The organism is Microcoleus sp. N9_B4 (assembly GCF_036701635.1).
GTDB lineage: Bacteria > Cyanobacteriota > Cyanobacteriia > Cyanobacteriales > Microcoleaceae > Microcoleus.
On record NZ_JAUBRC010000009.1, the window covers coordinates 85,128 to 142,798 of the forward strand.

The 57,671-nt window shown below is 46.5% G+C and carries 50 protein-coding genes; 22 read left to right on the forward strand and 28 right to left on the reverse strand.

Annotated elements, in window-relative coordinates; genetic code table 11:
* Nucleotides 1–1,104, reverse strand: a 1,104-nt coding sequence (locus QUA43_RS08465; protein ID WP_333372724.1) for a hypothetical protein, incomplete at its 3' end; no start/stop codon positions are given.
* Nucleotides 1,105–1,747: 643 nt separating this feature from the next.
* Here QUA43_RS08465 and psaA point away from each other — a divergent pair.
* From psaA to QUA43_RS08480, 3 genes are all read left to right on the forward strand, one after another.
* Nucleotides 1,748–4,042 (forward strand): photosystem I core protein PsaA, encoded by a 2,295-nt coding sequence (gene psaA, locus QUA43_RS08470; protein WP_333372727.1) that lies wholly within the window; start codon nt 1,748–1,750, stop codon nt 4,040–4,042.
* 110 nt (nt 4,043–4,152) lie between these two features.
* On the forward strand, nt 4,153–6,378 hold the full coding sequence (gene psaB, locus QUA43_RS08475) for a photosystem I core protein PsaB (RefSeq protein WP_333372730.1): 2,226 nt from the start codon (nt 4,153–4,155) through the stop codon (nt 6,376–6,378).
* A gap of 403 nt (nt 6,379–6,781) precedes the next feature.
* Nucleotides 6,782–8,941 (forward strand): NACHT C-terminal helical domain 2-containing protein, encoded by a 2,160-nt coding sequence (locus QUA43_RS08480; RefSeq protein ID WP_333372733.1) that lies wholly within the window; start codon nt 6,782–6,784, stop codon nt 8,939–8,941.
* Nucleotides 8,942–9,066: 125 nt separating this feature from the next.
* On the opposite strand, the gene QUA43_RS08485 is transcribed toward QUA43_RS08480, so the two are convergent.
* The gene (locus tag QUA43_RS08485) at nt 9,067–9,261 is read right to left on the reverse strand and encodes a hypothetical protein (protein WP_236506337.1); all 195 of its coding nucleotides are present in this window, start codon (nt 9,259–9,261) and stop codon (nt 9,067–9,069) included.
* Nucleotides 9,262–9,416: 155 nt separating this feature from the next.
* Nucleotides 9,417–9,629: a helix-turn-helix domain-containing protein gene (locus QUA43_RS08490; protein ID WP_006631306.1), complete on the reverse strand. Its 213-nt coding sequence runs from the start codon at nt 9,627–9,629 to the stop codon at nt 9,417–9,419.
* Nucleotides 9,630–9,758: 129 nt separating this feature from the next.
* Here QUA43_RS08490 and QUA43_RS08495 point away from each other — a divergent pair, with 129 nt between their 5' ends.
* Nucleotides 9,759–10,229, forward strand: a complete 471-nt coding sequence (locus tag QUA43_RS08495; RefSeq protein ID WP_333372735.1) for a hypothetical protein — start codon at nt 9,759–9,761, stop codon at nt 10,227–10,229.
* A gap of 323 nt (nt 10,230–10,552) precedes the next feature.
* A complete protein-coding gene (locus QUA43_RS08500; RefSeq protein ID WP_333372737.1) occupies nt 10,553–10,771 on the forward strand; it encodes a type II toxin-antitoxin system HicB family antitoxin in 219 nt (72 codons plus the stop codon).
* On the opposite strand, the gene QUA43_RS08505 is transcribed toward QUA43_RS08500, so the two are convergent.
* The 9 genes from QUA43_RS08505 to QUA43_RS08545 all read right to left on the reverse strand — a co-directional run bounded on the left by QUA43_RS08505 (nt 10,768) and on the right by QUA43_RS08545 (nt 20,978).
* On the reverse strand, nt 10,768–10,974 hold the full coding sequence (locus QUA43_RS08505; protein WP_333372740.1) for a hypothetical protein: 207 nt from the start codon (nt 10,972–10,974) through the stop codon (nt 10,768–10,770). The two genes, QUA43_RS08500 and QUA43_RS08505, sit on opposite strands and share 4 nt — an antisense overlap.
* 253 nt (nt 10,975–11,227) lie before the next feature.
* Nucleotides 11,228–12,550, reverse strand: a complete 1,323-nt coding sequence (locus tag QUA43_RS08510) for a CO2 hydration protein (protein ID WP_333372743.1) — start codon at nt 12,548–12,550, stop codon at nt 11,228–11,230.
* Between the two features lie 177 nt (nt 12,551–12,727).
* Nucleotides 12,728–14,281, reverse strand: a complete 1,554-nt coding sequence (locus tag QUA43_RS08515) for an NADH-quinone oxidoreductase subunit M (protein WP_333372746.1) — start codon at nt 14,279–14,281, stop codon at nt 12,728–12,730.
* Nucleotides 14,282–14,482: 201 nt separating this feature from the next.
* A complete protein-coding gene (locus QUA43_RS08520; RefSeq protein ID WP_333372749.1) occupies nt 14,483–15,202 on the reverse strand; it encodes a carbonic anhydrase in 720 nt (239 codons plus the stop codon).
* Between the two features lie 104 nt (nt 15,203–15,306).
* Nucleotides 15,307–17,166 carry an NAD(P)H-quinone oxidoreductase subunit F gene (locus QUA43_RS08525; RefSeq protein ID WP_333372751.1) on the reverse strand — a complete coding sequence of 620 codons (1,860 nt, stop codon included), beginning with the start codon at nt 17,164–17,166 and terminating at the stop codon, nt 15,307–15,309.
* Between the two features lie 335 nt (nt 17,167–17,501).
* Complete coding sequence (locus QUA43_RS08530) at nt 17,502–18,530, reverse strand: glycosyltransferase (protein ID WP_333372754.1); 1,029 nt, start codon at nt 18,528–18,530, stop codon at nt 17,502–17,504.
* Between the two features lie 82 nt (nt 18,531–18,612).
* The gene (locus QUA43_RS08535; protein WP_333372757.1) at nt 18,613–19,347 is read right to left on the reverse strand and encodes a L,D-transpeptidase; all 735 of its coding nucleotides are present in this window, start codon (nt 19,345–19,347) and stop codon (nt 18,613–18,615) included.
* 145 nt (nt 19,348–19,492) lie between these two features.
* On the reverse strand, nt 19,493–20,608 hold the full coding sequence (mraY, locus tag QUA43_RS08540; RefSeq protein WP_333372762.1) for a phospho-N-acetylmuramoyl-pentapeptide-transferase: 1,116 nt from the start codon (nt 20,606–20,608) through the stop codon (nt 19,493–19,495).
* 130 nt (nt 20,609–20,738) lie between these two features.
* Nucleotides 20,739–20,978 (reverse strand): DUF3134 domain-containing protein, encoded by a 240-nt coding sequence (locus QUA43_RS08545; RefSeq protein WP_006631296.1) that lies wholly within the window; start codon nt 20,976–20,978, stop codon nt 20,739–20,741.
* Between the two features lie 411 nt (nt 20,979–21,389).
* Here QUA43_RS08545 and QUA43_RS08550 point away from each other — a divergent pair, with 411 nt between their 5' ends.
* The 9 genes from QUA43_RS08550 to QUA43_RS08590 all read left to right on the forward strand — a co-directional run bounded on the left by QUA43_RS08550 (nt 21,390) and on the right by QUA43_RS08590 (nt 32,577).
* Nucleotides 21,390–23,066, forward strand: coding sequence for a glycosyltransferase family 4 protein (locus QUA43_RS08550; RefSeq protein ID WP_333372765.1), 1,677 nt, complete (start codon nt 21,390–21,392; stop codon nt 23,064–23,066).
* A 158-nt stretch (nt 23,067–23,224) separates the two neighbouring features.
* Nucleotides 23,225–23,809, forward strand: a complete 585-nt coding sequence (locus QUA43_RS08555; protein ID WP_333372767.1) for a PAP/fibrillin family protein — start codon at nt 23,225–23,227, stop codon at nt 23,807–23,809.
* Between the two features lie 83 nt (nt 23,810–23,892).
* Nucleotides 23,893–24,333, forward strand: a complete 441-nt coding sequence (locus QUA43_RS08560) for a retroviral-like aspartic protease family protein (protein ID WP_333372769.1) — start codon at nt 23,893–23,895, stop codon at nt 24,331–24,333.
* A gap of 320 nt (nt 24,334–24,653) precedes the next feature.
* Complete coding sequence (locus QUA43_RS08565; protein ID WP_333372772.1) at nt 24,654–24,914, forward strand: hypothetical protein; 261 nt, start codon at nt 24,654–24,656, stop codon at nt 24,912–24,914.
* A 214-nt stretch (nt 24,915–25,128) separates the two neighbouring features.
* Nucleotides 25,129–25,797: a Uma2 family endonuclease gene (locus QUA43_RS08570; protein ID WP_333372775.1), complete on the forward strand. Its 669-nt coding sequence runs from the start codon at nt 25,129–25,131 to the stop codon at nt 25,795–25,797.
* A 122-nt stretch (nt 25,798–25,919) separates the two neighbouring features.
* Entirely contained in the window at nt 25,920–26,288 is a 369-nt protein-coding gene (locus tag QUA43_RS08575) for a DUF433 domain-containing protein (RefSeq protein ID WP_445301955.1), read from the forward strand.
* Nucleotides 26,289–26,304: 16 nt separating this feature from the next.
* Nucleotides 26,305–27,120: a PD-(D/E)XK nuclease family protein gene (locus QUA43_RS08580; RefSeq protein WP_333372777.1), complete on the forward strand. Its 816-nt coding sequence runs from the start codon at nt 26,305–26,307 to the stop codon at nt 27,118–27,120.
* Between the two features lie 118 nt (nt 27,121–27,238).
* Nucleotides 27,239–29,794 carry a DHH family phosphoesterase gene (locus QUA43_RS08585; protein WP_333372779.1) on the forward strand — a complete coding sequence of 852 codons (2,556 nt, stop codon included), beginning with the start codon at nt 27,239–27,241 and terminating at the stop codon, nt 29,792–29,794.
* A 482-nt stretch (nt 29,795–30,276) separates the two neighbouring features.
* A complete protein-coding gene (locus QUA43_RS08590; protein WP_333372782.1) occupies nt 30,277–32,577 on the forward strand; it encodes a serine/threonine phosphatase in 2,301 nt (766 codons plus the stop codon).
* A gap of 133 nt (nt 32,578–32,710) precedes the next feature.
* Here the strand turns inward: QUA43_RS08590 and QUA43_RS08595 are convergent, their stop codons facing one another.
* On the reverse strand, nt 32,711–33,058 hold the full coding sequence (locus QUA43_RS08595) for a hypothetical protein (RefSeq protein WP_333372785.1): 348 nt from the start codon (nt 33,056–33,058) through the stop codon (nt 32,711–32,713).
* A gap of 332 nt (nt 33,059–33,390) precedes the next feature.
* On the opposite strand from QUA43_RS08595, the gene QUA43_RS08600 reads away from it, so the two are divergent.
* Nucleotides 33,391–34,632, forward strand: a complete 1,242-nt coding sequence (locus QUA43_RS08600; protein WP_333372787.1) for a protein kinase domain-containing protein — start codon at nt 33,391–33,393, stop codon at nt 34,630–34,632.
* A gap of 165 nt (nt 34,633–34,797) precedes the next feature.
* On the opposite strand, the gene QUA43_RS08605 is transcribed toward QUA43_RS08600, so the two are convergent.
* Nucleotides 34,798–35,016, reverse strand: coding sequence for a DUF4327 family protein (locus QUA43_RS08605; protein ID WP_006631282.1), 219 nt, complete (start codon nt 35,014–35,016; stop codon nt 34,798–34,800).
* A 913-nt stretch (nt 35,017–35,929) separates the two neighbouring features.
* Between QUA43_RS08605 and QUA43_RS08610 the strand changes: the two genes are divergently transcribed.
* On the forward strand, nt 35,930–36,910 hold the full coding sequence (locus tag QUA43_RS08610; RefSeq protein ID WP_333372790.1) for an aspartate carbamoyltransferase catalytic subunit: 981 nt from the start codon (nt 35,930–35,932) through the stop codon (nt 36,908–36,910).
* A 133-nt stretch (nt 36,911–37,043) separates the two neighbouring features.
* On the opposite strand, the gene QUA43_RS08615 is transcribed toward QUA43_RS08610, so the two are convergent.
* Together QUA43_RS08615 and QUA43_RS08620 are read right to left on the reverse strand one after the other, a co-directional pair.
* Nucleotides 37,044–37,445, reverse strand: coding sequence for an SH3 domain-containing protein (locus tag QUA43_RS08615; protein WP_333372793.1), 402 nt, complete (start codon nt 37,443–37,445; stop codon nt 37,044–37,046).
* Nucleotides 37,446–37,741: 296 nt separating this feature from the next.
* Entirely contained in the window at nt 37,742–37,903 is a 162-nt protein-coding gene (locus tag QUA43_RS08620) for a hypothetical protein (protein ID WP_333372796.1), read from the reverse strand.
* 174 nt (nt 37,904–38,077) lie between these two features.
* On the opposite strand from QUA43_RS08620, the gene QUA43_RS08625 reads away from it, so the two are divergent.
* From QUA43_RS08625 to QUA43_RS08635, 3 genes are all read left to right on the forward strand, one after another.
* Nucleotides 38,078–38,569 carry a molybdenum cofactor biosynthesis protein MoaE gene (locus tag QUA43_RS08625; protein ID WP_333372924.1) on the forward strand — a complete coding sequence of 164 codons (492 nt, stop codon included), beginning with the start codon at nt 38,078–38,080 and terminating at the stop codon, nt 38,567–38,569.
* 115 nt (nt 38,570–38,684) lie between these two features.
* Nucleotides 38,685–39,344 carry a sigma-70 family RNA polymerase sigma factor gene (locus QUA43_RS08630; protein ID WP_333372927.1) on the forward strand — a complete coding sequence of 220 codons (660 nt, stop codon included), beginning with the start codon at nt 38,685–38,687 and terminating at the stop codon, nt 39,342–39,344.
* Nucleotides 39,345–39,486: 142 nt separating this feature from the next.
* Nucleotides 39,487–40,092 (forward strand): zf-HC2 domain-containing protein, encoded by a 606-nt coding sequence (locus QUA43_RS08635; RefSeq protein WP_333372799.1) that lies wholly within the window; start codon nt 39,487–39,489, stop codon nt 40,090–40,092.
* A 168-nt stretch (nt 40,093–40,260) separates the two neighbouring features.
* On the opposite strand, the gene QUA43_RS08640 is transcribed toward QUA43_RS08635, so the two are convergent.
* The 4 genes from QUA43_RS08640 to QUA43_RS08655 form a co-directional block, all read right to left on the reverse strand.
* The gene (locus QUA43_RS08640) at nt 40,261–40,395 is read right to left on the reverse strand and encodes an NACHT C-terminal helical domain 2-containing protein (protein WP_333372802.1); all 135 of its coding nucleotides are present in this window, start codon (nt 40,393–40,395) and stop codon (nt 40,261–40,263) included.
* A 137-nt stretch (nt 40,396–40,532) separates the two neighbouring features.
* Nucleotides 40,533–40,694 carry a type II toxin-antitoxin system RelE/ParE family toxin gene (locus QUA43_RS08645; protein ID WP_333372805.1) on the reverse strand — a complete coding sequence of 54 codons (162 nt, stop codon included), beginning with the start codon at nt 40,692–40,694 and terminating at the stop codon, nt 40,533–40,535.
* Nucleotides 40,691–40,972: a type II toxin-antitoxin system ParD family antitoxin gene (locus QUA43_RS08650; protein ID WP_333055324.1), complete on the reverse strand. Its 282-nt coding sequence runs from the start codon at nt 40,970–40,972 to the stop codon at nt 40,691–40,693. Before QUA43_RS08650 ends, QUA43_RS08645 begins: the two co-directional genes overlap by 4 nt.
* A gap of 88 nt (nt 40,973–41,060) precedes the next feature.
* The gene (locus tag QUA43_RS08655; RefSeq protein ID WP_333372807.1) at nt 41,061–43,463 is read right to left on the reverse strand and encodes an NACHT domain-containing NTPase; all 2,403 of its coding nucleotides are present in this window, start codon (nt 43,461–43,463) and stop codon (nt 41,061–41,063) included.
* A gap of 222 nt (nt 43,464–43,685) precedes the next feature.
* Between QUA43_RS08655 and QUA43_RS08660 the strand changes: the two genes are divergently transcribed.
* A complete protein-coding gene (locus tag QUA43_RS08660; RefSeq protein WP_333372809.1) occupies nt 43,686–44,276 on the forward strand; it encodes an ATP-binding protein in 591 nt (196 codons plus the stop codon).
* A gap of 54 nt (nt 44,277–44,330) precedes the next feature.
* Entirely contained in the window at nt 44,331–45,047 is a 717-nt protein-coding gene (locus tag QUA43_RS08665) for a response regulator transcription factor (RefSeq protein ID WP_333372812.1), read from the forward strand.
* A 23-nt stretch (nt 45,048–45,070) separates the two neighbouring features.
* Here QUA43_RS08665 and QUA43_RS08670 read toward each other — a convergent pair whose 3' ends face one another.
* Complete coding sequence (locus tag QUA43_RS08670; RefSeq protein ID WP_333372814.1) at nt 45,071–45,475, reverse strand: gamma-glutamylcyclotransferase; 405 nt, start codon at nt 45,473–45,475, stop codon at nt 45,071–45,073.
* A 120-nt stretch (nt 45,476–45,595) separates the two neighbouring features.
* On the opposite strand from QUA43_RS08670, the gene QUA43_RS08675 reads away from it, so the two are divergent.
* A complete protein-coding gene (locus tag QUA43_RS08675) occupies nt 45,596–46,195 on the forward strand; it encodes a glyoxalase-like domain protein (RefSeq protein ID WP_333372817.1) in 600 nt (199 codons plus the stop codon).
* Between the two features lie 147 nt (nt 46,196–46,342).
* Here the strand turns inward: QUA43_RS08675 and QUA43_RS08680 are convergent, their stop codons facing one another.
* From QUA43_RS08680 to QUA43_RS08710, 7 genes are all read right to left on the reverse strand, one after another.
* A complete protein-coding gene (locus tag QUA43_RS08680) occupies nt 46,343–47,620 on the reverse strand; it encodes a bifunctional sterol desaturase/short chain dehydrogenase (protein WP_333372819.1) in 1,278 nt (425 codons plus the stop codon).
* Nucleotides 47,621–47,693: 73 nt separating this feature from the next.
* Nucleotides 47,694–48,317: a restriction endonuclease subunit R gene (locus tag QUA43_RS08685; protein ID WP_333372822.1), complete on the reverse strand. Its 624-nt coding sequence runs from the start codon at nt 48,315–48,317 to the stop codon at nt 47,694–47,696.
* A 123-nt stretch (nt 48,318–48,440) separates the two neighbouring features.
* Complete coding sequence (locus QUA43_RS08690; RefSeq protein ID WP_333372825.1) at nt 48,441–49,337, reverse strand: polysaccharide deacetylase family protein; 897 nt, start codon at nt 49,335–49,337, stop codon at nt 48,441–48,443.
* Between the two features lie 269 nt (nt 49,338–49,606).
* Nucleotides 49,607–51,250, reverse strand: a complete 1,644-nt coding sequence (locus tag QUA43_RS08695; protein WP_333372827.1) for a family 10 glycosylhydrolase — start codon at nt 51,248–51,250, stop codon at nt 49,607–49,609.
* Between the two features lie 449 nt (nt 51,251–51,699).
* Nucleotides 51,700–52,098, reverse strand: a complete 399-nt coding sequence (gene psb27, locus QUA43_RS08700) for a photosystem II protein Psb27 (RefSeq protein ID WP_333206148.1) — start codon at nt 52,096–52,098, stop codon at nt 51,700–51,702.
* Nucleotides 52,099–52,246: 148 nt separating this feature from the next.
* Nucleotides 52,247–53,500, reverse strand: coding sequence for a DNA replication/repair protein RecF (locus QUA43_RS08705; RefSeq protein WP_333372830.1), 1,254 nt, complete (start codon nt 53,498–53,500; stop codon nt 52,247–52,249).
* 313 nt (nt 53,501–53,813) lie between these two features.
* Complete coding sequence (locus QUA43_RS08710; RefSeq protein ID WP_333372832.1) at nt 53,814–56,636, reverse strand: cation-transporting P-type ATPase; 2,823 nt, start codon at nt 56,634–56,636, stop codon at nt 53,814–53,816.
* Nucleotides 56,637–57,671: the final 1,035 nt, after the last annotated feature.

Below are 57,671 nucleotides of genomic sequence, written 5' to 3' on the forward strand. Positions count from 1 at the left end.
TATTACTGGAAGGGGATCAACTTCGGGAGCGACTGTTGGCTCTAAGCTCGGTTGGGTAACAGGGGTTTCTGGAACCGCTGGTGAGGGTTGGACAACTGGTGTTTTTTCTAATGCAGGTGTCAGTGTCGGTTCGGGGGTTGGGGTTGGTGTGGGAGCGGGGGCTTGGTAGGTGCGATCGACTATACCGCGAGTTTCTGCTGCTGTTAGTTCGCCCCGCACTAATTTTGAAAGAGGATCTTGGCCAAGCGGTTGGAAATTTATCAGTCTGACTGTATTATTAAAGGCGTTTTTGACGATATTTCCCCGTTCGTCAATTAATTCTAGCTGTACCCAGTTTTTCCCTGGTTTGAATCCTTTAAGATATATAGGTTGCCACTGATCGATCGCAAAGCTTTGGCCGTTGACTGTGGCTCGAATTTTCCAATCGAGTATTTCATCTTGGGAATTTTTTTGCGCCACTTCGTGCAGGGGGGCATTTGTCAAGTAAAAGTCGAGCAGGATGGGTTCTGCCCCGTAGCTGCCTTGGGGGCTGTTGTACGTTAATAGGGGCAATGTTCGATCGGGATTATTGTCGTCTGTTTTGGTAAAAACGTGAAAGGTTGTTTGAGCCGCGGCACCTTCGTTTTTAAAGCTTTCTTCCCAAGGGCGAGCGGCTAACACCCGCAGGGTATGGGTTCCGGGTTCTAAGTCGGAGAGCGTTAAAGGTTGGTTGATATCGTAAACTGCTGCATAAGGTTGGTTGTCTAATAAAACTTGCAGATGGGGGCCCAAACCCAAGTTTGCATCTTTGAAAATGGGCAAGTCCTTCACTTGGAACTGAACAGACACATTTATATCCTGAAGCACTTCGTCAGGTTTTGGATTCAAAATACTAATTTGAGGCTGGTAGATTTCTAGAGCCTGACGCAGTTGTTGAATGGCTTCTGGGGGAGAAACCTCTGAAATTCTGTTTACTGGGGCGGTAGCTGAGCCGCTCTTGTTCCCTGATTTGGGCAATTCGGGATGGCCCGCGCCACAACTTGCTAAACCCAAAATTAATACTGCTACTGCGAACAATGCCACCAGCCTGCCCGCAACCGTTCTGTGCCAATTGATCCCAATCACGCAACCATACTCCTAGAAGCCTTCTCATAGGGAACTATAGCCCAAAAATGAATTTAGTATTGGGGAATTGCCGGCCAGGAATGCCAAAGCCGCGTAGGAACCCGGATTGAGGCGGCAGCGGGCAACCCATCCTCTCCTACTCTTAATTGCCGCAGCCTTTTTCCAAAACATATATCTACAAATGAGTATTCCTAAATTACCTTATCTTTGAGTTTTGTAAAGTTAATGGCAGTACCCCTTGACTTTTTCGAGGGACTGTGGGATTTAAAGGCGTTATTACATCAAGAATTGAGCCTTTTTTAAGTATTGTTAACAAGCGATTAATACTCCTCTAGCAAGCTTATAATTCATAAAACTCCCTCAAAAGGAGCAGTCGCATCAAGCCTAAATCAGGAACTCGATCGGCAGCTCATCTGGAGAGAAGAGTTAGCAGTACCCAGGCACATTGTTAGCGACACTGGGAAACTGGCTTCTTCAAAGAAGCAAAATGCTTGGGAAGACGATGCACCTGCGTCTAACTCTGCAAAGAGTGAAGTGCATTGCAGTGTCGGCTTTCCCGAGAATCCCCCGCCTAATCAAGCGCGGGGAGTGTCAGGTACAGTATTCAGTTCTCGTTCCTTGTCTTACCGAGAGGAGAGTCTTCATGACCATTAGTCCTCCAGAGCGAGAGGTAAAAGCTAGGGTAGTAGTCGATAAGAATCCGGTTCCAACTTCTTTCGAGAAGTGGTCAAAACCCGGTCATTTCGATCGCACTCTAGCTAAGGGGCCAAAAACCACCACTTGGATTTGGAACCTCCACGCTAACGCTCACGACTTTGACAGTCATACAAGTGACTTAGAAGACGTTTCGCGCAAAATCTTTAGCGCTCACTTCGGCCACTTGGCAGTAATCTTCGTATGGTTGAGCGGCGCATATTTCCACGGCGCTAAATTTTCCAATTACGAAGCTTGGCTGACAAATCCTACAGCCATCAAGCCCAGCGCTCAAGTGGTCTGGCCGATTTTTGGTCAAGAAATTTTAAATGCAGATGTAGGCGGCGGCTTTCACGGAATTCAGATCACCTCTGGTCTATTCCAATTGTGGCGCGCCAACGGCATCACTAACTCATACCAGCTATATTGCACTGCGATCGGCGCCCTGGTAATGGCAGCTTTGATGCTGTTTGCCGGTTGGTTCCACTATCACGTCCGCGCTCCGAAACTGGAATGGTTCCAGAACGTGGAATCGATGATGAACCACCACTTGGCAGGTTTGCTAGGCTGCGGGTGCTTGGGCTTCGCAGGACAGCAAATTCACGTTGCCCTGCCGATCAATGCTTGCATGGACGCGATCGATGCAGGCGCACCGCTGACAGTCGGTGGCAAGCTGATTAAAACAGTTGCCGACATCCCTCTGCCACACGAGTGGATTTTAACACCGAGCTTGATGGCAGACATCTACCCAAGCTTCGCTAAAGGTTTAACCCCCTTCTTCACTCTCAACTGGGGCGCATACACAGACTTCCTGACCTTCAAAGGCGGTCTGAACCCCACAACTGGCGGTCTGTGGCTGACCGATACAGCACACCACCACTTAGCTTTGGCAGTGCTGTTCATCGTCGCCGGACACTTCTACCGCACGAACTGGGGCATCGGCCACAGCTTCAAAGAAGTTCTGGAAGCTCACAAAGGCCCTTTCACTGGCGAAGGGCACAAGGGGATGTACGAAATCTTCACGCAGTCTTGGCACTGCCAACTGTCGTGGAACTTAGCCTGGATGGGCTCTTTGAGCATCATCGTGGCTCACCACATGTACGCGATGCCTCCGTATCCGTACATCGCGACCGACTACCCAACTCAGCTATCCCTGTTCACCCACCACATGTGGATTGGCGGATTCCTGATTGTTGGAGCAGCCGCTCACGCAGCAATCTTCATGGTGCGGGACTACGATCCGGCCCAGCACGTTAATAACCTGCTCGACCGCGTAATCCGCCACAGAGATGCAATCATCTCTCACCTCAACTGGGTTTGCATATTCTTGGGCTTCCACAGCTTCGGTCTGTACGTTCATAACGACACGATGCGGGCTTTCGGTCGTCCTCAAGATTTGTTCTCCGATACCGGGATTCAGTTGCGTCCGATATTTGCCCAGTGGGTGCAAAACATCCACGCCTTGGCTCCGGGCACAACAGCGCCTAATGCTACGGAAATCGTCAGCCACGCTTTTGGCGGCGGTGCAGTAGTAGTCGCGGGCAAAGTAGCGATGATGCCGATCGAGTTGGGTACGGCGGACTTCTTGATCCACCACATCCACGCTTTCACCATTCACGTTACAGTCCTGATTCTTTTGAAGGGCGTGTTGTTTGCACGCAGTTCTCGCTTGGTTCCTGACAAAGGCAACTTGGGCTTCCGGTTCCCTTGCGACGGCCCAGGCCGTGGCGGCACCTGCCAAGTTTCTGGTTGGGATCACGTGTTCCTAGGCTTGTTCTGGATGTACAACTGCATCTCGATCGTGATTTTCCACTTTAGCTGGAAAATGCAGTCGGACGTGTGGGGAACAGTATCGCCAGACGGCACAATTTCTCACATTACCGGTGGCAACTTCGCACAAAGTGCGATCACGATTAACGGCTGGCTGCGGGACTTCCTTTGGGCGCAAGCTTCTCAGGTTATTCAGTCCTACGGTTCGGCACTGTCGGCCTACGGTCTGATGTTCCTAGCTGGACACTTCGTCTTCGCCTTCAGCTTGATGTTCCTGTTCAGCGGCCGCGGCTACTGGCAAGAACTGATTGAGTCGATTGTTTGGGCTCACAACAAGCTCAAGGTAGCTCCGTCGATTCAGCCTCGCGCTCTGAGCATTATTCAGGGTCGGGCTGTGGGTGTAGCTCACTACCTCCTAGGAGGAATTGTCACTACGTGGGCATTTTTCCTAGCGCGAATCATTTCGGTAGGGTAAACTACCCCTAGGTTTTGGATTCTCGATTTGGGAGGAATCTCAAATCGAGAATCCAAACTCCGAACCGAATCCCTTCAATTTTGTTCAGGATTCAGGATTAATCAAGGCTTATGGCAACGAAATTTCCAAAATTTAGCCAAGACCTTGCCCAAGACCCGACCACACGGCGGATCTGGTACGGGATTGCCACAGCACACGACTTTGAAAGCCACGATGGCATGACCGAAGAAAATCTTTACCAAAAGATTTTTGCTTCTCACTTCGGCCACCTAGCAATCATTTTCTTGTGGACTTCGGGCAGCCTGTTCCACGTAGCATGGCAAGGTAACTTTGAACAGTGGATTAAAGACCCTCTAAACGTCCGCCCGATCGCTCACGCGATTTGGGACCCGCAATTTGGGGCTCCAGCAGTAGAGGCTTTCACTCAAGCTGGCGCTTCTAACCCGGTGGACATCTCTTACTCTGGTGTCTACCATTGGTGGTTCACCCAAGGGATTCGGACAAATGCCGACCTGTATCAAGGAGCTATCTTCTTGCTACTACTGGCCGCTGTCTTCCTGTTCGCAGGTTGGTTGCACCTCCAGCCCAAGTACCGCCCCAGCTTGTCTTGGTTCAAAAATGCTGAATCTCGCCTCAACCACCACTTGGCTGGTTTGTTCGGTGTCAGCTCTTTGGCTTGGACTGGTCACATGGTTCACGTTGCTATCCCCGAATCTCGCGGACAGCACGTAGGTTGGGACAACTTTCTGTCTACCCCACCTCACCCGGCCGGTTTGGCTCCGTTCTTCAGTGGTAACTGGGGCGTATACGCCGAGAACCCAGATGCAGCGAGCCATGTCTTCGGTACTTCCGAAGGCGCTGGAACCGCAATTCTGACTTTCTTGGGTGGCTTCCACCCTCAAACAGAATCCCTGTGGCTGACAGACATTGCTCACCACCACTTGGCGATCGCAGTTCTGTTTATCGTTGCCGGTCATATGTACCGGACTAACTTCGGTATCGGTCACAGCATCAAAGAAATGTGCGATGCCAAAGATTTCTTTGGCAAGAAAGTTGAAGGCCCCTTCAATATGCCTCACCAAGGCATTTACGAGACCTACAACAACTCGCTGCACTTCCAATTAGGCTGGCACTTGGCTGCTTTGGGTGTCATTACCTCCCTGGTAGCGCAGCACATGTACGCGATGCCTCCCTACGCTTTCATAGCGCAGGATCACACAACGATGGCTGCGTTGTACACGCACCACCAGTACATCGCTGGATTCATCATGGTCGGCGCTTTCGCCCACGGAGCTATCTTCTTGGTGCGGGACTACGATCCTGAAGCAAACAAAGGCAACGTGCTCGATCGCGTGTTGCAGCACAAAGAAGCGATTATCTCTCACTTGAGCTGGGTGTCGCTGTTCTTGGGCTTCCACACTCTCGGCCTGTACGTTCACAATGACGTTGTAGTTGCTTTCGGAACTCCTGAAAAGCAAATCTTGATTGAACCAGTGTTCGCACAGTTCATCCAAGCTGCTCACGGAAAAGCTCTCTACGGCATGGACGTGCTGTTGTCTAACCCCGACAGCATTGCTTCTACCGCTTGGCCAAACTACGGCAACGTATGGCTCCCAGGCTGGTTGGACGCGATTAACAACGGTACTAACTCTCTCTTCTTGGCGATCGGACCTGGCGATTTCTTGGTTCACCACGCGATCGCACTAGGCTTGCACACCACCACCTTGATCTTGGTCAAGGGCGCTCTGGATGCACGCGGTTCTAAGCTGATGCCGGACAAAAAAGACTTCGGTTATGCTTTCCCTTGCGACGGCCCCGGCCGTGGCGGTACTTGCGACATCTCTGCTTGGGACGCCATGTACCTGTCTGTATTCTGGATGTTGAACACCCTAGCTTGGGTAACGTTCTACTGGCACTGGAAGCACCTGGGCATCTGGCAAGGTAACGTGGCTCAGTTCAATGAGTCTTCTACCTACCTGATGGGCTGGTTCCGCGATTACCTCTGGCTGTATTCTTCTCAGTTGATCAACGGTTACAACCCGTATGGTACTAACAACTTGTCAGTCTGGGCTTGGATGTTCTTATTCGGACACCTCGTTTGGGCAACTGGTTTCATGTTCCTGATCTCTTGGAGAGGTTACTGGCAAGAGTTGATCGAGACTTTGGTTTGGGCTCACGAGCGCACTCCTTTGGCTAACTTGGTTCGCTGGAAAGACAAGCCTGTTGCTTTGTCCATCGTCCAAGGTCGTTTGGTTGGCTTAGTTCACTTTACTGTGGGCAACGTCCTCACTTACGCGGCCTTTGTAATTGCCTCGACGGCCGGGAAATTCGGGTAATTCCGAAGTCTGGTTTTGTAGGTAATTAAATCAAATCCCCTGCCTTCTGGCGGGGGATTTTTTTGTATTTAGGTTAATGCAAAGGACAGGAGCAAGTTTGTATGGCAGGGCTTGTTCACTCAGACTAAAGAAACCGGGTTTTATTACCAAATCTGGGGACTGCAATGCGTCTTTTCGTAAAAAACCCGGTTTCTGCGCCCCATGCGTAAGTCCTAATACCCTCTGCGTTGCGGCGGATTGCTGAGGCTGAGCCAGTCTCCTCTGCTGTGCTGGATTTAGTGTATCGGAGCATTGAGCAAGGACAAGCTGCGCTTGATGCGTCAAACTAGAGATATATAGAAGAAACCCGGTTTCTGACCTCCACGAGCCTAAGTCCCATCATCAAAACCTCATTAATACTGCCATGACAGGAATTGAACCCTTTGCTATAAGTTGTGTTAGCGGTATCGCCCTCCCCATTTTCCAGTCAGTCTTTGAAACTGGTGGCAAGTTTCTCGGTTTGATGGGGAAAAAGCTAGATGATAAAACTAAACAGCTAATTTACACGGCATCGGGGGAATACGGCAAACGCTACTTCAAGCGTCACGGCATTCTGAAAGCATTGGGAATGCGCGAGGCAGTGCCATTAGAATCGGTGTATACTGCGGTGCAGTTTTTGGATGAGCAACAAATCCGCAGTTTTGAATCCATCCAAAATTTAGAGGAAGCTTACCGCCAAGCAAACAAGCGAAATTTTCAGCAGCAAGATTGCCAGAAGCAAGAAGGGCTAAAAATTGCTAATGAGAAGCAGTATTTGATGGTTTTAGGGCAGCCGGGAGCCGGAAAATCTACTTTTTTGCGAAAAACTGGACTCGAAGCACTGAAGGGCAAAAAAGGCGAGTTCAAACATAATTGTATTCCCGTTTTTATCGAACTTAAAAGCTTTACATCTAGTCAAATAGACATAGAAAAATTAATTGTTGAAGAATTTAGCATTTGTGGCTTTCCCCATTCTGAGCAATTTATCGCTAAGGCATTAGAGCAGGGAAAACTGTTAATCTTGCTGGATGGATTGGATGAAGTGCCAACAGTCAACACAAATGAGGTGATCGGTAAAATTCAAAATTTTGTCGATCGCTATGACAAAAATCGCTTCATTGTCTCTTGTCGCACCGCCGCTTATAGAAACAACTTTCAACGCTTTACTGATGTCAAACTTGCAGACTTTGACAATAGTCAAATTGAGCAATTTATTGGTAACTGGTTTCAGTCTGAGGTGGACAAACAAGCGGGAACAGCTCAAAAATGTTGGGAGTTATTGCAAAAGCCAGAATATGCAGCAGCTAAAGAGTTAGCCCACACGCCATTATTGCTAACTTTCCTCTGTCTCAATTACGATCGTTCGCAAAACTTTCCGAATAATCGCAGCGTTCTCTACAAAAAGGCTTTGCGGATATTGTTAGAAGAATGGGCGGCGGAAAAGCGGATTCTGCGAGATGAAATTTATCAAGGACTCAGCACGGAGTTAGAGGAGAGTTTGTTATCGGAGATTGCTTATACTGGTTTTGAGACTGATAAGCTGTTTTTTTCGCAGCGAGAAGTGGTTGAGGAAATCAAAACTTTTTTAGCAGGCAATTTGAATGCACCGAAGCATTTAGACGGTGAGGCGGTTCTGAAAGCTATTGCTGTTCAACAGGGGATTTTGGTAGAACGAGCTGAGGATGTGTACTCGTTTTCGCATTTGACGCTTCAGGAATATCTCACGGCGCAATATATTGCTGATAATAATTTAATTGAGCCGTTAGTTACAGGTCATTTTGGCGATCGACGCTGGCGAGAAGTATTTTTGTTGGTAGCGGGGTTGGTGCGTGCAAAAAATGGGGCGGATGACTTGCTATTGTTAATGGAAAAAGAGGCTCAAAAGTATATTAACAGGCCGAAGTTGCAAGGGCTATTGCAATGGGCAGATGCAGCGACTGAGGGATCTGAAGGTGATTTGAAGCCTGTGGGTAAACGTGCTGGGGCGATCGCCAACGCCATCGCCATCACCGATGCCCACGCCATCGCCAACATATACGCCAACGGCATCTCCGTCATCTACGACGACATCTACATCAACGCCGAGGCCAACCTCATGACCATCTTCTACGCCAAGTCAATCGCCAACGCCAACGCCAACGCCATCGTCTTCACCAACGCCAACACCATCACCAACGCCGACACCATCGCCGACGCCATCAAGTTGGCCCAAGAATTTGAAAAAATTAAAATCTTCCATGAGGTGAACTTTACTCAACTCATTAGTCAACTGGAAGAACTCCAGCAGCAATTGCCTGATGCTGATCAACCTAAACAAATACACTTAGCATTTTTAGATCGCTTGTTAGATACCTGGTGTCATGCACTTCATATCAATCCAGAAATAATCAAATTATCTGAGGAAGAAGCAGAGGCGCTGGGAGATTATTTATTTGCCAATTATTTGATGATCCAATGCAAGGAAGCAGCAGTGAGAATATCAGCAAAAACCTGGGAAGAAATAGAATCGCGGATGTTGGTAGTTCCAGAGAATTCTACGATTTGAGATTCTAGATACGGGAGTTACGCACTTCGAGCAAAGAAACCGGGTTTTTACCTAATCTGTCTGTTGCAACGAAGTATTTTCGTAAAAAACCCGGTTTCTGGACACCCACCTGGCTTTCCTCAGCTTCAGATTTCCCCATTAACCTGCATCTGATGTACTTTGTCCGCCAACTCTTGGCGACTTTCCTTATCGAGTGCATCAATTGCCAGCATTCCCAAATACACGACTTCCTTCTGGGTTAGTCTGGTCGCTTGGGCTTGTTTTTGAATGACTTCCTTAATCACGGAACTGACCGCGATCGCAGTATTAGTTTTTGCCACGAAGAATAATCAACTATGAATAACTTTCCTTGATGTTAGCATCCTAGGTTAGATTAATTGCGATAATGTTTGACAATTCACAGTTAATCATGCTATAGTCTAGAAAATACAAAAAAGCGATCGCCCCCGGTCTAGACAACTTAAGGCCGATCGACCTATTCCTCCAAAACCTCAACCAAATCCTCAATCATCACATCAAAAGTCCGAGCTAATTTCAGCAGCAAAGTAAAGTCAACCGTTGTCAGCCCTGGACAGCGAGCATAATGCTTGACCGTGTTGTATACCACCCCAGAACGTTCTGAAACTTCCTTGAATGTCCAACCTTTCTCTGCTGCTAGTTCTCTGACTTTAATTCTGACTAAACCCATGCTTGACAATGGGTGCTATAACACCTTACAATAAATTTATCTAAAAAGCCGATCGCCCCCCGGTCTGGACAACTAAAGGGCGATCGTTTTCAAAACTTAAATAGACAGTTACTAGCTGTCTGACTTACTATGATAGCATCATCCCAGCTAAAATCAAGCACTTTCGCCTGCTCCAAAATAATTCACAAATCTCCCATCCTGCATCCGCTGGCGAGATTCGTTACCGAAGAAACAGTCGCACTCTTGTTCAATATCGCAGCAGACGAGATTTACCGCATCGAATGCTGTCGCTACATGGTTTACGTTCACGCCAAAGGCATTAGTCGGTTTGTCAGCTACGCCGATTTTCCCCCGATTTTAGCAGTAAAGCCGATCGCACTTCAAGATTTTGGCAGATGGTACAAACGCTGGAAAAGCAAGCAAGCACCTGCATTTTGGACGAAATTCTACACCCACAAGTTCAAAAAAGCTGTTTCAGTTGACAGCTTGCTGGAGTGGGGCCAATTGGTAGCTACTGTTAAATCGGCAATTTCTGGGGCGGCGCTGCAACAGCTACGAGATGTCTATGCCCAAGAAAAAGATTTGATGGAGAAATTTTAAAGTGCGATCGCCCCGACAACCAACTGCGAGAATGGGCCAAGGAAAAATTAAAATAAATGGCTAAGTGAGAAAATGGAGGTAGAAAATGGACAATCACCATGCCTAGAAAAATTCGCGAGTTAAAAGCTCAGATTACCCGTGAGGGCTTTATCTTTATTTATTTGCCAAAACGCGGAAAAGGCAGCCATGAGAGATGGTAGCATCCTTTGATTGGGAAGACATTAACAATTCCAGGCAAAGACGGAGATGATGTGCCACGCTATGAGAGAGAAGCAGTTGGCAATATTGTTAGCCGAACTCGACGAGTTAAAGGAGGAAGATTCATGAATCGATACAGTATGATCGTCCAATGGTCTGACGAGGATCAACTTTTCCTCGTGACGATTCCAGAGTTTGCCGAGCGCGTTGTCATGCCCTGTACCCACGGCAAAACCCGCTCAGAAGCCATCCGACATGGCGAAGAAGTGATCGAAATGTATCTAGAAGCTTGGGAGGAAGAAGGTGAAGCCATCCCCGCACCTAGCATTCTTCAAATCGCCTAGAACACTTCATCCTCGATTCCCAGCCACCATTCCCCCAGACTCATTAAATCTTTGTGAATGTCCGTAAGTTCTGTCATATAATCTTCAGCAGAAATCTCCGATCGCCTTTCTTGCAATTTTTTCAGCCGCAGTTGCACCAACAGCCAAGGTTTGGAAATCCCATCGGTTGCTTCGATATATTTGGCTAGCTCTTTGCTGTCCATAGTTATTGGTTATTTTTTAAATCGGAATAATTAAACCGCAGAGAACGCAGAGAACGCATAGGAAGAGAACAGAGAGATGAATAATTCGGATACCAACTAATCTAATATTATAGGACTTTTGAAACGGCTTAAAAAAGCTCTCATTTTTCCCAGTCGGTTGCAAGCGACTTGAGCTTTGAGCCAGGGGTTAAAACCCCTGGCGGACTAACGAACTGGCGGACTTTTCAGCTAAGATGTCTCCCGCCAACATCTTTTACCTATAATCCGAAGTCTGAATATTCTTGAGCTTCGCCGCATATTTCATGCCGTATTCCGGGCGACAGAAGCGATCGATCTGAGACTCAAAGAAAGCTCGATTTGCCTTCAAATGCTTTGGATTCGGGTCATCTAAAGGATACAAAAGAGCAGTCCGCAACGCTTGAATCACCGCCGAAGTAACGCAGTACATCGAGCGCTGAAATGTCACCCCAATTTGATTGAGGATATCATCTTCGCCGCGACAGCGCTGTTTGTAGAAATCCATCAAATAAGGCGGCAGGAAATGCAGCATATCTTGTGCTAGCAAAGTCGGCGGAATTCCCGCCGTACCTACCGGGAATTTGTCTGCATACAATACTCCGAAGTGAAAGTCTTTTTGGTCGTCAGGAACTTCCTTAGCTTGAGCGTTGTAAGATTTGGTGCCTCGGAACGGGGAAGTGCGGTAAAATACAGCTTCCACGTAAGGTAACGCTGCTTCATACAGCCAAGTGAAACCTTTAGATTTGGGGATGATTTCGTAGGTTTCGCCGTCGATTTGAACGTGGTGGTAAATCGGACGACCGGCGATCGCAAAAATGCCATTTACTAGGAAATCCATAGCTTGGGGGACTGTGGTAACTTTCCCTTCGTCGTACAAGTCGGAAACTTCAAAAAACACCGGTGCCATTACTTCCCAGAATAAACCGAGATTGCTGTAATAAGACATTTGGCGGCACTGTTCTAAAAACATTTCGGGAAATGCTTTGTGAAGTGCCAGCATAAACGGGTCTTTTTTGAAGTAAGCTTTAATTGCGCGATCGGCATTAGCCTTATATTCGTCACTGTCCAAATAAGGATCGAATTGATTTGTCGGCACGTACAAGCCGCGGTGCCAAAGCATTGACCTCATGCACTCTTCCGCAAATTCCATGTTAATGCGATCGTGCCACAAATGGTGCACAAATCGAGGGAGTTTACCAGTTTCTCCCTTTTCCATGAACTCCAAAAGTTCCGGGTGAACACTTCCAGTCCCGCGCCAAATCCGCAAATCTGCACCGTCGCCTGCATAGTGATTTTGTAAATCTAAATACTCTTGCGGTAAAAAGTATTTAAAGAAAGGAAGCGGGTGTAAAAATACTCGTTCGGCGATGTAAAGCAAATCCCGCCAGTAGAAATCCATCGGCACCGCGTAGGCTTTCCAAATAGCGATAATTTGCATCAGATTTTCCGGCGTATCTGGAATCATCGCGCCGCCAGCTTCTAGCCTGTGAATTATTTCGGCAAATTCGTGCTTGGAAGGAGGTAGTTTAGTTGCTGGTTTATTAGGAGTTTGTACCATTGTTTCTTCCTTTGATTGAGTGAATCTAAATATTTTGAATTATTGCAAAAAGCTGCGGTTCTTTAACGGGTTTTCCGGCTCTGCTTGGGAACCGATATCCAGGCAAGAGCCGGAAAATTGGAGGCAGAGCCTCCGGATCTGCGTTACCAGGCAGATCCTGGCAACGAGTAAATTCTCTTAGTCAGCAGAGATGGAGTTCGTTTTTGTAGATGCGATTTCCATACCCGAGTTTTCCAGGGGATAGCTAATAGCAACTTGAGCATTTCTGTCGGCAGGCAGAGTTGCAACGATCGCATTTGTAGTGGATTCGCTCCACTTTAGCAGCCAAGCAGGTTGAATTCCCAACACAAAAATGATGCCTGCCAAAACCAGCGCCGGCATATTTTCAGCAAACGTAACTGGAGGGTAGTAAGCCGTGGCATTGTCCAACTTCCCAAAACAGGTGCGGTTGAGCAGAATCACAAAGTAAACTGCTGTTAAACCCGAAGCTAAAATGCAGACTAAAGTTGGAATTGGAAAGATCGAGAAACTGCCTTGAAATACTAAAAATTCGGAAATAAAACCCACCAAACCGGGAATTCCGGCGCTTGCCATACCGCCCAAAACTAACAGGGAACTGGCCGTGGGTAAACCCCGCATCGGGTTCATCAAACCGTTAAGCACGTCCAAATCCCGCGTGCCAACTTTGGTTTCGATGATACCTACCAAATAAAATAGCAAAGCTAAAATTAAGCCGTGGCTTACCATTTGCCCGACAGCACCGATTAATGCCAGCTTCGTACCCGCGGCGCAGGCAACGAGGATGTAGCCCATATGCCCGATCGAACTATAGGCTACCATGCGCTTGATGTCTTTTTGGGCGATCGCGCTCAAAGCCCCGTACATCACGCTCACAGTCCCGATAATCGCTAAAACGGGAGCTATAATCGACCAAGTTTCGGGAAACAACTGCAAGCCGAACCGCACTAAACCGTAAGTTCCCAACTTCGCCAAAATCCCTCCCAGCAGAATTGCTGTTGCTGGCGAAGCTTCGACATAAGCATCCGGTAGCCAAGTGTGCAGCGGCACCAAGGGAATTTTAATTCCCAACCCAATTAGCAAAATTGTTAGCAGGATTAACTGCAAATTTCTCGGCAATTCTTGAGTGGTAATCGCACTGTAATCGAAATTTAAAGAACCGCTCAGCCAAGCCACCCCCAAAAATGCTGCCAGCACTAAAAGTCCCGAAACTGCCGTGTAGATCAAAAACTTCATGGCAGCGTATTCCCGCTGCTTTCCGCCCCAAATCGCAATCAACAGGTAAAAAGGAATTAATTCTACTTCGTAAAACAGTACAAACAGCAGCAAATTTTGAGACATCAAAGCTCCGGCAATACCAGCATTGATCAGCAAAATCAAAGCATAGTAAAGCTGGGGGCGCTCCATCTTTTCGCCAGTGCCGTAAATGACTAATAGCGTCAGCAAAGCACTTAAAACCAGCAGCGGCAAGGACAAGCCGTCAATGCCCAAGTTGTAGCTCAAACCTAATTGCGGAATCCAAGGTAAATATTCTTGAAATTGCAATCCCGAATTGGCTGGATCGAATTGAGTCAGCAGCCAGATATTCAAAATGAAAATAGCTGCCGCAAAAGCCGAGGCTATTGAACGCAGACGCATCCCATTGATATTTCCGGGCAGGAAACCGACTACCGCAGCGCCCAACGCGGGCAACCAGAGCAAGGCACTAAGCATAATGTGTGAAGAGTGAAGAGTAATATCAATTCCGCTTGCACCGGAATGATTGTTGACGGTTGAGGGTTGACAGTTAACTAGAATTTACTATTCCGATGCTAACTTATTTGATATTAAATATCAATTTGGCAGCTCTTTCTGGTTTGATAGTTTGAGAATTGAAATCTTACTTTTTCCCCAAATTATCAATTTAAAATAGCATCAAGACTCAACCAAAATATTGACTGCACCCGTGTCTAAATCGTAATACCCACCCACAACTTTCAGTTTATTCTCCGCAATTAACTGAGAGATAACTGGAGAGGCTTTCAACTTGTTAGCTTGCAGCACAACATTGGCTTTGCAGGCATTTTCTAGCTTGTCGCCTGCTTGGTTTTTCGAGCTTTCTACAGCAGGCTTAATCGCGTCGAGCAAACTGCCAATCTGACCGGGAACTTGAGCTCCTTTAATGGTTGCCTCTACCGCACCGCAACGTTTATGCCCGATTACCACAAGCACTTTTGCTCCCAGTACCAGCGTGCCAAATTCCAGGCTGCCAATTTCTTCTGGGGTAGCAACATTTCCGGCCACGCGACAGACAAATAAATCACCCAATCCTTGATCGAAGATAATCTCGGAAGGAAAGCGGGAATCTGCACAGCCTAGAATAGCAGCAAAGGGTTTTTGAGATTTGGCAACTTCGGTGAGGCGCCCAAAGTCTTGGTGGGGATTTTGGCGTTTGCTCTCAACAAACCGTTTGTTTCCGTCGATTAACTCTTTCAGAGCTGCATCGGGAGTTAAGTCAGTTTGAGCAATTGCTGGTTCGGGTGCAGCCAAATCAGCGCCTGCTCCTACTGCGAGTATCCCTGTACCAATAGCACCTGCGACAAATTTGAGGGAATTGCGTCGGGAAAGATTGAATTGTCTGTTATTTGGGTTCATTGATGTTTCCTGGTTGTATCGAGTTTGAAATCTTTGTTCAAGACTTCATGTTTTTAAGATTTTAGATTAAAATTGTCACCTAAAACCTTAACTTTTATATCTTTTTACCCGCCTACAATCAGCGACAAGCGAGCTAGCAGTGGCCAGCTTATCAGCAGTCCCAAAACGGCCACTCCGAACAGAATTGTCAAGGCGTAAAACTGAGTTTGACCGTTAACGTTGTACTTGAGGCTTTGCCCGCCAAAAACCGTTGCAAAACCGATTAAGTTCGCGAATCCGTCAACAATATTGCGATCGAACCAGGAGATGATTTGAGCAACTAAACCGACTGCAAATATCACTGTTACCCGGTAAAGTTGGGCAGTGTAAAAGTCGTAAGCAAAAAAGTCTTGCAAAGCTTGAGAACCGATTCGTACTGGTTTTTCCCATTTGTCGTTCATGTAAACAAATGCTCCGGCACCGATGCCGATCGCGGTTGACAAAACTAGCAATCCAGTTGCGGTATAATTCAAACTTGCCCCAGGCAATAAATGCCACGCAGCCAGCAAGTGCGGAACGTGCAAAGTAAAGCCCATTAAAACAGTCATCGGCAAGATAAAAGGCCAGTGAACTTCCGGCGAGCGTTCCGTCATTTGCTTTGGTTTGCCACCGAAAACTAAACCGAAGACGCGCACCAATCCAAAAGCAGTGACGCCGTTTACAAACAGCACTATTCCTAACAAGAAAGGGTGAGTTTGCCAAAGCCCGGATGTGAAGTCTTCTAAAGCCCAGAAGCAGCCGAAGGGCGGTAGTCCCACCAATCCAGCGCTACCGACAATAAACGATATTGCCGATATTGGCCGCTTTCCCCACAAACCGCCGAGAGCTCGGACATCCTGAGTGACGCTGTTCCAAACTACCGAACCGATACTCATCACCAACAAACCCATTGCCAAGGTGTAGGCAAATATCAATGTCAGGGCTGTCTGGGCTTGTCCGGTGCCGACGGCGATAAATACTAAGCCCATGTAAGAGCTGACAATATAGGAAAGCGTGCGCTTGATGTCAATTTGGGCGATCGCAATTAATGAAGCACCAACCGCCGTCGCAGCGCCTACAATAATAGTTGTCTTCAGTCCGATCGGCGACAAAGCAATCACCGGCTGCAACTTAATCAATATCCAAGCACCAGTTTCCACAACTACGGTGTTCCGCAAAATCGTCGCCGGCAGCGGGCCTTCCATCGCCTCATCCAGCCACAGGTGCAAGGGAAACTGAGCGCACTTACCCATCGGTCCGGCAATCAAAGCTAAAGTCAGCAGCGTCGCTACAGTAGGGTCAAGCTTTGCAGTCTGAGCCCAAACAGCCAACTCGTCAAAATTCCAAGTTCCAGCCAGCGGCAGAATTGCGACTACTCCCATCAGCAGGAATAAATCTCCCACCCGCTTTGTTAAGAAAGCGTCGCGGGCCCCTGTCACCACCAAAGACTGATTGAACCACAGCCCGACTAGCAGGTAAGTACCCAAAGTCAGAACTTCCAAAATCATGTAGCTGAAGAACAGGGAATTGCACAGTACCAACCCGCACATCCCGGCTTCAAACAGACCCATCAGGGAAAAGAACCTAGCCCAGCCCCAGTCCATTTCCATGTAACCGAAAGCATAAATCTGCGCCAGCAAGTTCAGTCCGGTAATCAAAACTGTCGCGCCGACGGTGACAGCAGAGATTTCTACGGGAATGGTTAAGTCTAAACCTGCTACATTCAGCCAGGGAATTAACTGGTGTTGTGTCGGTTGGTTCCAGATAGCTGTGAGGGCGATGACGCCGTGTAGGAAAGCGAAGAAGGTTAATATGGCGTTCACATAACCGGATGGTCTTGGCCCCGTGCGGCGGGTAACTGCTGGAAACCACAGTATCGAGAGAACTCCGCCGATGAGTGGATAGCAAGGTATAAACCAAACGGTCTGGAGTAAGATTTGAGCCATTGGCATTACTTGTAAAGGTTACAAAAATTTAAAATTATGAGAATAATTCCCAACGCGCTGACGACAGCAGTGAAAAGCCCGAAGGCAGAAGTAAAGAAAATTTTGGTGTTTGCCTCTGAGTTTCTTCCCCTCGTCAAACCGAGCGCTTCAGAATAGACTTATTAATTTTATATTAAGTATTGCGTTAAATTTTCATATTTCGGATTCAGCATATTTATTTGTACCGATAAACTCTACTTATAGGTATATATAGGCACGGATTGTGTACAAACGAATACTTGTCGATCGTAAGTGCGATCGCACAATGATTTATGGCTCTAAAATATTAAAACCGATTAAAACCGCTCAATCTGCCAAGCTGATTCGGGAAGTTTGGCTTGGCGCTGTCCCATCGCCCTTGCCCTAACATTCAAAAGACCGATCGGCGTATTAAACAAATCTACCAGATCGGCTCGGGCGATCCTCTTCGTTGGCGTAGCCCCCGTAGGGGCGGGCTTCGCTAACGCACTTTTGGCAGCCGCCACCGGAAATTCTTTGAACAGCCACCTAGCCAGCCGGTAAAAATATTCCGCTGTGGTGAATTCTCGCATCAAATCGACACCGTGGAGTTCGTGCAAATATTTATTAGATTCGCCGTACCGATACCATTGACTTTGCAACTGTTTTATTGTATAACGGTGGCGGTGTCGGACGATCGCATTTTCGGCAAAATACATTTTATAGGATGTTTCCCGCAAAATCCGCCAGCACAAGTCAGCATCGCCGCCGCTGGTGAGGTAAGGGCGAAATAATCCTATTTGTTGTAAAACTAGCCTCCGTACAGCTAAGTTAGCGGTTTGACCGTAGGGACAAAAAGGGTGAGCGAGAGTATGTTTTTGAGATAAAGTATTTTGGCGATCGGCGTGTTGTTCTAAGATAGTTTTACCGGGCAATGCGAGTATTTCCCCAGCGCTAATTCCTACTTCTAAGTCAACGAATGGCTTAACTAAATTTTCCAGCCAGTCAGATTGCGGGCGACAGTCTGCATCGGTAAATGCAATGATTTCGCCTGTTGATGCGCGAATTCCTTGATTGCGGGCGGCGTAGGAACTTTGAATCTGATTTTCGGTGAGGTGGCGAATGATTATTTGATTGAAATTGCTTCCTCCCCTTACCAAGGGGGGGAGTGAGGGGGGGTTAGAGGCTGCTGTTTGAAGGATGGTTGAAGTGCGATGGCTACTGTTGTTGTCTACTAAAAGATATTCTACACTGTGTGGCGGATAAGTTTGCGATCGCAGGCACTCAATTAAATCCGGCAAATCCCCCTCGCCGTTGTAAACTGGCACTACCACCGAAACTTGCGGGAAAAACGTTTTGTTGTTCATGGGGAAGGAGGCACAACACGGATTATGACACGGATACACGGATTAATGTTTGTACTTCCTCCTAATGACTACTGACTGCTGACTACGGACTAATTTCTACTGCCGTTCCCTTCTGCACAAACTGATATAATTCCTCAACATCCTTATTTTCCAGCGAAACGCAGCCCAAAGTCCAATTAGATCGATTCTTAATAATATTATCCGAATTAGCAGGTACGCCGTGAATCCCGACTTCACTACCTACACTATCGCCCCATGCAATTATACCATTTTGCTTAGCTTTGATATGTTTGCGCCAAGATTGCTTGGTTGGATAATCCAGCCACAGAAACTTTGACCAACTTTCGTGAGGATACATATCTTTAATTCTAAAAATTCCTTCCGGCGTGCGCGAATCCCCTGCTTTTAATTTATCACCTGTGGGATTGCCGCCAAATACAACAGGATAAGACTTGATTGGCTTTTTATCTGAATATACAGTCAGTCTGTATTTTGATTTTTCAACCAGGATTGAAATTCTAGTTTTATCTAACTTATCCGGTTCGCCTAAAATTTTTGTTAACGACTTGTCGTAGTTTAATAAATTATCTGCCTGCAATTTGGTATGTAAAGTAGTTAAATCATCAGCCGGACAATTATTTAAGCAAAAAACATCTAAAATGTAGGGAATTGGCACAGCATAACCGAGCCTAACGAGTTTCCAGTAAAAAATTGAGCTAGCAGCTAGCAAGAGAAGGCTTGCAGATGAAACCGTTATCCAAATATTGACCCTGATTTTTTTGAGTTCCATTGCATTAACGGGGATATAAATTGTCAAAATTATAACCTCGGACCCTTAAACAGGCAAGATGCCTGTTCCACAACTGCATTCAGTTATTGTGGAACAGGCATCTTGCCTGTTTCTTTCAAGTAGTAGAAAATATCTCTTACATCCCCTGTGTAATCCGTCACGCAATCCCTTCTCAACTGTTGCTAGTCAACATCAAAATCATTAACACTAACGCCCCGTTAGTTATATAAAAAATGCCAACAACCTGAGTTTCTAACCAGCCGCACAACTCTAAATGATGGTGCAGTGGAGCCATTCTTAACAGACGCTTGCCGATTCCATCAGGCCCTTTTGTAGCTTTGTAATAACCTACTTGAGCAATTACTGACAGCGTTTCTACAAAGAAAATCCCGCTGATAATTAATAATATCCAAAGGCTATTTGTTAATAAAGCTACCGCACCCAATGCACCGCCCAAAGCTAAAGCACCTGTATCGCCCATAAACACCTTGGCTGGATTGCGGTTGTGTGCTAAGAAACCGAAACAACTGCCGCTGATGCAAGCGCAAAATATCATTAATTCTGGCGAAGTTGAGGCTACAGATGCGCCCAATCCCAAAAGTGCGATCGCCCCCAAACCTCCCATCAATCCGTCAACACCATCGGTCAGATTAGTAGCATTGCTTTCGGCAACTAGCACAAAACCCGCCAGCGGCCAGAACAGCAAACCTAATGGCAATACCCAACCGAAAGGCAAAGCAACATTCGTAGAAATTGCAGGTTGATGAAACATCAACCACAGACAAAATAGAGCAGCAAAACTTATTTGCAAAGCCAATTTCATCCGAGGTGAAATACCTTTGTTCGACTTACGTCGCAGAATTTGCCAGTCATCAATCCAGCCAATGAAACCGTAAGCTAAAGTTAAAGCCGATACGGCAACAACATCTGAGTTAAACTTAGACCAAAGTAAAGCGACTGCTACCCCCGCAGGTATAAAAAAGATGCCTCCCATTGTCGGCGTTCCCGCTTTTTTCAAATGGGCTTGGGGGCCGTCTTCGCGAATTATTTGTCCTGCTTTTAGTTGCTGGAGTACGGGTACAACTGCATAGCCCAACCCCGACGCAACTAAAGCACAAACAACTAGCGGCATAAATAGCGATGCAGGTAAATTCAAAAATCTATCCGCTGCTACATCTAAACCGATTGCTACAGTGCCTAGCCCCAAACCCAGCAGCAGGAATAAATTCCTGCCTGTAAGTTTGAAAGGCAGACTAAAAGGGATTTTCTCATCCAAAAAGTTATCCATAACACTCCTCACCACACACTATTTGAGAATAAGCAATTGACAATGGGGGAATAGGGTGCGATACAGGAGATTGAGAAATCTCTTAGTTTTTCTTCCCTGTTTCCGGTTGATTTCTTCACCCTTCTACCCGTTATTCTTCGCCTACACTCACATCCTCTTCTACTTCCTCTTCTAAATCATCGTAAGGACTGTCGTCAACTGCCATCAGTTCAGAAATTTCTTCTTCGTGCAGATAGTCGGGTTCTTGAACATCCCTTGCTAACAAGCGATTGTTAGATTCCAACCAGTCTAAAAGAGAAGATTGCTGTTTTAATGGAATTACATCCGCAGGTAAGTGGCGAGGAATTTGACGCAGAGATGGGTTGTACATGATTATCGGTTTTTAAAGACAAAGACGCGATCGAGTGAGGTAACGTTTTGCCGACGAACTGCTCCTTTGATCAAGCACTTGCAAATCGGGCATTTAGCAAGGCTAAAGCATTATACCACAGGCACTGTTTGGTTCCGGATCGGATAAGATGGGAGACCCAAAAGGCGATCGCCCCCAAGCATGGGCATGAGGATAGCACTAAAATCCGCTCTTGCCAATCCTTCTTTAGCCGTAAGCATTGTACTCTAAGACGATCGTCTTTAAGATATCGCGGGACACGCGGCGATCCTATTGTGTAAGCCTCCCTAACGGCAAGGGGTTGATTCACAACAGTCTCCTGGATTTTCATCAAAGCCTGAGCCCGAATGCCCTCTGGCTTCTTCAGTCAACTCTCAAGCAATAAATCTCAGAATGGATACAACGGCAGCGGTTTTATATAACAAAGAGGGCTACCACACCGGAGGCAAAAAACTTCTGGGGCGTCATTCAGCCGGAGAAGGGTTTCTCAAAAGCTTAGTCCAACACGGAACCGCCGACTCTCTCTACTGTTGCGCCGATAGCGAAACAACCTTTAAAGAGTTTTGTTCCCACATCCAACCTTGGCTGCAAAAACCTCGGAAAGTTCGTTGGATTCCCATGGAACGACCGGATTTGCTATCTCAACCGGGCACAATTTACCGACCCGATCCGGTTCTGTCGCAGATGGTTTGGGCGCGCAGATTTGTCGATCAGCGGGCCTACAGCGTTTGCGGCGTTACTCACACGATCGGTACACAATACATCATGGAGGCGATCGGCGATTTGATCACCGCACCCATGCAGCCTTGGGACGCCCTGATCTGCACATCTGCCGCCGTGAAAACAGCAGTAGAAGGAGTTATGACGGAGTGGTCTGAATATTTAGCCCAGCGGAACGGCGGTAAACCGGAAATTTTGGTCAAATTCCCCGTTATTCCTCTAGGAGTGGATTGCAGCGCGTTTCCGCAGGGTGTGGAAGCAGTTAATAGTCGCCACCAACTGCGACAAGAACTCGGCATTTCTCCCGAAGATATTGTTGTGTTATTTGTCGGTCGATTGACTTTTTCTGCAAAAGCTCATCCGGTACCCATGTACATCGCCCTAGAACGGGCCGCACAACAGACAAAAGCCAAAATCCACTTAATTCAAGCCGGTTGGATAGAAGATCCGAGAGAAGAACCCGACTTTAAAAATAGCGCACAAATATTTTGTCCCTCGGTGAATGCTATTTTTTTAGATGGGAGACAGGCGGAAATTAGAATAAATATTTGGTCGGCGGCCGACATTTTCATTTCGCTGTCCGACAACATTCAAGAATCCTTCGGGCTGACACCAATTGAAGCTATGGCGAACGGACTGCCGGCCATAGTCTCCGACTGGAACGGATACAAAGAATCTGTACGCCACGAAATAGACGGCTTCCGCATTCCCACACTCATCCCGCCCCCGGAATCTTGTTTAGATTTAGCCCTAAATTATCTCGACGGCAGCTTAAATTGGCCGACTTACATGGGTCACACTTCCCTCGCCACAGCAGTTGACATTGATGCTTGCACCCTGGCGTTGTGCCAATTAATTGAAAACCCCGAATTGAGAAAGCGGATGGGGGAAAATGCGAGACAAAGGGCGAGGGAAATTTATGATTGGAAAGTAGTAATTGCTGCTTACGAACAATTGTGGCGGGAATTAGCAGAAATTCGCCTTGCGGCACCGGAGTCAGCACCTTTAAAAGCCGGGAAGCCGCCTTATCCCCTAGGCGACGATCCGTTTCGGGTATTGGGTAATTATGCGACTAGAAGTTTAAGCAAGGAGATGATGTTGAGTCTGGGTGCGATCGCCACACCAGAACTTTTAAAGCAGGTACAGACAATTAGGTTTACCAGTTTTGGTGAGGATAGGAGAAGATCTGTTAGCATTCAGATGGAGATATTGGACACAATTAAGCAGGAAAGTGCGATCAGTGTGGGGGAAGTTATCCGACGCTACGTTAAAAACGAGCAAGAATTAGCTTACCTGTATCGGACTCTGCTCTATCTGGTGAAATTTGGTATCTTAGTGATTAGTTGTTAATACTCTGCGGACTCGGCGATTAAAATCGCTACTACACAAAATTTCCTCCCTCTCGCTTGAGACAGAAGAAAAGAGCGGTCTGACTTTTGCCTCACCTTCGATAATTAATCCGTGTATTCGTGTCAAAATCCGTGTCGTGCCTTCCTTATTAAAAAATCATGCTTAGAAAATCTGCACTCTTAGAGATAATTGCTGGTAAAAATCGCGGTTTGCTGGCTACGGCTAGCGACAAACAAGCGATTTTAAGCGCGATCGCCCAATTGGAAGATTACAACCCCACACCACGCCCTGTCGAAGCCGCAGAGCTTTTAAATGGTGATTGGCGGTTATTGTACACCACCAGCCGCGAACTGCTGAATCTTGACAGTTTTCCCTTGGTGAAATTGGGTCAAATTTATCAATCTATCCGGGTCAAAGAATCTAAAATTTACAACATTGGCGAACTTTACGGCTTGCCTTATTTGGAAGGAATTGTCAGTGTAGCAGCAAGATTTGAGCCAACTTCCGAACGGCGAGTGCAGGTGAAGTTTGAGCGGTCTATAGTAGGTTTAAGCAGGTTGATTGGCTATGAATCTCCGGGGAAGTTTATCGATGAGATTGAGTCGGGGAAAAAGTTCGCTGCTGTAGATTTCGGGCTGGATACTGGCGAACAGCAGGGATGGCTGGATATTACTTATTTGGATAAAGATTTGCGGATTGGACGGGGAAATAAAGACAGCGTTTTTGTCTTGACAAAAGAGTGATTTTGTGATGTGTGATTAAGTGCGATCGCTCTTTTACTTTAAAGTTGCAATCAGTCTAAAATGATACCGAGAGGGAGAGAATTATGACATCAACAATCAAAAAAACAATGGGCAAAATTACCACAACGCTGACAATCACGAATCATGCCGATCAAATTCGCCTTGAAGATGGCGCGATTCCTGCCGATCGAGTACGTTCTATTACAATCAAAAATGTGTTGGTAGATACTGGGGCGACTACTTTATGCCTGCCGCAGGATGCGATCGCCCAACTCGGTTTAAAACTCCTGAAAACAGTGCCTGTAGCAACGGCAACAGGCATCGGTACGGCACGCATTTTTGAAGATGCAAAAATTTCATTAATGGGAAGAGACGCGACTTTTGAGTGCATAGAACTGCCCGCAGGAGCCGATCCGTTATTGGGCGTCATCCCGTTAGAAGCATTAGGAATTGAATTAGATTTGCAGAAACAAACACTCGTGCTGTTGCCGCTGAGTCCGACGGCGAGTTATTTAAGAATTTAAACTTAGCATAGGTTGGGAAATAATCTAAAATGCGATCGCCCTTAAATAATCCTCAATTTATCTTTCTTTCATCCGCGTTTATCTGCGGTTAAAAATCAAAAATATATCACTTCTGCAAACAATTCAACACTTACTAAAACCCTCAAATCCATAGCCGATAAAAGCTTCAGATACGATAACCGTTAAAACTTAGCGTTAAGAATTGACAATTGACAATTCTTGTGATATGTGCTTGAATTTTAATGGAAAAGGCGTTAGTACATTCCCGCCAAGAAACTTACTAACGCCTTTTGTGTACTCCTTACGAATACAACACGATTATGTCACAAAACGTTTATCAACAGGGATTCGCAGCGAATCCTCGGGCGATCGCGTACCAAAAACGCCTTTACCCTTGGGCGATCGCCAAACTCATGCCCAGTATGCAGCGGGCGATTGTGGGGCGATTTCGCAGTCGATCGGATGCTGACGGGCACTTGCTGTGTCTGCGTCAACTCATGCCTCAAGCAACGCTTGTCGTAGTCTTTGACTTGCAACCAGACTTAGAAGTACCAATGGTGGCGCCCACAGCAATGCGATAAGCACAAGGATTGCGATCGCCATTTGTAGGGGCGGTGCCCCCGTGCCCGCCCCTTCGTCTGACTGCAAGTCGATCTTTCTTGTATTTTCCTGCTTCTTAAGAATGACTCAGACTCGATAATTCATCCGTGTATCAGTGTAGTGCCTTCCTTCTTCCTTCGGCTATAAATAGCGACTTAAGTTAGGATAAAAATATCCTCAATTTGCTTTTAAATCATGACTTCTACAACTGCCAAATTCATCGTGTCTCAAGTGGGCGAAATTCCCCAATGGCAAGCCGCGACATGGGAAGATTATGTAGCCTCCTGCGAAGATCAATCTTTGGAGGAAGCCAGAATATTTTTTTATGAAGGATATCTTTGGATAGACATGGGTAATGAAGGGCCTCAGCACGCCAGATTTAACGATCTGTTTACTATCATATTTTTCGTGTGGTTTACTACCAAAATAGGACAAACTTTTGATTCTCTCAGCGGTTGTGTAATTGAGAAACCTAAAGTGGGAGCTGGTGCACCAGATAAAGTTTTATACATCGGCGGAGATTTCCACCAATGGCAAAAAGGGGAACCCCGCCGAATTAATCTGAATCAGTCGCGAGTTCCCGATTTAGTCGGGGAGATAGCCGATACTACTTTGGCCAGCGATTTAGATGAAAAAAAGCGGTTATATGCTGCTTTGGGAATTCCTGAATATTGGGTAGTAGATATTAAGGGCGAGAGAGTTTTGGCATTTCGCTTGCAGGAAAACGGGAAATATCAGGAATGCGAAATTTCCGGTGCGCTTGAGGGATTGCCCATTGCTTTGCTGTCTGATACTTTAAAACTTTTGGGTGAGGGAAATGGGACGGCTGCGATGTGGTTTGCTCAACAAGTTGCGAAGTTGTAGAGAGGTTGGCGAAAAGTGCGTGAAGCGTAGCTAATCGCGTAGGGAATCGCTCTTAATTTTTTACACACTTATAGCCTCAATCATAACATATAATAAAAATATATCTGCCCTGTTAATCTGCCATGAATGTACAATCTGTTTCGCGTTATGTAGCACGTCACCCTGAAATCTTGCAAAGCGAACCAATTATCACAGGAACAAGGACTTCCGTTCGGGCGATCGTGGAATTGTGGCGTTTGGGTATTACTCCTGAAGAAATCCCCATGCACTTACCTCACCTGAAATTAGCTCAAATTTTTGACGCGCTGAGCTTTTATTTGGATAACCAGGAAGAAATAAATACTTATATTGAGCGCAATCAAATTCCTGAAGACTTGATTCATCCTGCTGTTAAAACTGCAATGAGAAAACAACTGAAAGTATTGGAATTGTTCGGTACTATTGACTGCGACGAAGATTCTAACTACAAGCAGCAGCAACAAACAATATGAATATCCCTAAATAAAAATGCTCCGACTATCCCAAACCCAACTCAAAATCCTCGAAGAATGCCCCCGCAAATTCCAACACAGCTACCTCGAACTACTCGCCACCACCGCCTCCCCAGAACACAAAGAAAAACTCACATGGGGAAGCCACTTTCACCTATTAATGCAGCAACGAGAACTCGGACTTCCCATTGAATTTATCATCCAACAAGACCCCGAACTGGGACGCTGTGTGGCAGCATTTATCAACACCGCACCCGAACTTTTCGCCAATTCTGAAAATAGCGATCGAGTTTTCCGCCAAGCCGAACACCCCCGCACCCTAATTTTCCAAGACTACCTATTCACCGTTATCTATGACTTGCTAATAGCAGAACCAAACGCCGCCCAAATTCTCGACTGGAAAACCTATCCCCGCCCTCAAAAATCAAAATGGATAGCTGAAAGTTGGCAAACTCGCCTCTATTTATATGTCTTAGTAGAAACCAGCGACTATTCCCCCGAACAAGTTTCCATGACATACTGGTTTGTACAATTGCAAGGAGAAGAACCGCCCCAAAAACTCACATTTTATTACAACCAAACAGAACACGATCGCACAAAACAAGATTTAACTCATCTATTGCAGCAGCTAACCGACTGGCGACAGCGCTATACCGAAGGCGGCGAATTCTTACCCCAAGTAGAAATTAGTTCCAATCTTTGCGATTCCTGTCAATTTGCCACTCGCTGCAATCGCACAACAGACACAAAAATTACCTCACCCGATCTTCTCGCAGAAACTCCTACTGATTGGCTGCCAAATCTTGCTATAATCGATGAAATATTTATTTAATTCAAATCTTGTACTATGCAACTATTAGTCGCCCGGTGGGGGCGGGTTTATAGATATTGTGGATGTGAATGAAAGATTGTTGGTGAACCCGCCCCTACAGGAATTAATGAAATAACTTATGACAGAACTACTTCAAAACTGGCAAAATCAACCCCTATCCCAAACCCCAGATTGGCTGATTCAAGCTGTCAGAAACCACGCACCAGAACTCCCCGGAAACTATGCCGCCACACTTCTCTGGTACAGAGGAATTCACAACCCCGAACAAATACCCGGTTTCTTAAATCCCCAACTTTACCAACCAGCAAGTCCCTTTGAATTCGGACTAGAAATGAACTGGGCGATAGAAAGAATCCAGCAAGCACGAAACAGCGGCGAAAAAGTAGCAATTTGGGGAGATTTCGACGCCGACGGCATTACCTCAACTTCCGTACTTTGGGACGGACTGGGAGAATTTTTTGCTCAAAATGACCAACTAACTTATTACATTCCCAACCGCTTAACCGAATCTCACGGACTCAATATCCCAGGAATAGACGCCTTAGCAAAATCGGGAATTAGCTTAATTATTACCTGCGATACCGGCAGTACAAACATCGCTGAAATCGAATATGCGACTAGCTTAAACATAGATACAATTATCACCGACCATCATACATTACCTGACGATCGCCCGCCAGCTACAGCCATTATCAATCCCCGCTACTTTCCCCCAAACCACCAACTATTTAACCTTTCAGGAGTGGGAGTAGCTTACAAATTAATTGAAGCATTATATCACACATTACCAGATATTCCGCAGCGCCCGATCGCAGATTTATTAGAATTAGTGGCGATCGGCTTAATTGCCGATTTAGTCCAACTCACAGGAGACTGCCGCTACCTAGCACAACTCGGAATCGAACAACTGCAAAAACAACTCACAAATCCCACCCGCCCAGGAGTTGCCAAATTGCTCGAACTGTGCAAAAGATCGGGCGATCGCCCAACCGACATTTCCTTCGGCCTCGGCCCCCGAATCAACGCCGTCAGCCGCATTCAAGGCGACGCCAGCTTCTGCGTAGAACTCCTCACCAGCCGCGACAAAAAACGCTGCGAAGAACTAGCAAATTTAACCGAAATTGCCAACTCCCGGCGCAAATCTTTACAAAAAGATGTTGCCAAAGATGCCGCCAACAAATTAGCCAAACTCGACCTTTCAACTACTAGCGTCATCGTCCTCAGCGACCCCCAATGGCCCGTAGGAGTATTAGGATTAGTAGCAGGACAAATCGCCCAAGAATACGGCCGCCCCGTAATTTTATTCAGTACAGAAGGAAGCGAACAAATTAACGAAAATTCCCCGGAAATCCAATTTACCTCCTTATTAGATTCAGAATCACCAACACTTTCCCCATCCAAAATTGCCAGGGGCTCCGCCCGTTCCGCCAATCAAATTGACCTTTACCAATTAGTCAAAGACCAAGCGCATTTATTGCACAGATTTGGCGGTCATCCCTTCGCCGCCGGATTGAGTCTCCCCGTTGAAAATATCCCCCTATTTACCGATGCGGTAAATCAGCAACTGCGGCAACAATACAGCACAGATAGTTTAACAGCCGCCCCAGTTCAAGCAGACCTGAAAATTACTGTCTCCGAATTAGGCAAAGACTTATTTCAAGAACTAAAATTGCTCGAACCGTGCGGGATGGGAAATCCCGCACCAAAATTGCTGATTGAAAACTGCTGGTTTGAAAATCTCTGGAATCAAAAAATCAAGGATTTGAAAGGGCAAAAAGTAGAATATATCAAAACAGAATTTACAATTAGGGATGAATCTAGCGATATGGGATTTCCCGGCATTTGGTGGGGACACAATCAAAACGAAGTTCCCCAAGGCCGCTGCGATGTCACCGTTGAACTCGATTTTAATACTTACAAATCGCGGTATGAAGTGCGCCTGGTAGCAGTGCGGGAACGCACGGAAGAAAACCAAATCAATTCGCCCACTAAAATAGATTGGATTGTAGACTGGCGCAATAGAAATAATGATGAAGAGTTGTTAGCAGCCAGCACAAACTTAGAATCTCCAGTGCCGATCGACAATCTAGTTTACAATTCCGAAAATGTCGATCGCGAAAACTCGATCGTCCTCAAAGAATGCCCCGCAAGCTGGGACGAACTGCGGATCTGGTTTCGGCAAGCACAGCATACTCAGAAAAAACTCGCGATCGCCTACACATTACCCCCACTCGTACCCCCACAGCAAATCTGCCAACAGCTAATCGGCATCGCCAAATACCTCAGCCGCACCAACAAACCCGTCACCCGACAACAACTCCGCCAGAAACTCGGCATCAGCGACACCTCCCTGCAACTAGGGTTCAAAACCCTAACATATCTCGGTTTCAAAATCAATTATCGCGATCGAGCTTTCCACATCGCCAGACAACCCGAAACCACACAGCAGCAAGACGCGCCCCATCAAATCCCCAAACCCTTATTAGATAGTCAATCCATCCAATCCTCGGTGCCAAATTCCCCCATAGCCGCCCGTTTTGCAGCGCAATTCCTAGCAGCAGTTTCCGAAGAACAATTCCGGCGGAAATATTTCTGTGAAGTACCTCTTTCCACCATTGTGTCGATCGCCCGAGAAACCGTTTTCCAAGAAGATTCTACAGCAATTCCCTTCTAACTGAGATATTGCACCATTCTCAAGAACGAGCCGGAGAGCCCGTTCCACAAAGAATGAATTTTCTTGTGGAACAGGCCGAAAAGCCTGTTCCTAAACAAGTAATTGAGAATGGTGCAATATATGAGTTCTAACTGAGATATTGCACCATTATCAAGAACGGGCCGGAGAGCCCGTTCCACTCATCAGATAACTTTTGTTATGGGGTACGCACGCTGTTACCACCGGTGGGGCTGGCTTTTGGGCCCCTGAAGCGAGAGAAATTTTTGTCGATTGGGCTGAAGAGGCATATTCCTGACACGGATGCAACATCTCAGTTCTAAGAAATATCTTACTTCTGAATTCATCCCGATAAAATAAGGCATAGGGCAATGGGGGTTATCCGTTGCGAGTCAGGCCCAAAACTCATAACTCCTAACTCACAGGCCAAAACCCAAAACTCCCCACCGCCAAACTCGATCGCCCATCTCCAATTTAAAACCCCTATGCTTCTCTGTCCCCGCTGCCAATTTGAAAATCCCAATCCAAACAAGTTTTGTCAACAGTGCGGAAATTCCCTAATTTACAAACCTTGCCACGAATGCGGTGCCCAAGTCGCTTTTAGCGCCGCATTATGTCAGAATTGCGGCGTCGCAACAGGTCAAGTGTGGCGGGCCATTATCTGCGGTCGATCGAATTTTCCAGCAGTCGAACCAGACGAGTCCACCCTACCCCCAGCCGAGTTTCCCCAAACACCAGACATCGTTCCAGAAACCGCATCGCCCCAAAACTCTGCTGAACCAATCACAGACAGCATTCAAACAGAAATAACCACAGACGCACCCCCAATAGCCGTAGAACCAACTTCTCCACTGACCGAAGTCGCCGAATTCAGCAGCCCCGAAATTGACCCTGTGGTAGCCGTGGGGGCGATCGCACCAGCATCCTTTCAAACAACAGAAAAAAGCTCTACTACAGCACCAGAGCGCGAAATAACCCCATCTGAGCAGCATTTTACAACCGCACCACAGCCTCAACCAATCCAGGAAGCAACCGAAAACCCCGACAGCCCAAACATAGCTGACACCTCCCCTCCATCTCCAGAATTCCCCATCCCCAATTCAGAATATTTAGTCCCTTCCCAGCCAGCCGGAGCTTATTTAGACGCTCAGCAGCGCTACCAACTCCTAGAAACCGTGCCGCCGAGAAAGCGCTCAGACACAGTAGAAGTAACAGTATTAGACTGTCAGCCACTAGAAATGTCACCCCTCAAAGCCATGCTAGCAGCCAACTCTGCCAGCGTCGCCAGACGAACATCCCCATATAGCGCAGCAATAAAACGCGGAGAAAATTCAACCAATCCCGCCTTAGCAGAGCTCTGCCAAGGCATAGCTGAACCTTATCTGGCACTCCGGTGGCAATTCTCTCAAAACCTGCCAGTCATTCACGATAGCTGGTCAGACAACGAACAGGCAGTGCTGCTGCTAGAAGACTGCTCCCAATGGCCGCTGCTGGTAGAACGCTGGATTCAACCCGAAACTTCCACCCAGCAAATTTTATACTGGCTGCACGAAATGACAGAACTGTGGGCTGCCCTAGAACCCTGGCGCTGTCGGCAAAGCTTGTTGGAACTGACAAATTTGCGAGTCAACCCCGACTCTTCCTTCTCCTTGGCTTCTTTGCGACTGCAATACCTCTATCCCGAACCCGCCGGCTCAAACCTGCAACTGGTAGATTTGGGGCAACTGTGGCAGGTAATATTTAGCCAGTCCGATCATCGCACTCAGTTTGGGGGCTTGCTCGAACTGCTGCAACAAATGTACAGAGGCGAGATTAACACAATCGAAGAATTGCGATCGCGCCTAGAAACAGTTCCCCTCGAACTCCAACCCGCACCTTCACCAAGCTCAACCCCGACACGCAGGCATTACCGCAGCCCCGACGAGTCGCCCCCCGAGGTTGGCGAGGTCTTAACCCAGCCCATGCCACTCCAGATTTACAGCTTAGAAGATGCAGGCCTCACCGATGTTGGTCGCACGCGCGACCACAACGAAGACTTCTTCAGCATCTGGACTCAGCTCAACAAACTCGAAAGCTCCTTCGGTCGCATCTTTCAAACCAAAGGGCTTTACATTCTCTGCGACGGCATGGGCGGACACGACAGCGGAGAAGTAGCCAGCCAACTAGCCGCTGAAACCCTCAGAGAATTCTTTCAAACCTGTTGGGAAAATCAACTACCTCCGGCAGACACCATCCGCGAGGGAGTCCTGCTAGCCAACAAAGCCATCTTTGAAATCAATCAAAAGGACGGACGCTCCGGCAGCGCCCGCATGGGTACAACTCTAGTCGCAGTCTTAGTTCAAGACACCCACTTCGCCGTTGCCCACGTCGGCGACAGCCGCCTCTACCGACTGAGAAAGGGACAAACCCTAGAAAAAATCACCTCAGACCACGAAGTAGGCCAGCGCGAAATAAAGCGCGGAGTTGACCCGGAAACTGCTTATGCCCGTCCCGACGCCTATCAACTAACTCAAGCCATCGGCCCGCGAGACAGTAATTTTCTCAAGCCTGACGTGCAGTTTTTAGACTTGTGCGAAGATACCTTATTAATTTTGGCCTCCGACGGTTTGACAGATAATGATTTGTTGGAAACTCACTGGCAGAACACTCTCGAACCTCTTTTCAACCCCCAAGCTGATCTCGACCAGGGAGTTGCCCAGTTGATTGAACTCGGCAACAAACGCAACGGTCACGACAATATCACGGCAATTATCATTCGGGCGCAGGTAGGCGCATTTCGATTTTAGAATTTGGATGCTGCCAACTTTTCCAAAGGTGGCGCCTTTCCCCCGTGACTGCCTGGGTTAAACCTGCAATTGTTGCAGAAAAAAAAAACAGCTTCTGCCGTTTCCAGGCAAGGCTTTACTGCTCGCTCTGTTCTTAGGTATCCGGTGTTAAAACAGCTTCGGTTTGAGTGAGCAAAAACTGATTACAGACCCATACTATTGCAGACAAGCGGTGGAGTACCAACCATTTATCCGTAGCTTGAATTTTGAGACTATGTTCAGGGAATCTACCGGAAAAAGTTGCTTGATAGTAAGTGGATTCATCATAGTTGAAAGAGCTTTCACTTACAAAAATAGTTAGTCTAATGAAAAAAAAATCAACTAAAATGAAGTGAGTCTGCAGGCTGGCTAATGCGAAATCTGTTTTATACTCGATCGCTATCGTGGCAAGGTGGGCATAGGTGGGAAGTGTCCGCTCTACATATATATGTGGAGCTGACATCACAATCTGCTGCTACATCAAATTTACGTAAAAGTTTAGCGATTGTTTACCTTATTTTTGTTGTGGCAATTGTTAAATCGATCGACTGTGTTTTAAGGAGCGATCGACTCCTCAGAAATTTTACGAATAATTGTTCCCCAAAAACTATTGATTACTTATTGTTTATGAAATCTTTAATCATAATCAGGATATTATAAAGTTTTCCTGAAACTAACGTGTGAAGCTCATAATTAATTTTTAATTTCTAATTTTTCAAAGCCCTACGCCCCTAATCTGTAAATTCCCGCCAACTCTCACTGCCACATCAGGGAGTTCAACCACATCAATCGAAAATGCTGCTGACTCTTTTAGATCCAGAAAAACAGACCCCCCTGCAACAGTGGAGTTTCGAGAGCGAATCCATTATTCGCATCGGCCGCTCTCCAGAAAATCACGTTGTGATCCCCAATGCTCTAGTGTCGCGGCAGCATCTGGAATTGCAAAGAGTTAATAGCGGGAGATCCAGCCAGTGGTACTTAGTCAATTCCGGGACAAATGGCACTTTGGTGAACGGTATTCTCATGTCTCAGGGTTGGATATCCGACGGTGCCCTGATCCAGTTGGCGCGGGGCGGCCCAATTCTGCATTTCCAAGCTATTACTATTGAACTGGGTGGCAAAATTGAGGCGAACCCCACCGTCAATCTCGCGGTACCAAGGTGTACCCACGCGGGAAACCCGCCGGGGAATTTATTCTGCATCCACTGCGGCGAACCGATTAAAGTCGATCGCACGGTGCGTCACTACCAAGTGCTGCGAACTTTGGGCCAAGGCGGTATGGGGACAACGACTTTAGCCTGGGATCGAGATAAAGCGAAAGCTCAACAACCCGGAAGTTCCCCCGCAGCTTCTCTGGTAGTCCTCAAGGAAATGAATGCTGACATGGCTCAAATAGTCAAAGCTCAAGAACTATTTGAACGTGAAGCTAAAACTCTCAAGGCCCTCCACCATCCGGGAATTCCTCAGTTTTTTGACTTTTTTGTGGAAGGGGGCAAAAAATACTTGGTGATGGAAATGCTCCACGGCGAGGATTTAGAAAAACGCATCTACAATCGCGGGCCTGTTGCTCCCCAACAAGCAATAGAGTGGATGATCCAAACCTGTGATATTTTGGACTACATTCACTCTCAAAAACCCCCGATCGTCCACCGGGATATTAAACCTGCTAATTTGCTGGTGCGCCACCGCGACAATCGCATTACAGTGCTGGATTTTGGTGCAGTTAAAGAAATCGGCACTCCTCCGGGCACTCGCATCGGCGTTGAAGGCTACACCGCACCAGAACAAGACCGGGGACAGCCTCTCCCTCAGTCGGATTTATATGCTATTGGGCCTACTTTAATTTTTTTGCTGACGGCCCAAAGCCCTCAAAACTTTTACGTGAAAATAGCTGGAGGTTACGGGTTTAAGCTCGAAAATATTCCGACGATCGCCCCCAAGCTGCGGGACACCATTTTGCGAACCACGGCAGCTAAGCCTGGGGATCGCTTTCAAACTGCTCAACAATTAGCTCGAGCTTTAGCAGCTTCCCTTTAATAGAAGTCAGAAGTCAAAACTCAAAAGCCAAAAGTCAGAATTTATTAGGAAGAGGGCAAAGGGAAGAGGGAAGAGGGAAGAATTTAGCAACGGAAATTTATGAAAGAAAATTTACCCGATCGCCTCGAAATTTCTCTCCGACACCCCAGTCCTCCGTCTCCTCTGTTATTCTTCGTCCCAAGCTTCTACAGCTATCAACTCGCTCACGGGGTCTTGCATAGAAAAATCAAACTCTAGCAATTGCTGTTTCCAGTACGGCCATTCGTCGCCGTAAAGCAGAGCAATTTTCCAAATACTGTCTGTCGGCTTGATAATGTCAGACGTGACGAGAGAATGCACCTGACGCTGGAACTTAACCATCGGCTGTATAACCTGCTGGCTCATAATACCTCTTGAATTGTTTAAATTTTGTGTAATTACCACTTCCCAGCTCTCACTTTTTACCGCAGTTTCGCCAAGATACGTGTAGATTTTTGTCGGGAAGCTACATATTCAACTTGTAGCTTAACAGAGTTCGTTTTGACAAGGGCCTATAAGCAGGACTGAAGAGTCAAGACCGACTTCAAAGAATTAATCATCTGTGAACAAACCAGGCGTTCAACGGAGTACCCTTAGTACGCAGGCTTCGTATTTCCTTTTTTGCAAAGGCTTTTTATAGTGAGGTAGTTCCACCCCCACTGACTAATACAGTACCAGAGTATTTCCAGATTATCAATGGGTATACAGAAATAATTGTCGGTTTCCGTACCTACACCCGACGCTTCTGGAAATCCCTGCGGTAATTTATTCGGGGTACTTCGCGCAGCGCTCAGATTAATCCCCTCTAAATATACCGAGGGACTTCCCGGCTGGTAGTTAAAATGTCCCGCTATATGCTGTTGATCGACAGTGGGAGGTTGGCCGCCTCGATTGTTTCCACATCGTTGTTTCCACATAGTGGTAGATGCAAGGGCTGCGTTCGGCTTGTTCTTGACAAGGCTGAGTTTGCGTAGGAGAAACTCCAACTACTGCGCTTTGGCTGCTACAGCGTAATTTCCGCTTTCCTGCGGGTAAACCACACCTGTTTCACCTTCGACGCTGGGTTCGCTGTGAGAGTGGGGTCTGAGCTAGATAAACTGATTATAACTCTACTCACCGCAAAAGCGATCAAAATTTGTTGGATACTGTTGATCGCCACCCCTAAATGTCTATCGAACATTCAAAGGCGACAGCAGGGCGGGCGTACAAGCAAGTTCCAAACCCATCGTCCGTCCTGATTGAGTCAATCTAAAATCTCAAATCTCAAATCTAAAATTGTATGACTTGGACAAGGCGACACATTCTCACTCTGGCTGATTTTACCTCGGACGAATACGATACGGTGCTGCAAACAGCAGCCAGTTTTCGGGAGGTGCTCGGCCGCCGCACGAAGAAAGTGCCGGCCCTGCAGGGTCAAGTGGTCGCGAATTTGTTTTTTGAACCTTCTACCCGGACTCGCAATAGTTTTGAGTTGGCGGCGAAGCGGCTGTCAGCGGATACGCTAAATTTTACCCCGGGAAGTTCTTCTCTGACGAAGGGGGAGACTATTCTGGATACGGCTAAGACTTATCTGGCGATGGGAACGGATTTGATGGTAATCCGGCACGAACAAGCTGGAGTTCCCAACACGATTGCTTCGGAAATGGATCGCTTGGGGTCAAGAGTCAGCGTTCTCAATGCAGGAGACGGCCAGCACGAACACCCATCGCAAGGTTTGCTAGACTTATTTACTATTTGTGCTCTGTTAGATACCGAACGTCCGCGGCTGGAACTTTTAGCGGGCAAAAAAATTGCTGTGGTGGGCGATATCTTGCATTCGCGGGTGGCTAGGTCTAATATTTGGAGTCTAACGGCTTCTGGGGCAGAGGTTCATTTGGCCGGGCCGCCAACTTTGCTACCGCTTTTGTTTGCTGAGTGTGGCGATGGTAGGGAAGGTAAGTTATTTTTGCATTGGCAGCTTGAACCTGCTTTGGCGGATGCTGATTTTGTGATGACTTTGCGGCTGCAAAAGGAACGGATGAGCGACCATTTGCTGCCTAGTTTACGAGAGTACCATTCTTTGTACGGGATTACGCGCGATCGGCTGAAACTCTGCAAGCCGGATGTGAAGGTGTTGCACCCGGGCCCAGTTAATCGTGGCGTGGAAATTAGTTCGGATTTGATGGACGATGCCCAGTTTAGCCTGATTTCTCAGCAAGTTACCAGCGGCGTGGCGGTGCGGATGGCATTACTTTATCTAATCGGCGGGGGTAAAGTTTAGGCTGTTAGTTGTTAGTCATGAATTTTGGATATTCCATGATTTTCAGGATCGCCTCTTTACAATAATCGTTACCCGGTCAGACCGAGTAACGATTAAAACTCTTTCTAGAAATGTAAAGTGCTCTAGTTAAGAGTTAGGAGATCCAGGAAGTAGACACCCAGCCACCACCTTTGAGTTGGGCCCAGCCGTTTTTGTAACGACCGGTCAATTTTACGTGGTCTCCATAATATAACTTGCCGATTACATGAGAACAGCCATTGGGACGGTGGCGGATATTCAGTCGGCTGCCATTCGTGACAACTTTGGCGTAGCTGTGATGGCTGTGATGGGCGCGATGGCCACAGCGTTTGTAGCAACCTGCGGCTTGGGCTTCGCCACCGACACTCAGAACAGATAGGGCTACTGCCATACCTGCAACGCCTATCCATGCAGAATTAGGAATTTTCAAGCCCAGTTGGTCTAACGACTTGACTTGGAGTTCGGACTCTGGAGATTCATAAGCAACAAAAGAGTGGCTCAATGCTAGTGCTTCCATAGTTTCCTCGTGATTGTTGTTAACCTTTCTTGGTGCAGACTCAGGTCAAAACCTCAATTAACAGCCCAAATTATTAACTTATGTTTCATAAAAGCCACAAAAGGGCGTTAAGGTCTTGCTTTTGCCGAGTATTGGCTAATGTTCCTGAACCTTGCACAGGTATATCATGTCATTGATGTAGCTTTCCGGAACAAAAAAATAAATAAAGTTTACATCGACTGCTAAAAATTTTGCCGACGCGGATCAGAACTCCGGGCGGAATTAAACTTAACTGTGTCATTCCAAAGGGAACGAAGTTATCGATTGGGGTTGGGGATTGCTTGTACTGAGTTGCGAAGGACACTACTTATTTTGGTGCTTATTGATTGAATTGCTACAGCAATATCGGCAGTTAATTCGATCGAACAAGCATCCGGCTCGTCTTCAAGCACAATCTTAATTTGCTTGGGGTCAGTCATAGTGTAGCCGATCGCACTGGTGCAGAAGTTCGGGGCGATGGCGTCGGGCCAGGGCCCGTGCTACGAGATTTGGCTCAAGACTAACCACCCCGTTTCCCGGACAAGGATGCAAGATTGATCGCGACTTGATTTGTGTCAAGATCAATTAACTTATCCAGCACCTCTTCTTTAGCAATGAACTCCTTCGCTGCACTTTCGATCGGCACAATTCCTCAACGCCATGAATCAGACAGCTTCGCCATTACCTTAGCGCCGTTGTCTTTAGAGGAAATATACGCTTTGGCAGATGACCCCGCGAACGGAGCCGTGGTAATGATGAGCGGTACAGTCCGCAACCAAACTGACGGTCAAGCTGTAGTTTCCCTAGAATATCAAGCCTACGAACCGATGGCCGTGCGAGTATTCCAGCAAATTGCTACTGAAATCCGCCGCCAGTGGGCCGATGTTAATCGGGTCGCTATTCACCACCGCGTCGGACACTTGCAGGTGGGCGAAATCAGCGTACTGGTGGCTGTTGGCTGTCCCCACCGGGACTCAGCCTTTGCAGCTTGCCAGTACGCCATAGATACGCTCAAACACAATGTACCGATTTGGAAAAAGGAACATTGGGCAGACGGTTCTAGCAGTTGGGTTAGTATAGGAGCGTGCGAGGTTGTTGGGCATTAGTAAGCAGTCATTGACTGTCTGATGACTCAAGCCGATCGTAGTTTGCGAGTGCGGGAACCCATCGGGATCTGCTAACGTCAACAAATGTGGAATGTTCGATGAGCCAATTCCACCGATGAGCGACTTTATTTCCCTGTCCTGGTCTGCGGTTGTGGCGACCGTTCAAAGAGTGCAATTGCCAGCCGAAAAACTCTCTAATTATGACTTGGTATTGCGTTGTCAGGAAGGAAATCGACCTGAGAGCACTGCCTTTTCAGAACTGTTGAAGCGGTATCAGTCCCACGTAGACAGGGTACTCTATCACTTGGCCCCTGACTGGCAAGACCGAGCAGACTTGGCTCAGGAAGTGTGGATTCGGGTCTACCGCAATATTAACCGCTTGCAAGAGCCTGTTAAATTTCGGGGCTGGCTGAGCCGCATCGCCACTAATTTGTTTTACGATGAGTTGCGGAAGCGCAAGCGGGTGCGAACTCCGCTGTCGCTGGACGTACCCCGTGCTCTGGAAGATGGGGAGATTGATTGGGAAATTCCGGCCGACAGTCCGGGGCCTGATGAAGATTTGACGACTAGAGAATTTTACGACCAGTTGCGGGTGGCGATCGCCGATTTGCCGGAAGTATTCCGCACGACCATTGTTTTGAGAGAAATAGAAGGTTTAGCCTATGAGGAAATAGCCGAAATGACGGGAGTTTCTCTGGGAACTGTCAAGTCGAGAATTGCTAGAGCTCGCCAAAGATTGCAGTTGGAATTGCAAAAATATCTCGATGGTAATTAGCAAAAGTAATTTCCGACGCCGATCAAGAAGATTTGATGAATTTTGCTGTGACATCAAAACTTCTATTTTACAATATAAATAAGCAGTAAATTATCCTAATAGCGATCGGGTGCTTCGCCAATTTGAGCAAGTGATGTGAAATATGAATTATAACTTTGAATCGGATAAAAATCAGAATAAGCAAGGTATCGGGGATTCACTCACGGAAACTCAAGCTAACAACACTTATGCCCAGGGCAATGTAACTACTATGATGCGCGATCGCTTTGAATTGCTAAGTGCCTACCTCGACGGTGAAGTGACGGCGACAGAACGTCGGCAAGTTGAGGAGTGGCTGACAAATGACCCCACTACGAAGCGTTTGTACTCGCGACTGCTGATGATGCAGCAGAGTTTTCAGGCAATGCCGGTGCCTGCTGCAGAACAATCTGCCGAGGAGTTGGCGACGAAGGTTTTGCAGCGGGTGGAACGCAAGCCGAAACAAACTTGGATTTTGGGTGGAAGTGCGATCGCAGCTTTGTTGATTGCGGTGGTGTCTGGTGTTGGTGGCGATCGCCAATTGTTTGCTCCCCAGTTTGCTCGATCGCCCGTTCCTGCTGAATCAGACGGTTTGATTATGGCTTTAAACGAGCCTCTGGTGGAGATTGTTAATCCCAACGATTTGATGCTTGGGGTGAATGCACCGATCATGGATATTCCCAAAGTTGGTGTAGCAACCCCTCAAAAGTTATTGCCAAAGGCGCAGTAGAATTTCTGTTTTGAGCAATAACGGAAGTTGCTAAGCTCCCTAAAAAAGGGGGCTTTTGCCGTTTTTCCCAGTTTTTCAAGGTGGATAGATCCTTTGACACTTTCCTGGCTTTGAATGACTAATTGTGGGGCGATCGCATCTTAATATCCTACTAGGTAGCGAGTGGAATTAGAGCGGGCGATCGCACTTGTCACGGGTTTTTTGGATATTTGCGATCGGCAACAGCAATTTCTCCTCAATTTCCTGTCGCACAGCAGGAGATACATTACAACCGCTATTGAGGCAATCTACCAGCAATTTCACTCGTCCTCATCAGAAAATAGAGAAGGTAAATCCCGTTCTCCCCTCACGATCCGAACAATTTCAATTAAGTTGTCCAGTGCCCGATAAAGAATTATGTAACCCCTGATAGGAATTCCCCGCACAGAAGGAGCTAGTTCTTAGTAACTGCGCCCTATATTGGGGAACTTAACTAAATTACGACACTTTTTATCAAAGTCTTCAACAAATTGTTCACCTGCATCTATATTCCTAGTTGCAAAGTAATCGGTAATTTCATTGAGATCGCGACTGGCTTCAGGGGAAATAATGTAGCGGCTCATTGTTGATTTTCCCGCATTTTGCGAAATTTTTCCCGCAATCTAGCTATAACTATCTCCCCATCAATTCCTTCGCCGCGTTCAAGCTGAGCTAGTCCGGCCGCTACTTTTGGACGAGTTTCATCGACCCATTCTTGATAACGATCGCTCTGTTGCCGATCGCTTCTGTCTGCGAGTAGTTCCAAGGCCGCAGCAATTACCTCATCCACCGAAGAATACTTGCCACTTTTGACTTGGGCTTCAATGAATTTATTATGGTCAGGTTTTAGAGTAATGTTCATACGCTTTACTTCTAATAACTTTTAGCCATTATATCATTTCCAGTGGCTCTCTCCGTGTAAAGGCGAAGGGGAGGGCGAGGGCGATCAATTAAACTCGATCGCACTTGTCACTGGTTTTTTGAATATTGGCGATCGGCAACAGCAATGTATCCTCAATTTCCTGCCGCACAGCAGGAGATACATTACAACCGCTATTGAGGCAATGTACCAGCAATTTATTAGCATCGTAATACTTCCTCAGCAATGAATTCTGCTGTTCGCTAAATTGCCAATCGTGACCTATATTTCGATAGGAAATTATGATTTGTCTTAATTCCTTAGTCCAAACTTGTCCGTTAGCGTGCCACCATTCTCTAAATATTTTCTTGTGACCTGGGTATCGAGGTAGTTGTTTCTTAAGTTTTTGCAGTGCTTGCATCAGTTCAGGCTCCACAAGAGGAACAAGAAGAATGTCGTGGGCAAGACTAAGGGCAGGGTCAATAGCACCGTCGAGTACAGGCAAAATGGCAAGGTCAAGAACAAGGTCCAGGGTAAATTCAACAGCAGGGTCAAAGGTATGTTTAACTGCAAGGTAAAGGGCTGGGTCAAGGAAACGTTCAGGGTTACGATTAAGAGCAAGCTCAAGGGATGGGAGAAGAGAAAAGTAAAAGAATCTCACTGCCGCAGGTTTGTACGGAAAATCAACAGAAATGGATTTTTGGTTTACCCACATGAGGAATTGCTGTAACTGCTCATCATCAGCGACGAGTACATCAACTTGCTGTTTCATTAACCGCAATAAATCATCAGCTTTTGGCAACATCTCAACCGCCAGGAAAAAGACTTCTCGCCAGCGCTTATTGGTGATGTGAATGACCATTTTTTGTAAAGAGTGTGCCTCATAATTGTCAACAATTGCTTTGGCAGTAAAATACTCTTGAAATGTTAGATGAGAAAACGAATAAATCCCCCTTGCCCTCTCCACTAATAACCCATGTTGTGCCTCGATCGCTTTCAGCACAACCTCACTATCGCTCTCGAACTTAACGGGGTTACTTGTGCCATCGGGTAAGTTAGCCAGATAGTCGGCAATCAATTGCTGAACTGTGTTTTTTTCAAAAAAATAATCGCCCCGCTCAAAAGTAATAGCTGCTACAAAAGCAAGTAAATGTTTCTTGCGGCACAAATTCAAATCGCGATAAACTTCATCCCGTTGAATGCCTCTAGTTTCATCCCATTTTCTGAGCATAATTTCCATTCCTTCCTCATACAACTTGGCTCGGTTGGATGGAAAATCTGCTTTGGCTTGGAATACTAAACAAGTCAGATTAAGCAAAATTGGCGTTACTGCCAGTTCTCTGATTTGCTGATTTTTTTGCAGTTTCAGCTTCTCTACAAATTGAGATGCTAAAGCTTTCCCTGCCTCCATATTCTGGGAAAAAGCCACAAACCAATTTTTAGCAAAGGCAGCGATTTGCTCGCAATTAAAATCGGCTACCTCCACACAGGTAAAAGCTTCGTCGTGAAATCGGTACTTAGCAGCGGCAATTCGACAGGTAATAATAAACTGATTGCTGTAATACTTTTGGACAAACTGACGAATCTGTCTGACGACTGCATCGCTATCTGATTCTGGCACTTCATCTAAGCCGTCCAATAAAATCAAACATCTGCCTTGACTAAGTACAGATTCAGTTTGCGATCGCGCCTCAACTCCGTAACTGGCAAATTCGTCGCTGATATATTCTAATAAGTCAAGATTAGCGATTTCAGCAAAGGTTTTCAGAGAGATAAAAATCGGTATTTTGTTGGCTTCAAATTTTGCGCGATCGCACTGAATGGCAATGTGTTTCAAAAAGGTAGTTTTACCGGAACCAGGTTTGCCGAGTACCATCAGTTTAGAGTGAGATTTCACCGCATCCAATCCTGGTACTCGTTTCTGGCGCACTTTACCTAATCCTAAGCGGTTAAAGTTATCCGCATCTGGGTTGAAGCCTCTGAGTAAATCGCGAATTTCTCCCGGCTGCCAACTGGTAATTTCCTCCAAAATGTTGACTTCAACGTAGAGCTTGCTGACATCAACGGGCTGGGCAATATCCAACAGTTGCATTTTGCTGTAAAGCTGTTGGATTTTGCTGTGGCATTTTTGCCGTATCTCTTCCACTACCGAATCAATATGCTGTTGGCAAAAATCTCTAACCCCCCCAACCCCCCCTTGGTAAGGGGGGGCTAAAGAAGGACGATCGACAATTTCTTCCCAATTCAACTGCAAAACCGTGCAGAAAGCCTTGAAAGCATTAGCCTTAATGGGTTCTCTTCCTCCTAAAAAACGCCTCCAAGTTGGCAGGGAGAGGCCATCGGCATAGGGCCCGGCTTCTGTCCAAGTTCGATCGGGTTCTAATGTTTGACTAGCTTCTACTAACCATCTGGGGTCTTCTATCGTCGAGCCCATTTCTCTTCTAGCTTGCCTAATTTTTACTAATCCCTCCTCAGAGGCTTTGAGGGTCGTCATTATATAATTTACTTCTCTAATTGTCAATGTCTGTTTTCGATCAGTTTAGCGATCGCAAACTGAGTTTGTCAAGACCCCAGCAACAAAGAGAAAATGATCCTGACACCAACTGCACGGCATAGGGGAAAAGTCAGGCATAAATCATGCAAAATTAATTCTTCAGAATGCCACTCTCTTGTGTCTCTAAAATTTCCGTATTAAATGATGAGAAAGGATAGCAACATGAGCAACAATTTAAATGAAATACCCTCCCGTGGAATAGGCATAAAACTTATTAGCAAAATTGCTGATAAGCTAAGCTATACACGCACTGGCGACCATCGAAACTGTCTGTTAATTGTGAAATATTTTCATCCCGGTATAATACCACCCCAGCAGACGAATCAATCTGGTAATTTGCAGCGAGCAGTTGGCTTTTTCAACCGCTTGAATTTTGGATTTAAAGCAGGACAAAATCGAAACTTTTATCGGAGTTATAATCAGCGAATTAAAACAATCCACTTGCAACTAAATACTGACCTCAAGAGTGTTACACAAGTTTTATGGTGGGTTGAGCAGTTTTTAGAGTATCTACCAATTCCCGAAGCAGTTTTGCAGCAGTGCAAACTTGCTACGATCGAAGGGTTTACAAATGCTGTTCGCCACGCCCACAAAAATCTGCCATTTGAAACTCCGATCAACCTTGAAATAACCGTATTTAGCGAACACCTAGAAGTCAAAATTTGGGATATGGGAGAGCCTTTCGACCTCCAAGCTAAGTTGATTGAAGAATTACCAGTTATTTGGAGCGAGCTGGGGTTTATGCTGGACTAAAGCTGTTCTGTAATTGCCAGCTTTAAATTGACAATAGAAAGAAACTTTTTTGTGATGATTACTGATACTACTCCCAAGATTCTAGTTGTGGATGATGACCCATCCATCCGCACGCTAGTTCATCGTTTTTTAACTCAGAAATATCAAGTAGATTCGGCAGCAGATGGCGAGACGGCTTTAACATTGTTTGAGAAATTAAAGCCACTTCTAGTAGTTCTAGATTGGAATTTGCCAGATACTACAGGTTATCACCTCTGCCAGGAAATGCAGCGCCGTACTAATGTTTTTGTGATCATGCTAAGCAGCCGCACGGACGAAGCTGATAAACTTAAAGTCCTGTCCGCCGGTGCTGATGATTATATCTGCAAACCCTTTGGTTTGGCGGAGTTGGCAATTCGTATAGAAGTTGTGTTGAGACGGATGAGGCCTGTCACTTCATCACGTATTGTATTCGATCAATTCGCGATCGATTCAGCACGTCGGGAAGCAACACTCAACGATCGCATTATCAAGTTAACAGCCTTGGAATTTAAGATATTGTATTTTTTGGCAAGTCATTCCGGTCAATCTTGGAGTCGCCAACAGCTAATCGAAAAAATCTGGGGATGGAACTGCAACGACACAGGAGAAGAGAAAGTTGTTAGCGTACATATCGGTCAGATTCGCAAGAAAATGATTGAAGTTGATGCTAGTGGATCGCAGTTTATTAAAACTATTCGGGGTTACGGTTACAGGTTTGAGCCGCCTTCGCCCACTACAATGGCTATTTAGTAAGCTCATCGGCATTAACCACCTTATTTGGTAAAAAACCGATTTTCCCAACTGCCGTCGGGCAGCCAGATGCCTCCTAGGGAACGAACGCGATCGGGTAACATGAAGTAAGCCCAAGCCGTCCCTAAAGGTTTGAGGTGTCGATCGAAGATTTCGATTTCTTCCCGCTGATATTCGTTTTGTGTCGGTTCCCGCAGCGGATCGTAGTCTTCCAGTCGGTCTAAATCGTCCAAAATAGCCGAGTTTGCGAAACAGAGGAGAAAACCGCAGACTGTGCCATCTCCGGCCATCATCGCAGGATAGCCGATCGGCAGGGCAAAAAGTTGACCGCGGGCGATCGCGGGGCAAGCATCCACAACTTTTCCTTCGCAGTAGCGGAGGTAGTTGGACTCCCCCGGTTTGAGAGTGCCGTATACAAAGACTTTCATCGGGTAGGGCCTAACCGCTAGTTTTTGCTAACATAGATGGCTAAGCTAATAGTTTAAGTCTCGCGGGCGATCGCGACTGCAATCTTGATAAATTTCGTTGTTTACCCTTTCTTATAATTCATGACTCTAGCAGTTAGTTTTATTGCTTTTGGAATTCGGCCTTTGTACTTGAGCTCTTTTTTGCCGTCTTTGCCCCTGGACAGCTTGTTTTCGACTCAAGGGATTATGGTAATGTTGCTGGCCGCCTATGCGGGGGCGATGTGGATGTTTCTCACCAGTGCTCCGAAGGTACACACGGTGATGGTATCGGATCTCGGACAAGCGAGGGAGTTCTATGAAGGTATGCTAAACCTGCCCGTAGCAGAAGTGCCGCTGCACTACTACTACAATTACGAGCAAACTTTGGGTACAACTGGTATTGATCCGCTGTATTTGTCGCCGAATGTCGGGAGGGCAACGACCTCTCAAACAATGGGGAGTCCCGAGGGTTTGTGGTATCAGTTGATGAAAAATACGCAGTTGCACATTATTAGCGGCGCCGGTGTAGGGGAAAAAAATCGCGAACGTCATGTTTGTTTCGATCGCGATTGTTTGGATCAGCTATTGATGAGGGTACAAACTCGCGGCATTAGTTATAAAATTCGCCGGGAAAAGCCGCTGAATTTTTTGGTAAAGGATTACGATGGCCGCGTGATTGAAATGGCTGAGGTTAGTAATTAGATAAGACTCAACGGTTAAAACCGATCCTACACAAACTTTGGTCTCCGCAAAGAGGGACAAAAGACTCAAAGGGGTATTAAAGCCGAGTTTGGTATTACATCCCAAGTTAGAAACCCGGTTTATCTAAAAAACCGGGTTTCTTGTTGATTAATTAATCTTAGATTTAACGCTAGATTTTTCCAAAACCCCCGCTGCTTTAATCTCTGAAATCGCTTTCCGGCTGAAAATTTGGAAGTAGAGAGAAACAAAAAACTCTTTGACTGGAAAAATGATAAAAGTCAAAGGATTAATTGTCACGATGATATTGCGAACATCAGCTTTAGCTTGTTTGACAACTTGCTGCGCTACCCAGTCGGGAGACATAATGCCGATCGGGTTTAAGTTGCTTTTAAACGGCCCTAAAATCAGTTTGCGAACGATGCAGGGCGCATCCAGCCGGCGCAGGGTGACTAAATCTCCTAGGGCGCGCTTGCTGAGTTCGTAGAGGGGACTGACAGCGGGAATTACTTCTGCTTCTGAAGTGTTGATCCAGACTTCTTTGCAAGCGATGTTTTCGTTAGTGCGGACTGTTAAGAAAAAGAGTTCCATCAGCCGCCACGCGGAAAAAGTGTTAATTTCGTATGAGTTGGCGATCGCCTCTCCTGTTCTTTCTCCCTGTACATTAATCCCGTGATTGATGACGAGAATATCGATTTTTTCTAACAATAGGGCTAAGTCTGCCTCTTGGCCAGCTTGCCAAGTTACGGTTTTTACAGGCAAACTTTCGCCGTCTAAATTTAAAGTAATTTCCTCATTTCCAGAGGAGAGGGCGATCACTTTTGCACCAGCTTTGTGCAGGTGTTTGAGAAGCAAACGCCCTAAAGTTCCCGATGCACCGGTGACGGCTACAGTTTTGCCTTTGAGAGAAAGTGCTGTACCCATAAGTTTATCTATTAAGGTGAAAGTACCGCAATAGTAAGCATTTTGATTGTCGAAGTGATGCCGCCAGTGATAAGGTTTATTAACTAACCACGTGCCAGGGGGAGTAAGGAAGTCTCCCGGTTGGTGGGTGATGTCGGTTAATTCGTCTGCGCCTTTGATGCCGATCGCGCGGGCGATCGCGCTCAACAAAAAGCCTAAAGTATAAATACAACCGGCTGCTGCACCCCAGTGATATTCCGGCAGCCCAAAATAAGCTACAACCCACAGCAACAAGCCCAAAACCATCATCGCCGCAGCTTCGGGCACGTCGTGACGCCAGTGTGCTTGCTTGTAAATTGTCTCGCTGACGGGGGTCAAATTCGGGCGGAAAACGCGGTGATGCCAAGTGTGCAGCTTTTGCAGGGGTTCCCAATAATGGGACGCGACGTGATAAAAGTCTCGTATTATTTCTGCCCAGCAGACAGAAGCTATTGCCACAGCGCCGACTATCCAGTAATTTACCATGCTCACATTAGTTTGAAATTTGAGATATTAGAGATTGTCTGTTTTGAAAGATAACTCAAAATGGCTTTTATTGCTAGTCTGGAAGTTGACTCAGGCGTTTTAAAATCTGCAAAACCCGGTACAATTCATTGCCGGGATTGGAAATAACAAATTCAGCCGATCGCGCATACTGGGGAGTTTCGCCTCTAACTAACTTGACAAAATTGAAGTTAGCACCTGTGGCAATCATGCCAAAAGTAGGAGGTTCGGGATCGGGATCTGCGAGCATATATGTCAGGAGTTGGGCAAGTGCTTCGTCAGTTGAAAACGAAAGTTGTTTGGATTCAATTACTGTCACCCACAAGTTTGCTTTCATATTTAGGATATCTATTCTGCCTTCGATGATTCTGCCTTCGTCTTCCTCTTGAATTGCGATCGACTTTTCGGCTTTGACTTGAAAAGGAGACTCATACAGACCGGCAATAAACAAAATGGGGCTGATGATTGTTAGCTTGACTGCATTTTCTAATACAGGCGGGGTGTCTACCAAGTTGAAGTATATGTCTTGGACGCGATCGAGCAATTGTTTTTCTAAGTCTGTTACTTCGGGCAAGTTTTCTTGCCATTCTCGGAAAAATTCACTGTTACGAACTCGCTGTAAGCCGAAGTTATCGATTAGATAGCGGAGGTTGATGTCTCTTGATAGAAGTTTTTGCATTATGATTAATAAAGGGTTTTATGGTTATTAATGAGTTTAGCATGATTTAGTTTTTTAACCGCAGATGAACGCAAATGAACGCAGATGAAATTCTGAGTAAGTTAATTTGGCCTAGATGTCTGTTTATTGGGATTTTTGATCGGCAATTGGCTGTTTTTGTCCAGCTTGCATTTGCAGTAGTTGCGGTACGGTTACAAAACGATATCCCTGCTGTTTGAGTTTGGGAATAATTGCAGATAGCGCCTCTACTGTTTGCTGGCGATTTCCGCCGCCGTCGTGCAACAATACGATCGCCCCCGTTGAAGCTTGGGATAGCACGCTACGGGCGATCGCAGCGGCCGGAGGTTGCAAAAAGTCTTTAGGGTCGATCGACCACATCACCACTACATAATTTTTCTTTTTAGCGTAATCTGCCAAACCGTTATTTAAGCGCCCGCCGGGGGGGCGAAACAAGAAACTTTTTGCCCCAGTCGATCGATAAATATGAACGCCAGTATTATCTATTTCATCTGAGGCTAGTTTTTCGGTAACATTGTGAGAATAGTGATGCCAAGTATGATTGCCGATCGCATTTCCCGCTTGCACAACTCTTTTCGCAATTTCTGGATACTCCCGCAAATTTGCACCCAAGCAGAAAAATGTAGCTACTGCGTTATGTTTGTGCAAAACTTCTAATATTTTCACAGTTTCAGGCGAAGGGCCGTCGTCAAATGTCAGGGCGATAACTTTTGAGTTGTTAATACTGGCTTTATAAACTATTTGGCTGCGAAATTGCGCGGGCGGTGCGAAGACTAAAGGTTGTTCGGGAGGTTTGGGAGAGGGAGTTGCGGAGGGAGAATTGGGTGTTTTTAGTTTTCGGGGTTTAAGGAGGTTTGGCGGGGGATTGTCAACGGGTGCGATCGGTATTAGCGGATTTGAATTGGCGGTTTTTCTGTTTTCCCACAACAGGGAAGTTGTAAGGCTCAATCCGATAAGTAGAACGGTTTTAATTACCCATCTTTTATTAATTTTGGGACTCATCAGGTAGAGGATTTATTGTGAACAATCTCATTATGCCTGATTGTTCAGCTAGGTTGAAAATTTGGTTTGGTAAATTAATTTTTTTGGCAAAAGGTCGATCGCACTCAAGCAAGACTTAGGCAAAAACCGGGTTTTTTTAGAAAAATCAATCGTGGTTCGCCGCCGATTCCGATAGAAAAACCCGGTTTATAGATCAAAAATCTACCCTTTCATGGTCTTTCCGCGACCATAGAACAAGGTGATGACACCCTGTGCGTCCAGGAATGTATCTACAATCGGCAAGTTTGCCGCGCCCTTTCATCCTCCGGTTCTTGCCACCCAAAAGCAAAATGACTCACCGCATTAATTTGCGGCGTCGCAGAGCGAATAGCCGCCATTTGAATCTCCAAAGACGGCCGATTTTTGAGAGGTTTTCCCCAATCTCCAGCAATAGCAGGAATGATTTTTGCTCCCGCAGGCGCTAAACTTACAGTCCGCTGCACCTGTGGCACAATGCAGCTTACATCCCCGCAATTTCCGTAAGACATGGCGTGGAATTCTATAGCAGCCGGAAATGTGTCCCAAGGCTGCAATCTCGAATCATATCCCCCTTGATTTATCGCTTGATTTGCAGTGGGAAAAAACACTGCTCCTACAGGAATTCCCATCCTTTGAGCTGGTTGAATTGCTATTCCCAAAAAATCTAAAATCCCTTGGACTGCGTGAGCAACGCTCAGTTTCCACAAATCTTTTTGCAGAATGCCGGTATCGGGAAGCGGCGGTGTCGGTTTTGGTGTGGGAGTTGCAGGGTTTGGCTTGTTACCGGGGGGAGTTGTTGAGGCTGATCTTGATGCGGCATTCTGGCTTCTAGTAGCTGTAGTTGCTACTGACATCGCCTGCGGAATTCGACCCTGCCAAAGAGGTTCTTTCTCAGTTGGATACTGTTTGACTACTGCTTGAACGTCATTAGTATTGATAAATCCCTTAGTCAAATATCGCTGAATTAAATCTCGGCCTTGCTGATTGTTAGCCCGCTGCAACAGAACTTGCTGCGATGCTGGGCCGTAAATCCACAAGTCTTGAACTTTGGTAGCAACTGAAGCGGGTCCGATGCCCCTTAGATAGCGAATGTAGTCGAATAACATTCCTTGTGGCTTCCGCTTGACTATTTGATTTACTAACAAAGTATAGTCTTGCCGTGCTTGTGGGTTGTACGGATCGATAAAGGCTTGATTGCCCGGAACTTCTCCGAAGTCCTCGTTAATTGCTGCGTATTCGCTTACTGTTAAACTTGTCTGATTTTTACCGTTGATAGCGAGGGTTTGCTGTCTGTCTGGACGCTGAGCATAGGTATAGCCAAAGTTCATGGTAAATAACCAGGCGTATACTTTTAAACCTCGCTGTTTGCCTTTGGCGATCGCCTTTTCTAACAAGTCGTATTTCTCGTAACCGCGATTTCTCACAACAGAAGGCCAAGCCGTAGGATTGTCTGCGACTGGTAGCAGCACTTGACCATCGTAAAACACTTCGACATAGACTTGGTTGTAGCCTTTATTCACAACTTTGTCTAATACTCGATCGAGTTCTCCGGGTCTGACATCGCAGGGATACAAACGCAGCCAAATTGCTTGGGTTTCGGGCCAAGTTTTTTGTCGGCATTCTGCTATTTCCCGCGCATGTTTGTTCAAAATAGCAAAATATGCTTGCTGAGATTCCCGTTTTCCCGACAGCGCGGCGCGGCGCAAGTCTTCTTTTTGATTGACTTGTTCTGGGGATAATTGGCAATAGGCTGATGTTTGGGCAAAAGCTGGTTGATTTCCGATAAACGGCCAAACAAGCTGGCTGATGAAGCTACTGGTTAAAACAGCAGTTACCGCACTTAAAAAGCGTCGCTGGTGTTGAAAATTCGCGATGCGAGTTGGTGCAATTTTCATGGGATAATTGAATGGGGTTTCTGGTTTAAATTGGGTGGCGATCGCATTTTTGCGATCGCGCTCAACAAGCAGCTACAAATTTTCTACTTTTTTCGGTTGACTTAGTTATGGCACAAGTCGATCGCACAATGCAAATTCTGTCTGGCGACTATTTATATTATGTGCGATCAAATAACGGCAGGCAAGATAAGACTCGCCACTTGAAACCGCTATTCTACAAACGAAGTCCCTCTATAACATACTAAAGAATAAAATGAGTAAAAAGCCCGGAATTGAAATCATATCCAGTTCAATGTTTGAGTATTTTTTCCCTAAATTCTGCATAAAAAAGCGCCTGGATACAGTGGGCGCTAAAAGCAGTTGATATTTCTACTAAAAATTGTTAACACTCAAATATCAAGGATGAAAGATGAATTATTAAAATTTATCCTTGATCCTAAATTTTGAGATTAAGCTCCTCTGTTAAGAGCAGCTTCAATCTGCTGAAATTCTGACTCAAGACGCTTTTTCAATTTTTCAGGAACGGGACGGTTTGGATAGGAACTGTAATGCCCGGCCAAAGAGTTTAATGCCGTCCGCATTGTCGTGAAAGAGGCCAACTTGGTAAGAGCGGGATCGCGGCGGTATTCAGCAAAAAAATCGTTGATACTTGTGCGAGCCTCGGCTTGAGCGGCTGCTTTTTCCGGCGTGCCCTCTGGCAAAGTGAGCGCTGTTCTCAAGCTCTTCACTAATGCTAATGTGTCTTGGCCATAATCTCCACTCAGAGTGGCCGGAACATTGGTACAGCCCGCTACGCCGATGACAACAACTAATACCAGGGCTAACAGACGGGAAATGTAATGCTTCATAAGGGTTAAGAAAAATGGAAGCGAAAGCTGCAATCAAAATTAACCTTTATCCTATCTCGAATTGAGGTAATAATGCCAATTTTTCAAAATTTTTGCATTAATACCATGAAACAGAAAATTTGTCAATCTAAAATCTAAAATCTAAAATCTAAAATCGATTGATTTGTCCAGCAACGACGGAGAGAATTTGGGTTTGTCGCAGCCACTGAGCATCAAAAGCACCTAGGTGAGTTGTAGTAATCAGAGTTTGAAATCGTTCTTGAATTGTTTCTAAAAGTTGATTTTGGCGGCTCAGATCGAGTTCTGCAAGTACGTCGTCGAGCAACAGTAAAGGCGCTTCGCCGACGACTTCTTCTATAAGCTGCAGTTCGGCTAATTTTAATGCTAATACCAGAGTTCGCTGCTGACCTTGGGATGCGTATTGACGAGCTGGGGTATTGTTAATTGTAAATGTAATGTCGTCGCGGTGGGGGCCGACTAAAGTGGTTCCTTGAAACTGTTCTGCGATCGCCCTTTTTTGAATTTTCTCTAAAAATGCTTGTCGCACTCCTTCGAGATTGTCTTTAGCGATAAATTCTGAACTTACTTCAATATTAGCATCGTATTTCACATCTAAAACTTCTGCTGAACCGCTAATTGAACGGTGCCAATTTCGAGCTAAAGGCATCAAACGCTCCAAAATTCGATCGCGCCTGCGGATGACGCGAGCGCCCGCTGTCGCCAACTGCGCGTCCCACAAAGCTAATTCCGAACGGGGAATGGGGAATTGGGAGTTAGGAATTGGCAATTGGGAATTGGGGATGGGTAAGTCTTCTGTATTTTCCGGTTCGGGACTTTCGGGTGCAATAAATCGCATCTTGTCAAAACTGTCGGAAAATTCCGCTTTTCTGATTTCTTTAGAACGTTTCAACAGAGCGTTTCTCTGGCGCAAAATTTGATTGTACTGCTGCAAAATGTGAGCGTAAATCGGTTCTAACTGGATGACTAGGCGATCGATCCAATTGCGCCTTCCTTCGGGTCCGCCGCGCACTAAGTCCAAATCCAAACAAGAAAATTGCACTACATTTAAGACGCTCAAAAAGTCTAAATGGCGGCGCAGGGGTTCACCGTTGAGCTTCAGTGTCCGACGCGCCCCAGAGCGAAGAGTTAAAGCTAAGTCGATCGCTCCGGTTTGACGTTCGAGTGTAGCATCAATTTGCCCGATCGGCTTTGAGTCGAGTATTAAATCGCGATCGCGCCCTACCCGGTGGCTTTTTAATGTAGAAAGCAACTCTACCGCTTCTAACAAGTTAGATTTTCCTTGAGCGTTATTTCCTACTAAAATGGTTTTGGGAGCGTCAAAGGCTACCTTTTGATCTAAGTAGTTCCGAAACTGCCGTAGGTGCAGCGTTTTCAAATACATAATATTAGTAATTGGTAATCGATAATTGGTAATCGGCAATTGGTAATTGGTAATACAGTCATCGTAGGGCGCACCTTACGGGTTTGTAGTCGCGAGCCTTTACGATTGCGATTTTCGCCGACCGTTGCGCTCGCAATGACATTATAACGAACTAATAAATGTTTAATTGTGACACAATCTATTTAGTCTTCGTAGCAATGACTTTCGCTGTGAGCCAGGGGTTTTAACCCTGGCGTATCTTCTTGAAAACAGTCCCCAATCGAGCGCTCTAGCTAATAATCAAACTTAGCTCAGTATCCGTCAGCCGTTAACACTATCTCCTAGATTTGTAAAAGCGCACAAACAGTTTTTCCATTTCGATCCAGACAAACATTAGAGCGCTGAAACCGAAGCAAACTAGCAACTCAAACCCCGTTAAATAATGAGTGCCGAAAAATGCTCTCAGTGGCGGAACGTAAATCAGCATTAATTGCAAAGCAGTAGTAACAATCACAGCTCCCCAAACAAAAATATTAGTGAAGGGATTTAACTCGATAGTTAGCTGAGTGTTAGACCGAATTGCGATCGCGTGACCCATTTGTGCCAAACAAAGAGTTGTAAACACCATTGTTTTCCAAGCCTCGGGATCTCCAACATGGTTAGGGTTGGTGGTATATCCGTAAGCCCAGGACATCATCGCGATCGTCAAAATTGCAAAAATAATCCCGATCCGAATCATGTAAGAACCCAAACCCCGCGCAAAAATACTTTCTCGCGGACTGAAAGGAGGCTTTTTCATCACGTTCGGTTCCCCCGGTTCCACAGCCAAGGCCAAAGCGGGAACGCCGTCTGTTACTAAGTTCATCCACAAAATTTGCAGCGGGGTCAGCGGCACTCCTCCCAAACCCATTAAAGGTGCGGCCGCAATTGTCAAAACTTCGCCGATGTTGCTGCCCAAAATGTATTTAATAAAGCGGCGAATATTGCTATAAACCACTCGCCCTTCTTCAGCGGCGGCGACAATAGTGGCGAAGTTGTCGTCGAGGAGCACCATATCGCTAGCTTCTTTGCTGACATCGGTGCCGGTAATCCCCATGGCGATGCCGATATCGGCTTGTTTCAAGGCGGGGGCGTCGTTAACTCCGTCGCCAGTCATCGCGACAAATTTGCCCCAACTTTGCAAAGCTTGGACTATCCGCAATTTGTGTTCGGGGGAGACGCGGGCGTAAACGCTAACCTGTTCGACTTGCTGTTTGAGTTCTTCTTGGCTGAGCTTTTCTAATTCTTGACCGGTGAGAACTCGATCGCCCTCTGTTGCAATACCTAAATCGTAGGCGATCGCCTTTGCTGTCAACTGGTGGTCTCCTGTAATCATCACCACCCGAATGCCTGCATCGCGGCACTTCACCACTGCTTCCCGCACTTCCGGGCGCGGGGCGTCCAGCATACTGACGAGTCCCAGCCAAATCATGTCTTGTTCGCTGGTTTCCTCGGAACCTTCGGGCGGCACGTTTTCCCAGAGTTTGTACGCAAACCCCAAGACTCGCAAACCACCGCTTGCCATGTTGTTGTTTTCGACGAGGATGCGATCGCGCATTTCCTGATTTAAAGGTTGTACTCGATCGCCGACTATAATGCCTTTGCAGCGCTCCAAAGTCAACTCTGGAGAACCTTTGGTCAGCATCAAATAATTCGACTGCTGTCCTTTTTCTGCTGGAAATCCCGAATGTCCCGATCTGCCGGGCACTTCGCAAATCACGCTCATCCGCTTGCGTTCCGAAGAAAAAGGAAATTCCGCCGTCCGTGGCAGCAATTGAGACTGTTTTTCCTTATAAATGCCTGCTTTTCCCGCTACACACAGCAGAGATCCTTCTGTGGGGTCGCCTAAAATCTGCCATTGTTGCTGTTCTTGTTGCAATACTGCGTCGTTGCAAACTGCACAGGCAATTAATAAAGATTCGAGTTCTGGATATTCCTCTAAATTATTAATTTTGGTCGATGTCAGGCGATCGGTAAAATCTCCGATCGGCGCATAGCCGTCGCCTGCGACGGCGACTGTGCAGTCGCCCGTAGACACTAGCTGAACTACCATTTTATTTTGAGTCAGAGTACCTGTTTTGTCAGAACAAATGGTAGTAACTGATCCCAAAGTTTCTACGGCCGGCAGTTTGCGAATCAGGGCGTTTCGTTTCACCATCCGCCTAGTTCCGAGTGCCAGAGTAACTGTCACGACTGCTGCGAGTCCTTCGGGAACCACAGCCACAGCCATGCTTAGAGAAACTTCTAACAAATCTTCAAACCTGCTGGTATCGAACCCGATGCTGCCGTTTTGGAAGGTAATCATGCCGCCGATGACGACAATTGCGACTAAGCTTAGGGCTCCGGAGACTAGAACATTTCCCAACTGGCTCATCCGCTGTTGCAGGGGAGTCGGTTCGGTTTCTACTGACTGAAGCATGGTGGCAATTTTGCCGAGTTCAGTTTGCATTCCGGTGTTGGTGACGATCGCCTTTGCTCGTCCCTGAACAACTTCTGTGCCCTGAAAAATCAGGTTGAGTCGATCGCCCAAGGAAGCATCTTCTGGAAGTTCTAGATCGGCTTGCTTGGTTACTGCTAGAGCTTCCCCTGTCAAAGCAGATTCTCTGACTTGCAGATTTGATGTTTCGAGCAAGCGTGCGTCTGCTGCTATTTTTACCCCAGCCTCCAACAGCATTACGTCTCCGGGTACGAGTTCCTTGGCTGCTATTTCTGAAGTTTTGCCGTCCCGCAGGACTCTGACTAGGGGAGAAGCGAGGTTTTTGAGGGCTGCGAGGGCTTTTTCAGCACTTTGCTCTTGGAAATAGCCGAGAATGCCGTTGAGTATGACGATCGCAAAAATGGCGATCGCATCTTTGGGAAAAGTATTCGACCGAAAGTCCAAAAAACCCGAAATCACGGCCACACCCATCAGCATCAACAACATGATGTTGGTGAACTGATCGACAAAAATCGACCACGGACTGCGGCCTCCTGTTTCTTCGAGTTCGTTGGAGCCGTATTGCTGCAAGCGTTCTGACACCTGTTGGCTGCTCAAGCCAGCGTCTTTGTTGCTGTTTAGCTGCTGGAGAGTTTTGTCAATTGCTACGGTGTGCCAAGAATAGGGAGAATTTGAAGACATAAATTACGATCGAGCATGGGGGATAAAGGTGGTGGCGGCCGGACAGCTACAGCCGATCCATCTGGCTGATTACAGTCAGAGAGTTTTAAGTTTTGAGTTCTGAATAAAAAACTGTTTAACTTGGGACTGGTTTGGGGCCGTTCGATGCCGGGGAAGCAAAAAGCTTTTAACTTCACTGCGTCTGGTGGCTCGATCGCGCCGTTTGTATGCCTACGGCTGATAGCACCTATCCACCTTACCAAAAATAATGGGTTTAAAGCCCCGTCCTTCTAGGACGGCTTTCTTTAACTGTGGTGTACTAAAAATTAGCAATTCCTTCGGCTATTACACAGAAAACAAGCTGAAAGCAAAAGTGACTTTAGTACGGGGATGCAAGGGTGCGCCGCAGGTTAAAACCTACCTTAAAAAAAACGTCATAAAACACTCGTATCCGAACTCATCTATTTCCCCTTGTTTGATTTTAAAAGAAAAATGGCGCTGCGGTCACAAATCTCGATCGCCTATGTTGGTTTTCTCACCCTCCACAATGCTCAGCTTGCCACACGCTTGCGTAAGACTAGCCTGTGGGAAGCAGAACATAGAACAGATATATAGATGAAGAAAGTTTTTTGGCAACCGCTGCAGGGCACACAGTAGATGCTTGGTCTTGGGTCAAGTCCAAGGACTCCCTATGATACAAGAATCCCCGCGTTATGAAATACCGGGCCCGGTCTTCCAACTTCCAACGGCTGAGTTTTGTCGCTAAATGCTGATATTTCCGGCAAAAGCTGAGACTGTGGCGAGCGGGTTCACAATCTTTTGGATTTTGCCCACACCGAATTCTGCAGCCCTCCTGACATGGGGCAGAATTTTTGGTTTTTTCCCTATTCCCCCAGCCTTCTTTTACCAAAACTTTAATTTACTTAATGTTTCTTAACAATTCGGCTTTTCCAGAGAAAGTCAACAAAGGCGATCGGCCCACGGGACGGTTCCGGGCGGTTCTACCCCCACAGCAGGGCGATCGAAGCAAACTCTGCGTTTATTGCGACCATCTCG

Coding starts and splice junctions, on each gene's coding strand:
- psaA (WP_333372727.1), top strand. CDS start 1,748: ATGACCATTAGTCCTCCAGAGCGAGAGGTAAAAGCTAGGGTAGTAGTC.
- psaB (WP_333372730.1), top strand. CDS start 4,153: ATGGCAACGAAATTTCCAAAATTTAGCCAAGACCTTGCCCAAGACCCG.
- QUA43_RS08480 (WP_333372733.1), top strand. CDS start 6,782: ATGACAGGAATTGAACCCTTTGCTATAAGTTGTGTTAGCGGTATCGCC.
- QUA43_RS08490 (WP_006631306.1), bottom strand. CDS start 9,629: ATGGGTTTAGTCAGAATTAAAGTCAGAGAACTAGCAGCAGAGAAAGGT.
- QUA43_RS08495 (WP_333372735.1), top strand. CDS start 9,759: ATGATAGCATCATCCCAGCTAAAATCAAGCACTTTCGCCTGCTCCAAA.
- QUA43_RS08500 (WP_333372737.1), top strand. CDS start 10,553: ATGAATCGATACAGTATGATCGTCCAATGGTCTGACGAGGATCAACTT.
- QUA43_RS08505 (WP_333372740.1), bottom strand. CDS start 10,974: ATGGACAGCAAAGAGCTAGCCAAATATATCGAAGCAACCGATGGGATT.
- QUA43_RS08510 (WP_333372743.1), bottom strand. CDS start 12,550: ATGGTACAAACTCCTAATAAACCAGCAACTAAACTACCTCCTTCCAAG.
- QUA43_RS08515 (WP_333372746.1), bottom strand. CDS start 14,281: ATGCTTAGTGCCTTGCTCTGGTTGCCCGCGTTGGGCGCTGCGGTAGTC.
- QUA43_RS08520 (WP_333372749.1), bottom strand. CDS start 15,202: ATGAACCCAAATAACAGACAATTCAATCTTTCCCGACGCAATTCCCTC.
- QUA43_RS08525 (WP_333372751.1), bottom strand. CDS start 17,166: ATGGCTCAAATCTTACTCCAGACCGTTTGGTTTATACCTTGCTATCCA.
- QUA43_RS08530 (WP_333372754.1), bottom strand. CDS start 18,530: ATGAACAACAAAACGTTTTTCCCGCAAGTTTCGGTGGTAGTGCCAGTT.
- mraY (WP_333372762.1), bottom strand. CDS start 20,608: ATGGATAACTTTTTGGATGAGAAAATCCCTTTTAGTCTGCCTTTCAAA.
- QUA43_RS08545 (WP_006631296.1), bottom strand. CDS start 20,978: ATGTACAACCCATCTCTGCGTCAAATTCCTCGCCACTTACCTGCGGAT.
- QUA43_RS08550 (WP_333372765.1), top strand. CDS start 21,390: ATGGATACAACGGCAGCGGTTTTATATAACAAAGAGGGCTACCACACC.
- QUA43_RS08555 (WP_333372767.1), top strand. CDS start 23,225: ATGCTTAGAAAATCTGCACTCTTAGAGATAATTGCTGGTAAAAATCGC.
- QUA43_RS08560 (WP_333372769.1), top strand. CDS start 23,893: ATGACATCAACAATCAAAAAAACAATGGGCAAAATTACCACAACGCTG.
- QUA43_RS08565 (WP_333372772.1), top strand. CDS start 24,654: ATGTCACAAAACGTTTATCAACAGGGATTCGCAGCGAATCCTCGGGCG.
- QUA43_RS08570 (WP_333372775.1), top strand. CDS start 25,129: ATGACTTCTACAACTGCCAAATTCATCGTGTCTCAAGTGGGCGAAATT.
- QUA43_RS08575 (WP_445301955.1), top strand. CDS start 25,920: ATGAATGTACAATCTGTTTCGCGTTATGTAGCACGTCACCCTGAAATC.
- QUA43_RS08580 (WP_333372777.1), top strand. CDS start 26,305: ATGCTCCGACTATCCCAAACCCAACTCAAAATCCTCGAAGAATGCCCC.
- QUA43_RS08585 (WP_333372779.1), top strand. CDS start 27,239: ATGACAGAACTACTTCAAAACTGGCAAAATCAACCCCTATCCCAAACC.
- QUA43_RS08590 (WP_333372782.1), top strand. CDS start 30,277: ATGCTTCTCTGTCCCCGCTGCCAATTTGAAAATCCCAATCCAAACAAG.
- QUA43_RS08595 (WP_333372785.1), bottom strand. CDS start 33,058: ATGTCAGCTCCACATATATATGTAGAGCGGACACTTCCCACCTATGCC.
- QUA43_RS08600 (WP_333372787.1), top strand. CDS start 33,391: ATGCTGCTGACTCTTTTAGATCCAGAAAAACAGACCCCCCTGCAACAG.
- QUA43_RS08605 (WP_006631282.1), bottom strand. CDS start 35,016: ATGAGCCAGCAGGTTATACAGCCGATGGTTAAGTTCCAGCGTCAGGTG.
- QUA43_RS08610 (WP_333372790.1), top strand. CDS start 35,930: ATGACTTGGACAAGGCGACACATTCTCACTCTGGCTGATTTTACCTCG.
- QUA43_RS08615 (WP_333372793.1), bottom strand. CDS start 37,445: ATGGAAGCACTAGCATTGAGCCACTCTTTTGTTGCTTATGAATCTCCA.
- QUA43_RS08620 (WP_333372796.1), bottom strand. CDS start 37,903: ATGACTGACCCCAAGCAAATTAAGATTGTGCTTGAAGACGAGCCGGAT.
- QUA43_RS08625 (WP_333372924.1), top strand. CDS start 38,078: ATGAACTCCTTCGCTGCACTTTCGATCGGCACAATTCCTCAACGCCAT.
- QUA43_RS08630 (WP_333372927.1), top strand. CDS start 38,685: ATGAGCGACTTTATTTCCCTGTCCTGGTCTGCGGTTGTGGCGACCGTT.
- QUA43_RS08635 (WP_333372799.1), top strand. CDS start 39,487: ATGAATTATAACTTTGAATCGGATAAAAATCAGAATAAGCAAGGTATC.
- QUA43_RS08645 (WP_333372805.1), bottom strand. CDS start 40,694: ATGAGCCGCTACATTATTTCCCCTGAAGCCAGTCGCGATCTCAATGAA.
- QUA43_RS08650 (WP_333055324.1), bottom strand. CDS start 40,972: ATGAACATTACTCTAAAACCTGACCATAATAAATTCATTGAAGCCCAA.
- QUA43_RS08655 (WP_333372807.1), bottom strand. CDS start 43,463: ATGACGACCCTCAAAGCCTCTGAGGAGGGATTAGTAAAAATTAGGCAA.
- QUA43_RS08660 (WP_333372809.1), top strand. CDS start 43,686: ATGAGCAACAATTTAAATGAAATACCCTCCCGTGGAATAGGCATAAAA.
- QUA43_RS08665 (WP_333372812.1), top strand. CDS start 44,331: ATGATTACTGATACTACTCCCAAGATTCTAGTTGTGGATGATGACCCA.
- QUA43_RS08670 (WP_333372814.1), bottom strand. CDS start 45,475: ATGAAAGTCTTTGTATACGGCACTCTCAAACCGGGGGAGTCCAACTAC.
- QUA43_RS08675 (WP_333372817.1), top strand. CDS start 45,596: ATGACTCTAGCAGTTAGTTTTATTGCTTTTGGAATTCGGCCTTTGTAC.
- QUA43_RS08680 (WP_333372819.1), bottom strand. CDS start 47,620: ATGGTAAATTACTGGATAGTCGGCGCTGTGGCAATAGCTTCTGTCTGC.
- QUA43_RS08685 (WP_333372822.1), bottom strand. CDS start 48,317: ATGCAAAAACTTCTATCAAGAGACATCAACCTCCGCTATCTAATCGAT.
- QUA43_RS08690 (WP_333372825.1), bottom strand. CDS start 49,337: ATGAGTCCCAAAATTAATAAAAGATGGGTAATTAAAACCGTTCTACTT.
- QUA43_RS08695 (WP_333372827.1), bottom strand. CDS start 51,250: ATGAAAATTGCACCAACTCGCATCGCGAATTTTCAACACCAGCGACGC.
- psb27 (WP_333206148.1), bottom strand. CDS start 52,098: ATGAAGCATTACATTTCCCGTCTGTTAGCCCTGGTATTAGTTGTTGTC.
- QUA43_RS08705 (WP_333372830.1), bottom strand. CDS start 53,500: ATGTATTTGAAAACGCTGCACCTACGGCAGTTTCGGAACTACTTAGAT.
- QUA43_RS08710 (WP_333372832.1), bottom strand. CDS start 56,636: ATGTCTTCAAATTCTCCCTATTCTTGGCACACCGTAGCAATTGACAAA.